Origin of the sequence: Streptomyces sp. NPDC015532, assembly GCF_043078065.1 — a bacterium.
GTDB lineage: Bacteria > Actinomycetota > Actinomycetes > Streptomycetales > Streptomycetaceae > Streptomyces.
In genome coordinates this window covers 57672-114446 of record NZ_JBIBSY010000005.1, presented here as the reverse complement: position 1 = coordinate 114446, position 56775 = coordinate 57672, and the positions used below count along the sequence as shown (strand labels likewise).

The following is a 56775-nucleotide window of genomic DNA, read 5'->3' as shown; positions in this document are numbered from 1 at the left end:
GGACGAGGACAGCCACGAGGTGTCGCGCGGCGGGGACAACATCCACCTCACCGCGACCGAGTTCGAGCTGCTGCGCTTCCTGATGCGCAACCCGCGCCGGGTGCTGAGCAAGGCACAGATCCTCGACCGTGTGTGGTCGTACGACTTCGGTGGCCAGGCCAATGTGGTCGAGCTCTACATCTCGTATCTGCGGCGGAAGATCGACGCCGGGCGCGAGCCGATGATCCACACCCGGCGTGGGGCCGGATATCTGATCAAGCCCGCCACGTCATGAGCGGACGGCGACGGCCGCGGGCGCAGAAGAGGCGAGCACGACAGCCGCGCACCCTGCGGACGCGGCTCGTCGTCTCGGCGGTCGCGCTCATCGCCGTGGTCTGCGCCATGATCGGCACGGTCACGACCATCGCGCTGGACCAGCATCTGTACAAGCAGTTGGAAACGCAGGTCACCGACGCGGGCCGGCGGCTCTCGGGTCCTCCCGGCGACGTGCGGGGCGTGAATCCGGGCGACGGGAGCCAGACTCCCGGCAAGCCGAACGGCGACGGGCTGCCGGCTTCCGCCCTCGGCGCCTCCGGCGAGGACAGGCTCAAGAACTTCGTCACCATGGGCGGGACGCAGACGAAGACCATAGCGGCCGAACTCGGCACCGACGGGGGAGTCGACGAGGCGGTCGTCGCCGCGGAGCAGTCCAGCAGCACCGTCGGCTTCCAGCGGATGAAGCCCGTCGCGCTCAACGCCGCGCAGAAGGACGCGCTCGCCTCCGTCTCCAAGGACGGCGACCCGCACGCCACGGACATCCCGGGCCTGGGCGAGTACTACGTCATGTACGTGACCGGCGGTCATGGCAGCTTCTACGTCGCCCTGCCCACCGCGTCCGTCACGAACACCATCAACACCCTGATCCTCGTCGAGGCGAGCATCACCGGCGCCGGACTCGTCGCCGCCGGTATCGCGGGCAGCGTGATCGTCGGCCTCGCCCTGCGCCCGCTGCGCAAGGTCGCCGCGACCGCCACCCGCGTCTCCGAACTCCCCCTGCACACCGGCGAGGTCACGCTCTACGAGCGGGTCCCGGAGTCCGAGTCCGATCCGCACACCGAGGTCGGACAGGTCGGGGCGGCGCTCAACCGCATGCTCGACCACATCCACGGCGCGCTGCACGCGCGCCAGCAGAGCGAGATGCGCGTACGGCAGTTCGTCGCGGACGCCAGTCATGAACTGCGCACCCCGCTGGCCTCCATCCGCGGGTACGCCGAGCTGACCAGACGCGGCCGGGAGGAGACCGGGCCCGACACCCGGCACGCGCTCGGGCGGATCGAGTCCGAGGCCGGGCGTATGACCCTGCTCGTGGAGGATCTGCTGCTGCTCGCGCGGCTCGACGCCGGGCGGCCGCTCCAGCACGAGCAGACCGACCTCGTCCCCCTGGTGATCGATGCCGTGAGCGACGCGCGGGCCGCCGGGCGCAGCCACAACTGGCGGCTCGAACTGCCCGAGGAGCCCGCGCTGGTGTCGGCGGACGCCGCGCGCCTCCAGCAGGTCATGGTCAACCTCTTCGCCAACGCCCGCACGCACACCCCACCGGGGACGACCGTCACCGCGCGGGTCCACCGGCACGGGCCGTGGCTGTGCGTGGACGTCCAGGACGACGGCCCCGGCATCCCGCCCGATCTGCTGCCGCGCGTCTTCGAGCGGTTCGCGCGAGGCGACTCGTCACGCTCGCGCGTCTCCGGTTCGACCGGTCTGGGGCTCGCCATCGTGCAGGCCGTCGCGGCCGCGCACGGGGGCGCCGTGACCGTGGACAGCGTGCCCGGCAGGACCGTGTTCACCCTGCACCTGCCCGCGCTCGCCGCGGAAACGTCCTGGCAACAGCACTCACAGGTACAGCACAGCGCCGGCACATGGGTGCAACAGGGGGCTTGACGAAGGTCGTTCCCATGCGAACCGAACCTTCTCCCGGCAACCTGCCGGCGCGGGAGCACCTCCCGGCCACAGACGCGGGTACGCCTGTCCTGGACGTCGTGATCCCCGTCTACAACGAGGAGAAGGACCTCCAGCCATGCGTGCTCAGACTGCACGACCACCTCAGGCGCACGTTCCCGTACGCGTTCCGCATCACGGTGGCGGACAACGCGTCCACGGACAGCACCCCGCTGGTGGCGGCCCGGCTGGCGGCCCAGATCCCGGAGGTCACCGCCTTCCGGCTGGAGCAGAAGGGCCGCGGCCGGGCGCTGCGGACCGTGTGGTCGGCGTCCGACGCTCCGGTCCTCGCGTACATGGACGTGGATCTGTCCACCGATCTGAACGCGCTCCTGCCGCTGGTGGCCCCGCTGATCTCCGGTCATTCGGACCTCGCGATCGGCTCGCGGCTGTCCCGCTCCTCCCGTGTGGTGCGCGGGGCCAAGCGGGAGTTCATCAGCCGCGCCTACAACCTGATCCTGCGCGGCTCGCTCCAGGCCCGTTTCTCCGACGCGCAGTGCGGCTTCAAGGCGATCCGCCGTGATGTCGCCCAGGTCCTGCTGCCGCTCATCGAGGACACCGGCTGGTTCTTCGACACCGAGATGCTGGTGCTGGCCGAGCGGGCCGGGCTGCGCATCCACGAGGTGCCCGTCGACTGGGTCGACGACCCGGACTCGACCGTCCACATCGTGAAGACGGCGACGGACGACCTGAAGGGCGTCTGGCGGGTGGGACGCGCTCTGGCCACCGGCTCGCTGTCGCTCGACCGGCTCGCCCGGCCCTTCGGGGACGACCCGCGCGACCGCGAACTGACCGACGTCCCCAAGGGCCTGGCCCGCCAGCTCGTCGGCTTCTGCGTCGTGGGCGGCCTGTCCACCCTGTTCTACCTGCTGCTCTACAGCGGCTTCCGTTCCGTCTCCGGCGCGCAGGTCGCCAACGCGCTCGCGCTGCTCGTGTCGGCGGTCGCCAACACGGCGGCGAACCGGCGCCTCACCTTCGGCGTACGGGGCCGGGGCGGCGCCGTCCGGCACCAGGCGCAGGGCCTGGTCGTCTTCGGTATCGGGCTCGCCCTGACCAGCGGCTCCCTCGCCGCCCTCGCGGCCGCGACGAGCGACCCCGCCCACTCCACCGAACTCGCGGTGCTCATCGCCGCCAACCTCGCGGCGACCGTGCTGCGCTTCCTGCTCTTCCGCGCCTGGGTCTTCCCCGACCGGCGGGGCGGAACGCCGTCACCGTCCCCGGTGGTGGCCTCGCACCAGCCGGTCCCACCGCTCCACCCGACGGCCGCACGGCAGGCCGGGAACGCGTATCCGCCGCCGCCCCAGCGTCCGACGGCTCCCCCGTCCCCGTACGACACCGCCCCGTACCGCGCCGACGAGGCCGCGGACCGCTCCTGGCGGGATTCGACCATGCAGTTGCAGGCCGTGCGCCCGCACGATCACGACCCGAGGAACGCGCGATGACGACACAGCCCGACATGAGCGCCGGTACCGGTACCAGTGCCGGTACGAGCATCGAGCCGCACACCGGCGGCGGGGCCGGCACCTCCGGTCACGCCTGGGGGCCGCCCGCCTCGGCACCACCCCCGGAGCACGTCCCGCCCGCGGGCGCTCCCGGAGCCGGTGAGCCCCGGCAGCCGTTCCTGCGCCGGGTCTGGAGAGGGCGGCCCGAGGACCCGCGCCGGGCGCGTCCCGCCCTCCTCGGTCTGCTGCTCGCCACCGCGGTGCTCTACCTGTACGGCCTGAGCGCCTCCGGGTACGCCAACTCCTTCTACTCCGCGGCCGTGCAGGCCGGCAGCCAGAGCTGGAAGGCCTTCTTCTTCGGCTCGCTCGACTCGGCCAACGCCATCACCGTCGACAAGCCCCCGGCCTCGCTGTGGCCGATGGCCCTGTCGGTACGGATCTTCGGTCTCAGCTCCTGGGCGATCCTCGTTCCCGAGGTGCTGATGGGCGTGGCCACGGTCGGCGTCCTGTACGCGGCCGTACGGCGCCGGTTCGGCGCCGCGGCGGGTCTGATCGCCGGCGCGGTGCTCGCGCTCACGCCGGTCGCCGCGCTGATGTTCCGGTTCAACAACCCGGACGCGATGCTCGCGCTGCTCATGACCGTCACGGTCTACTGCGTGATCCGCGGCCTGGAGGACGGGCGCACGAAGTGGCTCCTGTGGGCGGGCGTCGCGGTCGGCCTCGCCTTCCTCGCCAAGACGCTCCAGGCCTTCCTGATCCTGCCGCCGCTGGCCGTGCTGTACGCGGTCTGCGCGCCGGTGACGGTCCGGAAGCGGTTCGCGCAGCTGGGCCTCTCGGCGGCCGCGATGGTGGTCGCCGGCGGCTGGTGGGTCGCGATCGTCGAGCTGTGGCCCGCGTCCTCCCGCCCGTACATCGGCGGCTCGCAGAACAACTCCTTCCTGGAGCTGACCTTCGGCTACAACGGCCTCGGCCGCATCAACGGCGACGAGACCGGCAGTGTCGGAGGCGGTGGCGGCGGTGGCGGCACCGGGATGTGGGGCGAGACCGGCTGGAACCGCATGTTCAACTCCGAGATCGGCGGCCAGATCTCCTGGCTGCTCCCGGCGGCCCTGATCCTGCTCGTGGGCGGCCTCGTCCTCACCCGGAAGGCGAGGCGGACCGACCTGGCCCGTGCCTCCTTCCTCGCCTGGGGCGGCGCGCTGCTGATGACCGCGCTGGTCTTCAGCTACATGGCCGGCATCTTCCACCAGTACTACACGGTGGCGCTGGCCCCCTACATCGCCGCCGTGGTCGGCATGGGCGCGACGGCGCTGTGGGAGGAGCGGGGCAAGGTGTGGGCGGCGCTCACCCTCGCCGGATCGGTCACCGCGACCGCGGTCTGGGGCTACGTCCTTCTCAACCGCACCTCCGACTATCTGCCGTGGCTCAAGTGGCTGGTCCTCGTCGGCGGTCTGACCGGCGCGCTCGGGCTGATCTTCGCGGCCCGGCTGGGCAGGCGGCTCGCCCTCGCGGCCGCCGGGCTGAGCTTCGTGGCGGCGCTCGCGGGCCCGACGGCGTACACGCTCTCCACGGTGAACACCGGGCACACCGGTTCCATCGTGACGGCCGGTCCGGCCGGGGCGGGCATGGGCGGCGGTCCCGGTGGCGGCGGTGGCATGCGGGGCGGGTTCCCCGGCGGCGGCCAGAACCAGCAGAACGGCAACGGCGGCATGCTGAACGGGCAGCAGGGCATGCCCGGCGGTGGCACCGGGCAGCCCCCGACGGGTGGCACCGGCGGATTCCCCGGCCGGAACCAGCAGGGCAACGGCAACGGCCGGAACCAGCAGGGCGGCATGCCCGGCGGCGGTACGGGTGAGGGCGGTATGCCCGGCGGTGGCGGCGGTGCCGGCGGGCTGCTGAACGGCGCGTCCGTCAGCTCCGCGGCCAAGGCGCTGCTGTCGAAGAACGCGGGGGACTACACCTGGGCGGCCGCCGCGATCGGTTCCCAGAACTCCGCGAGCTACCAACTGGGCACCGGGAAGCCGGTGATGGCGATCGGCGGCTTCAACGGCACCGACCCGTCCCCGACGCTGGCCCAGTTCAAGAAGTACGTGACGGACGGCAGGATCCACTACTTCATCTCGGGCGGCGGCATGGGCGGAGGCATGGGCGGAGGCGGAAACTCCGGCACGGCCTCCACCTCCTCGCAGATCAGCTCGTGGGTCACGGCCAACTTCAAGAAGGTGACGGTGGGTTCGGCCACCTTCTACGACCTGACCCAGCCGGCCGGCGGCAGCTGACCGGCGGAGCCGGCCGGTCAGTACCGGGCCCGGCGTGCGGGGAGCGGTGGTCCGGAGCGAGTGCGCTCCGGGCCACTGCTCTTTCGTCCCGCGCGCCGCGCTCGCCTCCGCCCGGTCGGCCGGAGAGCGGGAGCGGATCGGCGAGGCGTTCTCGTCGGGACCGGAGACCGGCCAACTCGTGGGCGCCGTCGCGGTGCGGCTCGGCGGACTCCTGGCGGCGGCGTTGCTGAGGAGGGCGGAGAGGGCGGACTCCGCGGTGGCGGTCCCCGTGTGAGGGGCGGCCGGGTTTCGGCCGGAGTGCGGGGCACGTCCCCGAAGTGCCCGCTTAGCATCATCGAGAGGGTGGTCCGGGGAGTTCCGGGGAAGGAGCGCCATGGTGAGGGCAGCCGACAGGGCGAAGCGACCGGCGCGGACCAGCGTCTGGCTGGAGGACAGGGCCCCCCGCGGCGGGGCCGCCCGGGGCGGTGGCCAGCCGTCCGGGCTCGACCGGGAGCGGATCACCGCGGCCACGGTGCGGTTGCTGGACGCGGAAGGTCTGGCCAGGTTCTCGATGCGCCGGCTCGCGGCCGAGCTGAACGTCACCGCGATGTCCGTGTACTGGTACGTCGACACCAAGGACGACCTGCTGGAGCTCGCGCTCGACGCCGTGTTCGGTGAACTGGAGCTGCCGGACGCCGAGTCGGACGAAGGCTGGCGTGATCAGCTGCGGTCGCTGGCGGTGGGGTACCGGGAGCTGCTGGTGCGCCACCCGTGGGTGTCGACGCTGATCGGCAACTTCCTGAACATCGGGCCGAGCTCCATGGCGTTCTCGGCGCGTGTGCAGCAGGTGATCCGGAACACCGGGATGCCGGCGCACGGGCAGATGGGGGCGATGTCCGCGGTGTTCCAGTTCGTGTACGGGTTCGGGACGATCGAGGGCCACTTCGTGCAGCGGTGCGTCTCGGCGGGGATGTCGCAGGACGAGTACTTCCGGCAGGCCATGAGCACCATCGGCGAAGAGCCGCAGTACGCCGCGCACTTCGCCGGCGCGGAGGAGATCATGCAGGCGCGTGGCGGGGACACCGTGTCGGAGATGCGGGAGCGGGACTTCGGGTTCGCGCTGGAGCTGCTGATCGCGGGGATCGAGACGATGGTGGCCCGGGGCTGAACGGTGGCGCTGCGCCGGCGTTCGCAGGTGCTGGGTCGCCGCGCCGGCGTCTGCGGGTCTCGGTTCGGTGGGGGGTCGGGGCCGTGCCGGTACATCCGCCCGTCGCCGTTGGATCAGACGTGAGTCTTCCGGGGAGCCGCTGCTCGATCCGGACGTAAGCGACGGGCATCCGATGTACCGGCACGGCCCCTCCCGCGCGCTCCCGGCTGCGGGTGCGAGATCCAGTCCGTCCGGGCAGCTCCTTTGGCCGCGGGGCAAGATTCAGCCCCTCCGGCGTTTGAGGAGCGGGGTCTGGGGCGGAGCCCCAGGGCGGGACGGAAGGGGCGGAAGAAGCGCCCTAGTCCTGCGGGGCCAGGTGGGGTGGGAAGCCGCCTGTGGCCACCGGGCCCCAGCGGGTGGGGGTGACGCGGATGATCGACTTGGCCTGGCGGCGCATGGCCTCGCGGTACTCGTCCCAGTCGGGGTGCTCACCGGCGATGTTCCGGTAGTACTCGACCAGGGGCTCGACGGAGTCCGGGGAGTCGATCACCTCGGCGGTACCGTCGATCTGGACCCAGGGCCCGTTCCACTCGTCGCTGAGGATGATCAGGCTGACCCGCTCGTCCCGCTGGGCGTTGCGCGTCTTGGCCCGCTCGGGGTACGTCGAGACGACGATGCGGCCCGCGTCGTCGACGCCACAGGTCAGCGGGGAGCCCTGGGGGCCGCCGTCGCTACGGCGGGTGAGCAGGACGGCCCGGTGGCGGGGGCGTACGAAGTCCAGCAACTCGTCCAGGGAGACAGAGGTGTTCGTCGCGATGTGAGGTGCCATGCGACCAGCGTAGGCCGCGTGCCCCGCGATCACCCGCGGGCTCGGCCGGTGGGCGGCACCGGACCTCATCGAAGCGGCTAAAGTGCTCTTCGTCCTGTGCTCGCAGTCGGGAATGTGCTGCGGAGCTCTCCTGCGCATGGCCGTGTGGCCGTGCATGCCGAAGAGGTTCGTGGTGGCTGCGTCTGAATTTTCCGAATTGTCTCGTTCTGATACGGGTTTTGAACTGGCCGAAGGCCTCACGGCCGCCGCGCAGCAGTTGCACGAGACATCGAGTCCCCATGCCACCCTGCGCACCGCCGTCCGGCTGGCCGTGCGCATCCTGCCAGGTGCCGAGTACGCCGGTATCTCCGTCATCGAGCCCAAGGCCCACCGGCAGACGCTGGCCTGGACGGACGAGGTCGTCCGCTCCGCCGACGCCCTGAACGCGGGCCACGAGCATCACCCGTACTGGAACCGGCTGTGGACGGCGCCGGTGGCCCGGATCGAGGACAGCGCCGTGGCGGACGGGGATCTCGCGCTGTCGGGCCTCGGACTGCGGTCGGTGCTGTCGCTGCGGCTGCGTGCCGACCGGCGCCGGCTGACCGTCCTGACGGCGTACGCGCGGGCGCCCCGCGCCTTCGACGAGTCGGCCACCCGCCTAGGGCGGCTGTTCACCGCGCACGTCGGCATCGCGCTGGACTCGGCCACCCTGCGCGAGCAGCTCACCGAGGCCATGCGCACCCGGGATCTGATCGGGCAGGCCACGGGCATCCTCATGGAGCGGCTCGACATCGACGCCTCCGAGGCGTTCGCCAGCCTCGTGCGCACCTCCCAGCGGGAGAACGTCAAGCTCCGTGACCTGGCCCGGCGGATCGTCGACGCCAGCGAGGGCGACTGAGCCGGGCTCAGACGGCCGGCAGCGACTCGCCCCGCACGGCCTGGATGTCGAGTTCCACCCTCAGGGTCGTACCGATGGCGGAGATGCCCGCCTGGACGATCTGGTTGTAGTGGAGCGCGAAGTCCTCGCGGTGCAGTTCGGCTCGCGCGCGGAACGCGGCGCGGGTGCCGCCCCAGGGGTCGGCGCCGGTGCCGAGGTGCGCGAGGTCGAGGTCGACGGGCCGGACGACACCGTGCAGGGTGAGTTCGCCGTGCACGGTCCAGCGGTCGGGGCCGGCCGGTGTCAGGCCCGTCGAGCGGTAGGTGATCAGCGGGTGCTTCTCGGTGTCCAGGAAGTCCGGCGACCGCAGATGTCCGTCGCGCGTGCCGTTGCCGGTGTCGATGGAGGCGGCCGTGATCGTCGCCTCGACGCGGGAGGCGGTCACGTCGCCGGGGGCGATGTCGATGCGTCCCGAGAAGTCCGTGAAGCGGCCGTGCACGCTGGAGATGCCCAGGTGCCGGGCGACGACGCCGACGGAGGAGTGCGCCGGGTCGATGGTCCACGGTCCCGGCGGGGGCAGTTCGGTGCCGCCCCGGCGGGCCAGTGTCACCTGGCCGACCTCGGCGCGGCCGGCCGCCGTGACGATGGCGCCCGAGGCGACGGGCGCGTACCCGAGCGCGGTCACGATCACCGTGTAGGCGCCCGGCGCGAGGCTCGTGGTGTCGTGCACGGCCCCGTCGGTGTCCGCCTCGGCCCGCAGCACCTGCGTACCGGTCGAGTCGGTCACCGTGACGACCGCGTGCGAGACGGCCCATCCGTCCCGGGTACGGATCTTCGCGGTCAGTCCCATGGCAGTAACTCCTTGCGATGAACCAATGAAAACCGGCCCGTGGGGGGCGCACCTCCGCTCGGAGTGCGCGCGTCCCCACGGGCCGGGGCTCGGACTACTCGCCGGGGTGGGCGAGTTCGATGTCGTGGTCGTCCACTCCACGGCCGCCGACGGTCAGCGCGGTCGCCACCGGCGGGTAGCCCGCCGCGATGACGGTGTACTCGCCGCCGTCCAGATCGGTGAAGGCGTATGCGCCGTCGCTGCCAGTCCTGGCCGTGCCGACCACGTTTCCGGCCGCGTCCACCAGCGTCACGCGGGCGTCCGACATCGGGCCGTGCGGCGCCCGTACGACTCCCTGGAGCTGGGATCCCGCGTCGAGGTCGACCTCGATCCGGGTGACCCCGGTGCCGCCGACCTCGACGGGCAGCGCCCGCGGCCGGTGGCCGGCGGCGTTCACCGCGACCGTCACGACGCCGGGCACCAGCTCGGCGAAGGCGAACTCGCCCTGCTCACCGGTGGTTCCGGTGGCCAGCACATCGCCGCGGACGTCGGTCACGACGACCATCGCGTCCCTGACCGGGGACGCGCCCTCGCGGGCCCGGACGACACCGCTCAGCCCGCTGGTGCCGCTCAGCAGGATGTCGTACGCGAGCGGCTCGTCGTTCACGACGATCGTCGAGGCCTGCGGCTGGAAGCCGTCGGCGGAGGCGATCAGGACGTACGAGCCGACACCGGGCGCGTCGAGGGCGTACGAGCCGTCCGCCTGGGCGACCGAGCGGCCGAGCTGGCGTCCCGCGGGTGAGATCAGCGTGACCGCGGCCTGCGGCACGGGCGCGCTCTCGGTGCCGCGGACCTGGCCGTGCACCCTGATGCCGCCGGACGCGGGCCGGGGGGTGCCCTCCTTCGTCGCGGTGGCGACGGAGGCGAGCCGCTGTGTGCCCTCGGGGGCGGTCTCGAAGGCGGCCTCGGTGGTGTTGACGGCCGGGGCGAGGGCGGCGGTGGCCGCGGCCTCGACGGCCTCGGCGACGGGCGCCTCGGTGACCGGTTCCCCGGACTTCTCGGCGGCGGCCTGCGCCAGTGCGCCGGACGTCCGCAGCGGGACCTCCTTGATGAACAGCACGATGAGGAAGGCGATCAGTGCCATGGCGGCCGCGATCATGAAGACGTCCGCGATGCCGTGGCCGTACGCGCTCTCCATCACGGTGCGCAGCGGCGCGGGCAGCTTGTCCATGTCCGGGATGCTGGAGCTGGAGTCCGAACCCGAGCCCAGGGCCGCGTACTTGGGGCCGAGGTCGGTCAGCCCGTCCTTCACGTAGTCGGTGATCCGGTTGGCCATGACCGCGCCGAGCGCGGAGACGCCGATCGCACCGCCGAGGGAACGGAAGAAGGTCACCGTGGAGCTCGCCGAGCCCAGGTCCGACGGCGCCACCTGGTTCTGCGTGGAGAGCACCAGGTTCTGCATCATCATGCCGACACCGAGGCCCAGCAGCGCCATGAAGATCGCGATGTGCCAGTAGGCCGTGTCGTAGCGGATCGTGCCGAGCAGGCCGAGGCCCGCGGTGACCAGGAAGCCGCCGCTGACCAGCCAGTACTTCCACCGTCCGGTCTTGGTGATGACCTGGCCGGAGACCGTGGAGGAGATGAACAGGCCGCCGATCATCGGGATCGTCATGACACCCGACATCGTCGGGGACTTGTCCCGCGCCAGCTGGAAGTACTGGCTGAAGAACACGGTTCCGGTGAACATCGCGACACCGACGAACAGCGACGCGAGGGAGGAGAGGGTGATGGTGCGGTTGCGGAACAGCCGCAGCGGGATGATCGGCTCGCTCGCCCTGGACTCGACCAGCACGAACAGCGCACCGAGGACGATCGCGCCGGCGACCATCGCGTACGTCTGCCACGAGATCCAGTCGTACTTGTCACCCGCGAAGGTGACCCACAGGAGCAGCAGCGAGACCGCGGCGGAGATGAAGAACGCGCCGGCCCAGTCGACCTTCACGTCCCGCTTCACGACGGGCAGGTGCAGGGTCTTCTGGAGCACGATCAGCGCGATGACCGCGAACGGCACACCGACGTAGAAGCACCAGCGCCAGCCGAGCCAGCTCGTGTCGGTGATGACACCGCCGAGCAGCGGACCGCCGACGGTTGCGACGGCGAACGTCGCGCCCAGGTAGCCGGAGTAGCGACCGCGCTCGCGCGGGGAGATCATCGCGGCCATCACGATCTGCGCCAGGGCGGACAGACCGCCGACGCCGATGCCCTGGACCACGCGGCAGGCGATGAGCATGCCGGGGTTCTGGGACAGTCCGGCCGCGGCCGATCCCAGCACGTAGATGATGAGGGCTATCTGTACGAGCGCCTTCTTGCTGTACAGATCGGAGAGCTTGCCCCACAGGGGCGTCGTCGCGGTCATGGCCAGCAGTGAGGCCGTGACGACCCAGGTGTAGGCGGACTGGCCGCCGCCCAGGTCTCCGATGATCTCGGGGAGCGCGTTGGTGACGATCGTCGACGACAGGATCGCGACGAACATGCCGAGCAGCAGCCCGGAGAGCGCCTCCATGATCTGCCGGTGCGTCATCGGAGCGCCGTCGGCGGCTCCGTGCTTGGCGTGAGAGCCCCGCACACCGGATGGTGTGGTCGTTGCCATGGGGTTCCTTTTCTTACGCGGGTGTACGGGTGGTCGGTTCTGATACGTCTGTCGCGTACGGGGGAGAGTGCGCGGGGGGCCACTGCGGGGAGCGGCAGTCGCCGAAGCTCTCGCGGAGCCGGCCCATCAGCTCGATGAGCAGTCCGACCTCGTCGTCGGACCAGTGACTCAGCCGGTCGGAGAGCAGTCGCGACGTGCGCTGGGACAGCTCGTCGAGCTGGGCGTGCCCGGCCGCGGTGAGCCGCAGGATGCGTGAGCGCTTGTCCGCCGGGTCGGGGGACCGTTCGATCCAGCCCCGGTCGGCCACGTGCGCCACATGGCGGCTGGTCACCGACATGTCCACGGAGAGCAGCTCCGCGAGCCGGCTCATCCGCATCTCGCCGTACCGGCCGAGCAGCGTGAGCACGGCGGCGGAGCCCGCGGGGCAGTCGGGCGGCAGAATCCGTCCCATACCCCGCTTCACGGCACCGATGGCGCTGAGCTGGCGAGCCAGTTCCTCGTACTGCGCCTGCCCGGCCATCACACCCCCCCCATTCGTTGCTTAGGGCAACCATAAAGAAGTTGGTTGCCGCAGGCAAACGAGTTCGGGTCTTCAGGGCTAAAAAGTTGGCAAAGGCAAGTGTTGGCGAACGGAAACGTGCAGGTGGGAGTGGCGGACGAGGGCGGGGTGCGGACGGGACGGACGGGGACGGACATCGGGAACGGACGTCCGGGGGGAGAGGTGGGGCGCGACGGTGTGCGGCCTGGTCGTGGGCGGTGTGCGTCCCGGTCGTGGACGGTGAGGGGACGCGTCACGATCGGTGTGAAGGCCAACCCGGCACTTGGGCAGCCCGCGCGCATTCGCTAGGGTCCGGCCTATGGCAAACACCCAGGGCCCCGAGGGCAACTACGACCCCGCGGGCAGCACTCAGATGTTCCGTGCGTTCGTCGACGAGGCCCCCCAGGGCCGGCAGCAGCAGGCGGCCGCTCCCGCGGGTCCCCGCGTGGGTCTGATCGTCGGCGTCGTCCTCGCCGTCGCGGTCGTCGCCGCGGTGGCCTGGCTCGCCTTCATGTGATCCCGCGGGACCGTACGACCGGGCGGGACCGGCAAGGCGGCGGAACCGCGCTGCCCGGCCGGACCGTTGGGCATGCGGAACCGTACGACCGGGCGTGAGCGGCGAGTGGGCGGGACGGTGTGACCCGGCGGGGCCACGCCCCTACTTCCACCGGACGGACACGTCCCGCGTCTCGATGTGCATGCCCAGCGGCACCCGCCAGGCGTCGACGCACACCGTCCAGGTCCCGCTCTTCTTCGCGCCGGCCGCGATCGGCGCCGGAAGGGTCTCGGACGACCCGATCGTCGCCCAGTCGATCCCGAGCGCCCCGATGATGTGGGTCCCGAAGGTCACCGTGCCCGAACGCACCGCCGTACCACCGGTGTTGCTGAAGGAGACCGTCACCTTCTCGCACCACCGCTGATCGGTGGCCGCGCGCGAGGGGTCGCTCACGGAGAGCGCGGCGGGCCGGGCGCTCACCGTCGGTCCCGGCGCCGGCGGCCCCGACGAACCGCCCGAACTCCCGCCCGTACGGCCGGAGTCACCGCCGGACGGCGGACCGGAGGGGGAAGAGGATCCGCCACCGGTGCCGGTTCCCGTGCCTCCCGCACCGCCTGTCCCGGCCCCGGAACCGCCCTCGCCGGCATCGGGGCCTCCCGAGCCGGTGGAAGCGCCCCCCGAACCGTCGGAGCCACCAGGGTCACCCGTGCCGTCGGACGAGCCGCCGCCCGGACCGGGGGCCGACGTCCCGCTCCCGGATCCCGAACTCCCCTTGCTCGCGGCGGTGTTGGAGCCCCCGTCGGCCGAGCCGTCCAGGGGTGCCAGGGACACGTCGCCCGAAGGGGCCACCACCCCCGACGCCTTTGGGGAGCCGTCCGCGGCCCCGACGGCCGCGTAGCCGCCGCCGCCCCCGCCGCCCCCGCACGCGGCCAGCACCCCGCCCAGACACAGAACGGCCGCCGAGGTGTGCACCAGGACACCTCGGCGACCGCTTGTCGACCCATGACGCATCGGCTCGTGACGCATCGCGCCAGTGTGGCTGACGACCCGTCAATTATGAACCCCGCGTGGGAAGGTCAGTCGGAGATGAGGCCTTCCCGCAGCTGGGCCAGCGTGCGGGTGAGGAGCCGGGAGACGTGCATCTGAGAGATGCCGACCTCCTCGCCGATCTGCGACTGGGTCATGTTCGCGAAGAAGCGGAGCATGATGATCCGGCGCTCGCGGGGCGGCAGCTTGGCGAGCAGCGGCTTGAGCGACTCGCGGTACTCCACGCCCTCCAGCGCGGTGTCCTCGTAGCCGAGGCGGTCCGCGAGGGAGCCCTCGCCGCCGTCGTCCTCGGGAGCGGGCGAGTCGAGCGACGACGCCGTGTACGCGTTGCCGACGGCGAGACCGTCGACCACGTCCTCCTCGGACACCCCGAGTGCGGTGGCGAGTTCGGCGACCGTCGGAGAGCGGTCGAGCTTCTGCGAGAGCTCGTCGCTGGCCTTGGTGAGAGCGAGACGCAGCTCTTGGAGCCGGCGCGGAACGCGGACCGACCACGAGGTGTCACGGAAGAACCGCTTGATCTCGCCGACGACCGTCGGCATCGCGAAGGTCGGGAACTCGACACCGCGCTCACAGTCGAAGCGGTCGATCGCCTTGATCAGGCCGATGGTGCCGACCTGGACGATGTCCTCCATCGGCTCGTTGCGGGAGCGGAAGCGGGCCGCCGCGTACCGCACGAGCGGGAGGTTGAGCTCGATGAGGGTGTCCCGGACGTAACCGCGCTCCGGGCTGTTCTCGGCGAGTGCGGCGAGCCGCAGGAAGAGGGAGCGGGACAGGGTCCGGGTGTCGATGGCGCCCGAGGATTCGGGGACCAGAGCGGCTTCCGGGGCCTCGGCGGCAGGGACATCGTGAAGCGCGGCGTGCGCCTCGGGCACTGCGTCGCCCTTCGTGAGCGTGAGCACCTTCGAGCTGCCCTGATCTGCGGACATGCCACCCCCTTTGGGTCGCGGACGGTCGCGGCAGTCGCTCCCGTCGGAGGAACGCAGCCTCCACCTGAATACCGGAGGCGAGGCCGCGGCAAACGCGCTCCCGGAAGAATGTCACATGTCGGCAACACGCTGTAGAGACTTGTCGACATGGCGAGGGTGGATCGGCCCTGGAAAAAGGGGGTCTGACGGGGATTCAGCGCTGAACTGACGTAAAAACCGGCCTTGAGCGATTAGCTCTTTTCGGTTACGCCTCGATCCTGTTTGCGGATCGAAGTCGCGCGAAGCTGCGGGCGAGGAGCCTTGACACGTGCATCTGGGAGACACCCAGCTCGGCGCTGATCTGTGACTGGGTGAGGTTGCTGTAGTAGCGGAGGAGGAGGATCCGCTGCTCGCGTTCGGGCAGTTGTACGAGCAAGTGCCTCACGAGGTCGCGGTGTTCGACTCCGTCGAGCGCGGGGTCCTCGTATCCGAGCCGGTCGAGCAGGCCCGGCAGTCCGTCGCCCTCCTGCGCCGCTTCGAGGGAGGTCGCGTGGTACGACCGTCCGGCCTCGATGCAGGAGAGGACCTCCTCCTCGGTGATGCGCAGCCGTTCGGCGATCTCCGCCGTGGTGGGCGAGCGCCCGAAGGCGGTCGTCAGGTCCTCGGTCGCACTGTTCACCTGCACCCACAGCTCGTGCAGCCGGCGCGGTACGTGGACGGTGCGAACGTTGTCACGGAAGTACCGCTTGATCTCGCCGACGACCGTCGGCATCGCGAAGGTCGGGAACTGCACGCCCCGGTCCGGGTCGAAGCGGTCGATGGCGTTGATCAGCCCGATGGTGCCGACCTGGACCACGTCCTCCATCGGCTCGTTGCGGGAGCGGAAGCGGGCCGCCGCGTACCGCACGAGCGGCAGGTTCGCCTCGATCAGGGCGCCGCGGACCCGGTTGTGCTCGGCGGTGCCCGGCTCCAGCACCTTGAGCTCGCCGAAGAGCACCTGGGTGAGGGCCCGGGTGTCGGCGCCTCGGCGCCGCTCCTGGGTGACCTCCTGGACGGGTGCGGGGCCGGGCGTGGGGCCGGCTGCGGCGTTCGGTGCCGTGGTCTGCGCCAGGGCCGTTCCCGGGGGCGACGGCGGGGCGGAGGTGAGGGCCGGGGCCTGGGCCATGGCCGGGGCTTCCTCCTGGGGCGGCGCAGTACTGGCCGACACGGTCAACGCCACCTCTTCGTTCGTCAACGATCCGTCGACGTATCCGTCAACTCATCCGTCAAAAGCGGTCATAGCATCACAAGACATGTGCACTGTGTGCAAGCACCGCATAACGCCGTGTTGGAGGTGTTGTAGGTGAGTTGGGGGTCAAGACGTCGAAAACCCTTGACCGGTTGCGGTCAAGGGCTCGGAAAGAATGTGCGATCAAAAAGGGTCAGAACGGGTAATCGGCGATCACCCAGGTGGCGAACTCCCGCCAGAGTGCGACACCGGCCACGTGGGCGGGGTGCTCCAGGTAACCCTTGAGGGCGTCGGCGTCCTCGACGGCGGAGTTGATCGCGAAGTCGTACGCGATGGGCCGGTCGCTGATGTTCCACTCGCACTCCCAGAACCGCAGCTCGGGGATGAGCCCGCCGAGCGCGCGGAAGGCGGCGACACCCTCGACGACCCGGGGTTCGTCGCGCCCGACACCGTCGTTGAGCTTGAAGAGGACCAGATGGCGGATCACGGGCACTCCCTGGTGATGAGGTGGTTCTTCGCTCGGCCGCGCCCCTGCCGGGACGCGCGTCGCTCCGTCGTGCCGGCTCGGCGCCGGGCGCACGGAACCTCTGCCGCTCCGGCGTCGCCGCCCGACGTCAGTTCTTCGCTCCATCGGCGACCCAGGTCATGAAGTCGCCTATCGCCCCAGCGGCGTTCGATATGCCCTCGAACGCTATCTGTACGTAGTCGGCGGCCTTGGCCGGATCCGTGATGATCACGTAGAGCGCGAAGACCACGAGCACATAGATGGCGATCTTCTTCGAATTCACCGCCATGGCGGCCTCCCCTGTGACTTCTGCGCCCGTCGGCCCCCTGCTGCCGGCGGTGAGTGTAACCTTCACGCCGCGCTCAAGGACCAACGGCCCGCTGGTAGAGGTCCTTTGCCGGGCCTGAGCGGCGCTCTCGCGGTCCAGGATGGAAGGGAGCCCCGGCAGGAACCGTCAGGAGTCCACGGGGCCCGGAGGGACCCCACTGCGGGGTTCCCGCCGCCCGACCTTCCCCCGAGACGGCGGCGTGGACTTGCGGGTCCTTCCCCGGGGGGAAGCGGGCGCCCCCGATCGCGCCCCTTCCCCCTCCTGAGACGGGTCGGTGGCCTCGGATCCAACGGTCAGACGTGCGGCTCATCTCCGCAGCCTGCCTCCGCGGCTAGGTCGTGTCCGCAAAGTCGCGCCGGGCAGGCGCGACTTTGCGGACACGGCCTAGGAATGCACGACGTAGTCCTCGCCGCCGTAGAGGGACTCGTAGTGGACCTCGATCCGGAGACGTCGCAGAACCAGATCGCCGAAGTCGGAGTCTTGATCGCGGTCGAAGGGGGCAAGCCGCAGGAGGAAGACGCTCTGCCCCGCCAGGATCACGGTTCCGCCGGGCAGTCCGTACTTCTGCACACCGTCTCGCATCTGACCCAGGACGCGGTCAAAGACCGACCGGGTCCACGTTCCGATGTGCTCGCCATCGAGGTAGACCTGCGTGCGGGTGACGATGGCCGGTCCAAGTCCGGCGTTGATCAGTTCGATCCCCGATTGGCGAGCCACGCCGTCCTTGATCTGTCGCTGCTGGAGAAGAGGACGCACCGAGTGCTTGTTGTGGATCACGTTCAGTCTCGATTGGACTATGGACACGTAGAGCGACCCCAACGCGATCAAGGTAGCTGCCGCAGCGGTCACCGATTCCGCACTCATCGCGCCCCCCAAGGTGTGCCGTCCCGAAAGGCAGCCTTACCCGACTGCTGGGCGCGTCACCCTGCTTCGAGGCCTCTCAAGTCCCGGGCGGGCCGGCGGGCGGTCGGCCTGCCCTCACGGCTCGTCGACCCGCTGAAGCAACACCAAGGCCGGGCGGCTCGGCGGCTCGGCGGTCTGCTGTCGGAAGCAGTCCAGGGGCCGCCCATCCGTCGGAACTGAGACGGAGACTGAGCCGGGGCAGCACGAAGGGCCCCGTCTTTCGACGAGGCCCTTCAGAAGCGGTAGCGGAGGGATTTGAACCCTCGGTGACTTGCGCCACACTCGCTTTCGAGGCGAGCTCCTTCGGCCGCTCGGACACGCTACCGAGGGAGACCCTACCCCAAGGTGGGCCATGGTCTGAAATCCGTTTCGGCGGCCCGGTCCGTCCTGGCGGGACGGCGGCACGGGCGGGCGGCGCGGACCGCCGGCCGGCCGCCGTCCCGCCACGGTGAGCCGGTTCCCGGCCGCCGTGGCGCCCGGTCAGCGGTCGCGGAAGAAGTCGGTGAGCAGGGTGGCGCACTCCCCGGCGAGAACGCCCTCGACGACCTCGGGCCGGTGGTTGAGCCGCCGGTCGCGGACGACGTCCCAGACGGAGCCGGTCGCGCCCGCCTTCTCGTCGCGGGCGCCGTACACCACCCGCTCGACACGGGACTGGACGAGCGCGCCCGCGCACATCGTGCAGGGCTCCAGGGTGACGACGAGCGTGCACCCGGACAGCCGCCACTCGCCGAGCCGCGCGGCGGCCCGGCGCAGCGCGAGGACCTCGGCGTGCGCCGTCGGGTCGCCGGTGGCCTCGCGTTCGTTGTGCCCGGCCGCCAGCACGGTCGTCCCGTCCGGGGACAGCACGACGGCGCCCACGGGAACGTCGCCGCCCCGGACGGCCAGCCGCGCCTCGTCCAGCGCGAGCCGCATCGGGGCCCGCCACCGGTCACGTACGGGATCGGGCGGCGGGGGTACCTGGCGCGGGGTGCTCACCCGGGGAACCTAGCGGACTCCCGCCGGGTCCGGCGGAAGGGGCCCGGGCGCCGCCCCGCGGTGGCCCGGGCGCTGCTCCCGCGGCCCCGGACCCTCCGTCCCCCTCCCACCGTCACGGAGACGGTGAGTGGCGGACGGCAGGCGAAGAGCCGGCCCGCTGGATTCGGGCCGGTTCGCCGGTACAGGGGTCGCGGGCACGGGGGCCGCGCCCACCGCTTCCGGAGGTTCTGGCGCACGCCCTAGCGGACGGTCTCCAGGACCTCTGCCGCTCCCAGGGCCTCGGCGATCGTGCCGAGCGCGTCGCCTTCGTCCAGGGCCAGCAGTTCCTTCTCGCTCACTCCGAGGTCCGCGAGGATGTAGCGGTCCCCGACGGGGCTGTGCGAGACGGCGTCGCCGGACACGCTCCCCTGGTCCTCCTCGTCGTCCTCGGAGTCTCCTGGTTCACCGTCCTCCGTGCCGTCCAGATCGAGGGAGTCCAGGTCGGCGTCGTCGTCGCCCGGATCCCGTCCTAGTAGTTCGTCCGTGAGCAGGATCTCGCCGTACGAACTACGGGCGGCCGCGGCGGCGTCCGAGACGTAGATACGAGGGTCCTCCTCGCCGTCCACGCGGACGACGCCGAACCACGCGTCCTCCTGCTCGATGAGCACGAGCACCGTGTCCTCGTCCGAGACTTCACGGGCCAGATCGGTCAGATCCGACAGGGTTTCCACATCGTCGAGCTCTGTATCGCTCGCTTCCCACCCGTCTTCGGTGCGCGCGAGCAGTGCGGCGAAGTACACCGTGACTCTCCCACTGGTCATAGGTGTGCCGGTTGGGGTTCCCCCCGGCGGAGGCTGTGGGCGAGGAGTGCTGCTGCTCCGAGCCCCGCCCACTCGGAATCGTGGCAGAAAGACAGCGTTCAGGGGACGTCTTCGGCCTGCTGTGTCCGCCTCTTTTGATCGCTAACAGCGGATCGTACGCGGCTGCCCGCGCCGTGCAGGCACCTCGCGGCCCGACATGTCAGCCACACGGCCCCCCGCCACGCGGGTGCCGTCCGGCTCCGGGGCGGCCGGGCGGCCGGTCCCGTTCCGGCACTCGCAGACCCGTCGTGCGGGCGCGTCCTCTTGTCACGGCGGGCGTGCCACCGGCGGCGGTGCGGCCTTGCCGGGGGCGTGGCGGCGGCGGTCGCACGGTGGCGCGCCGCCGCATTCCCTCACGGGCGTGTCGGCCGGGCCCGCGGCGGCCCCGGTTCGGACCTCGCCACGGACATGCCGACCGACCTGCGGACACGGCCCCGACCCGGCACGGCGAGAGCTGCGGAGGGGCCATGCGGGGGACCTGGGCGGGCCGTCCGGTGGTGTGAGGTCGGGGGTCGTCCGGAGGCAGGGCGCTCGGGTCGGGGCTGCCCGGGGTGTGGCGCCCGACGGTCGGGGCGTCCGGAGGATGGGGCGCCCGGGTCGGGGGTCGCCCGGCGGGTGCCGTCCGGCGGGTCGGGGCGTCCGAAGGGTGTGGCTCGAGGCCGGGGGCCGTCCGGCGGTGTGGCGCGCGACGAGGCGGGGGCGTCCGCGGGGTTGTGGCGCGGGTCGGGGGCGTCCGGAGGGTGTGGCTCGAGGCCGGGGGCCGTCCGGCGGTGCCGCGCGCGACGAGGCGGGGGCGTCCGCGGGGTTGTGGCGCGGGGCGGGGGCGTCCGGAGAACGCGGTGCGCGGGTCGGGACCGTTCGGTGCCGGGTCGGTGGCAGCCGGGCCGGTGGGCCGGGGGCGTCCGTTACCAGCGGAAGGTGCGCATACGCATCGCGTGGCGCAGCCGGGCGGTCTTGGCGCGGCGGGGCTGGACCCGGTCGCGCAGCTCGCGTGCCTCGGCCAGGTCGCGCAGAAACTGGGCCCGTCGCCTCCTGCGCTCGGCGTCGGTCTCCAGCCGTTCGGACGACTCCTCTTGCTGGTTCCGCATTGGCACACCACCCCAGGTCCGTCCCTCCCACCTTCCCTCCGATGGATGGTTTGATGCCAGCGGAAGGGTGATGCCGGGCGGCAGGCGTTGCCGGGCGGGTCAGTGGCGGGTGCCGTGGGCCCCGCTACTGTTGTGGACATGCGTCTTCACGTCGTCGACCACCCCCTGGTCGCCCATAAGCTCACCACCCTGCGCGACCAGCGCACCGACTCCGCGACCTTCCGGCGGCTGGCCGACGAACTGGTCACCCTGCTCGCCTACGAGGCCACCCGCGACGTGCGCACGGAGCAGGTCGACATCGTGACGCCGGTCTCCCCGACCACGGGCGTCAAGCTTTCGTACCCGCGCCCCCTCGTCGTGCCGATCCTGCGCGCGGGCCTCGGCATGCTCGACGGCATGGTCAGGCTGCTGCCGACCGCCGAGGTGGGTTTCCTGGGCATGGTGCGCGACGAGGAGACGCTCCAGGCCTCCACGTACGCCACCCGGATGCCGGACGACCTCTCCGCCCGTCAGGTGTACGTCCTGGACCCGATGCTGGCCACCGGCGGCACGCTCGTCGCCGCGATCCAGGAGCTGATCAAGCGCGGCGCCGACGACGTCACCGCCGTGGTCCTTCTCGCCGCCCCCGAGGGTGTCGAGCTCATGGAGCGCGAACTGGCGGGCACCCCGGTCACCGTGGTCACGGCCTCGGTCGACGAGCGCCTGAACGAGCACGGCTACATCGTGCCGGGCCTCGGCGACGCGGGTGACCGGATGTACGGGGCCGCCGAGTAACTCCACGGCGACGGGGGAGCGCCCACCCGGGACCCGCGGCTCTTTCCAGGCCGCGACTCCGGGACCGGCTGCTCCTCCCGGACCGCGAATCCGGCACCATGGCGGCTCTTCCCGGACCGCGAATCCGGGACCCGCGGCTCTTTCCAGGCCGCGACTCCCGAGCCGGTGGCTCTTCCCGGACCGTGAATCCGGAGCCGGCGGCTCATGTGCGAGCGCGGCTCCGGGGCCCGGGGGCTGTTCTCCGGGACCGGGCCCGGAGTCAGCAGTTCTTCTTCGAGGTGGCGGGCGCCGGCTTGGGCTGAGTCAGGACGGTCAGCGCCTTGTCGGCGTCCTCCTTCTTCGTCAGCGCCTTGAATCCGGTGCCGATGATCAGGTCGACCGTCGTGGCCCGGGCACGGCTGTCGGTCTTCAGCTGGGCGCCGGAGAGCTGGGTGTTGAGGACGGGCAGCGCGGCCCGGTCGGCGGTCTTGGCGCCGAGCAGCAGTCCGGCGCCCGTGACCTTCTTGTCGTACGCGGCCGTCGCGTTGCCCACGTCGCCGATCTTGAAGCCGCGCTTCTTCAGCTCGTCCGCCGTCTGCTTGGCGAGACCGCTGCGGGGCGTCGCGTTGAGGACGTTCACGGTGATCTGGCCGGGCTTGGGCAGCGTGGCCGCGACGGCCGCGGCCGCCTTCGCCTCCGGCGTGACCTTGGACGCGCAGTCCGCCTTGGTGTCCGCCGCCGTGGCCTTGCCGCCGCCCGTGTAGATGTCGATGAGCTGCAGCGACCCCCACCCGATCAACCCGAGAACGGTGACGGAGGTGATGCTCACGAACACGAACTTGCGACGCCCGCGGGGGCGGCGCATCCGCGGGTACTTGTCCCCCGTGATCCGATACTGGCCACCCATGCCAGGGGGAGTAAGCATGCTCATGGGCGCAGCGTAGTGCGCCGGGGCGCCAATGCCTACTAGATGATCATTGCCCGGCGTTCAGTTCAACCCATTGGGGTCAAGCCGTGGCCATTAGTCCAGTTCAAGAACGCGCGCGTGCAGCACTTGGCGCTGCTGGAGCGCGGCGCGGACGGCGCGGTGCAGGCCGTCCTCCAGGTACAGATCGCCCTGCCACTTGACGACGTGGGCGAAGAGGTCGCCGTAGAAGGTGGAGTCCTCGGCGAGGAGGGTCTCCAGGTCCAGCTGGCCCTTCGTCGTCACGAGCTGATCGAGGCGGACCGGGCGCGGCGCGACGTCCGCCCACTGCCGGGTGCTTTCCCGGCCGTGGTCGGGGTACGGCCGGCCGTTTCCGATGCGCTTGAAGATCACACGGAAAGCCTACCGGTCAAGACCTTCCGGGCGCAGCCATGGCGGCGGAGTGCGACGCTGGAAAAGATGTCGTAAATCCTTGCAAAACGGGAACAGGGGTCTGATATGAGTGACGGCGAGACCCTACGGTCGGCTGCCGCCGGGACCGCTCCCGAGCGGGCCGCCGGTGCCCCCGCGCTCCCCCGGGAGGCGCTGGAGATCGCGGCCGGTTACGCCTTCGCGGGTCCCGCCCTCGAACTCGGCGCGCTGCTCTGGGACGGGTCGTGCCTGCCCGACGCGCAGATCCGCGTCCCGCTGCCGATGCTCAACCGGCACGGCCTGGTGGCGGGCGCCACCGGCACCGGCAAGACCAAGACGCTCCAGCTCATCGCCGAGCAGCTCGCCGCGCAGGGGGTCCCCGTCTTCCTCGCCGACATCAAAGGTGACGTCTCCGGGATCTCGGCGCCGGGGGAACCCGGCACGAAGGTCCAGGAGCGGGCCCGGGAGGTCGGCCAGGAATGGACACCGGGCGGCTGCCCGGCGGAGTTCTACGCGCTCGGCGGTCTGGGCCACGGCATTCCCGTACGCGCCACGGTCACCAGTTTCGGGCCGGTGCTGCTGTCCAAGGTGCTCCAGCTCAACCGGACCCAGGAGCAGTCGCTCGGCCTGATCTTCCACTACGCCGACCAGAAGGGCCTGGAGCTGGTCGACCTCAAGGACCTGCGCGCGGTCGTCGCCTTCCTGACCTCGGACGAGGGCAAGCAGGAACTGAAGGGGATCGGCGGTCTCTCCACCGCCACGGCGGGTGTCATCCTGCGCTCGCTCACCGCCTTCGAGGCGCAGGGCATGAGCCCCTTCTTCGGGGAGCCGGAGTTCGACACGAGCGAGCTGACGCGTCTGGCGCCGGACGGCCGGGGCGTGGTGTCGGTCCTCGAACTGCCCGCCGTACAGGAGAAGCCACAGCTCTTCTCGACGTTCCTGATGTGGCTGCTCGCCGACCTCTTCCACGACCTCCCGGAGGTCGGTGACGCCGACAGGCCGAAGCTCGTCTTCTTCTTCGACGAGGCCCATCTGCTCTTCAGCGACGCGTCGAAGGCGTTCCTGGACTCGATCACGCAGACGGTCCGGCTCATTCGCTCGAAAGGAGTCGGCGTCTTCTTCGTGACGCAGACACCGAAGGACGTCCCCGCGGACGTCCTCGCCCAGCTCGGCAACCGTGTCCAGCACGCGCTGCGCGCCTTCACCCCGGACGACCAGAAGGCGCTGAAGGCCACCGTGAAGACGTTTCCCGACTCCCCCTACGACCTCGAAGAGGTCCTCATGGGCCTGGGCACCGGCGAGGCCGTGGTCACCGTGCTGAGCGAGAGGGGCGCTCCGACGCCCGTCGCGGCGACCCGGCTGCGGGCGCCGCGGTCCCTGATGGGTCCGGTGGAGGCGGGCGCGCTCGACCGTGCGGTGCGGGAGTCGCCGCTGTACGGGCGGTACGCGCAGGCGGTGGACCGGGAGTCGGCGTACGAGAAGCTGACAGGCGCTCCGGCCTCCGGGACGCCCGCACCTCCCGCGCCCTCCTCGCGGCCGCGGCGCGGGACCGAAGCCGGGCGCGGGGAGGGGCACTCCGGCGGCCGGGGCCGGCCGAAGGAGGAGACCTCCGTGGTCGAGCAGGTCGTCGGAAGCGGGCTGTTCAAGTCCCTGGCGCGGTCCGTGGGTACGCAGATCGGGCGGGAGATCACCCGGTCGGTCTTCGGAACGGCGCGCAAACGGCGCTAGAGGGACCCAGGAGGGATGCGGCCGGAGGGCGGCCGCCCGGGGAGAATTCCAGCCCCTCCGGCGTTTGAGGAGCGGGGTCCGGGGCGGAGCCCCAGGGGTGGGAAGGGCTGGCGGAAGACGGTTGGGGGCGGGCACCTGTGCCGGGGACGGTGGGGGCGCCGGTCCCCTGGGCCCGGGTTACTTGCCGGAGGCCTTCGCCGCCTTCGCCGCCGCCTTCATCTCCTGTTTGTGGGCGCGGACCTTGGTGAGGGACTCCGGGCCGGTGATGTCGGCGACTGAGCGGAAGGAGCCGGCCTCGCCGTAGGGGCCCGCCGCCTCCCGCCAGCCCTCGGGGGCGACCCCGAGCTGCTTGCCGAGGAGGGCCAGGAAGATCTGCGCCTTCTGCGTACCGAAACCGGGGAGTTCCTTGAGGCGGCGCAGCAGTTCCGCGCCGCTCCCGACGTCCGTCCAGACGGCGGCGGCGTCTCCGTCGTAGTGCTCGACGAGGTACTGGCACAGCTGATGGATGCGCTTGCCCATCGAGCCGGGGTAGCGGTGCACGGCGGGCTTGGCCGAGAGCAGCCCGGCGAACTTCTCCGGGTCGTACGAGGCGATCTCGTGCGCGTCGAGATCGTCCGCCCCCATCCGCCGGGCGATCGTGTACGGCCCCGCGAAGGCCCACTCCATCGGCACCTGCTGGTCCAGCAGCATGCCGACCAGGGCCGCGAGCGGGCTGCGGCCGAGCAGTTCGTCGGCCTCGGGCTGCTGGGCGAGGTGAAGCGTGACGTCCATGGACCGATGATCCCGCGTGCGGCGGCGGGTCGCTCGTGCGCGGTCGTCGTGGCCACCCGGCCGCACCGGGTTCCCCGTCCCGGCCGTACGATCCAGAAGGTTAAATTAGGTTAGCCTAACCTGACATGACTGGGGATGGACCGTGAACGCCGAGATCTACCGTGACACCTGGGGCATCCCGCACCTGCGCGCCGGCAGCGCCCTGGAACTCGCCCACGCCCAGGGCCGGGTCACCGCCCGGGACCGCGCCTGGCAGCTCGAGGTCGAGCGGCACCGCTCCCAGGGCACCTCGGCCGCGTTCCTCGGCGAGGAGTCCGCCGGCTGGGACCGTTTCGTCCGGCAGGCCCGGCTCGACGACACCGCGCGACGCTGCTTCGCGTCCCTGGAGGAACACGACCCCGAGACCGCCGCGTGGGTCGTCGCGTACGTCGACGGAGTCAACGCGGGGCTGGCCGAAGGGGCCGCGAGGGCACCCGAGTTCGCGGCGAGCGGGCTCGTTCCGGGACGCTGGGAGCCCTGGAGCCCGATGGGCGTCTGGCTCGGTACCCACATCCTCTTCGCCGGGTTCCCCGCCAAGCTGTGGCGCGAGGAGGTCGTACGGCGGCTGGGCGCGGACGCGGTCGGCCTGTTCGCCATGGACGGGCCCGGCACGGCGGGCAGCAACGGATGGCTGGTGAGCGGCGAGCGCACCGCCACCGGTCGTGCGGTGATCGCCGGTGACCCGCACCGTTTCATCGAGGAACCCGGCGTCTACCAGCAGATCCGCCTCTCCTGCCCGGAGTTCGACGTCGTCGGCATCGCCGTCCCCGGTGTCCCCGGCATCGCCCACTTCGCCCACACCGGAACCGTCGCCTGGGCGATCACCAACGCGATGGCCGACTACCAGGACCTCTACCGGGAGCGGCTGCGACGCGTCGACGGCGGGGACGTCGAGGCTCTCGATCCCGACGGTGTCTGGCGGGCCGCGGCACGGCACACGGAGCGGGTGGAGGTGGCCGGCGGCGCACCCGTCGACGTCGAGGTGATCGAGACGGCGCGCGGACCCGTGGTGATCGGGGGCGCCGACGCCGGGGAGTCCATCAGCCTGCGCTACCCGCCCCGCGTGACGGCGGACCTCGGATTCGGCGCGCTCCTGCCGCTGCTGCGGGCCCGCCGGGTCGCCGACGTGGACCGGGCCTTCGACGCCTGGGCGGAGCCGGTGAACGTCGTGCAGGCCGCCGACACCGAGGGCGGGGTGCTGCACCGGGTCGCGGGCCGGGTCCCGGTGCGCCACACGGCCAACCGCACCCGGGTGGTGCCCGCGTGGGAGCCCGGCCACGAGTGGACCGGCTGGCACGAGACGCCGTACGGCCCGGTCGAGGACGGACTCGCCGTGATGGCGAACCAGCGTGGCCCCGCGGCCCCGCTCGGTGTCGAGTTCGCGCCGCCGCACCGCGCGGACCGCATCCGCCGGCTGCTCGATGCGGGCGAGGCGTTGTCGGCGTCGGACATGCCGGCCATCCACATGGACACACACCTCGCTTCCGCCGCCGCCCTGCTGGACCCGCTGGCCGCGCTGGAACTCTCCGGTGCGGCGGCCGGCCTCAGGGACCGGCTCCTGCGCTGGAACCGACACATGGACGCCGGCAGCGTCACGGCCGCGGCCTACGCGCGGGTGCGCGACGCGGTCGTACGACAGCTCGTGGCGCACCCGGCCCTCGCCGTCCTGGCCGAACCGCCCGCCCGCCCGGCCGTCTTCCTGCCCTGGCTCGCGCTCACCCCGCGCGTCGCCTTCGCCCTCGAAAACCTGTTGGCGGCGGGGAAGCCGTACGGCATCGACCGCGACGCCGTGATCCGGGCGGCCGTCGAGGAAGTGGCCGCCGGGCCCGCACCCCGGACCTGGGGCGACACCCATCGCCTCGCCCCCTGGCGGGCGCTCCCCGGCACCGCGTACGACGAACCGGCCCTGTCCGGCGACAACGACTGCGTCCTGTCCACCTCCTCGCTCCCCGGACTGACCGACCTGAGCGCCCGCGGACCCGCCGCCCGCTACGTCTGGGACCTCGCCGACCGGGACGACAGCCTCTGGGTGGTCCCGTTCGGAGCCGACGGCGTCCCCGGCGCGGCCCACCACCGTGATCAGCTCCCCCTGTGGCTCAGGGGGGATCTCGCCCCGGTGACCACCGACTGGAACACGCTGACCAAGGAGAGCGATGACGACTGAGACGTACGCAGGCACCCGCGAGGCCGTTCACGAGCAGCGCGTCGAGGGTTTCGGCACGGTCCGGGTGCTGCCCGTGGACCCGCGCGCCGACCTCGACGTGCTGCACGGCTGGGTCACCGAGGAGCGGGCCGCGTACTGGGGGATGACCGGGTTCTCGAAGCAGCAGGTGCTGGAGACCTATCTGCACCTCGACTCGCTCGACACCCATCACGCCTTCCTCACGGTCAAGGACGGCGTACCGGCGGCGCTGTTCCAGACCTACGAGCCCGAGGCCGACCGGGTCTCCGAGTGCTACGAGGTCCGGCCCGGTGACATCGGGGTCCACCTGCTCATCGGGCCTCCCGCACCCGGCGCCGGCGAGCGGCCGGGCTGGTCGTCCACGCTGCTGTCGGCGTTCCTGGCGTACGCGCTGACCGGCCTCGGCCGGGAGCGGGCCGTGGTCGAACCCGACGCCCGCAACGCCAAGGCCGTCGAGCGGCTGACCCGGCAGGGTTTCGTGCCCGCCGGGGACATCGTGCTCCCCGAGATCGACCTGCCCGAGGTCCATCTGCCCGAGAAGCGCGCCCGGCTCGCCTTCCTGACGCGCGAGGCCTTCGAGAAGGGTCCGACGGCACCGAGGTGAGCCGGACGCGGCCCGCATCCGTACATGACCGAGACTCTGGACATGCGGATACGGAGACGGCGTGTGAACGAGAGCCGGCGGCGACAGCGGCGGATCGGGGCCAGGGCCCTCGCCCTGCTGGGCAGTGTCCTGGTCCTGGTGCTTTTCAGCGGTGTGAACGGCGCGTCCGCCCACGCGGCGCTGACGGGCACCGATCCGCAGGAGGGCAGTGTGCTGAAGTCGGCGCCCCGCCAGGTGACGCTGACGTTCAGTGAGTCGATCGGCCTGTTCGACGACTCCTTCCGCGTGCTCGACCCGGAGAACCGGCGCGTGCGCACCGGGGAACCGGAGCACGCGGACGGCCGTGCCGACACCGCCGGTGTCACCCTGCCGCGCGGCCTCGGCACCGGCACGTACACCGTGGCCTGGCGGGTCGTCTCGGCGGACAGCCACCCCGTCTCCGGCGCCTTCACGTTCTCCATCGGCAAGCCCTCCGCGACCCGCGCGCCGCTGCCGCCCACCGCCGGTGACCCCGCCTCCTCCGCCCTCTACGACATCGCCCGCTACGCCGCGTACAGCGGACTCGCCCTGTCGATCGGCGCGGTCACGTTCGTGCTCGTCTGCGGCTTCCCGGGGTCCGTACGGCGTCTCCTGGTGACCGGCTGGTGGATCCTGCTCGGCTCCACGTTCGCGCTCCTCCTGCTGCGCGGCCCCTACGAACGCGGCACCGGCCTGTCGGGGGTCTTCGACCCGAAGAGCCTCAGCGACACCCTGACGGGCCGGCCCGGCATCGTTCTGGTGGCGCGGCTGGCGCTGCTCGCCGCCGTGGCCTTCGCGCCGCCGCGGGTGCCGGTACGGGGCCGGGGAGCCGGCCGTGGCGTCGTCGTGCTCGGTGCGCTGTTCTCGCTGGCCCTGGCGGTCACCTGGGCCGCCGCCGAGCACGCCTCCGCCGGGATCCAGGTCCCCGCGGCGATGGTGTCCTCCGTGCTGCATCTGCTCGCCATGGCGGTGTGGCTCGGGGGTCTGGCCGCCCTGCTCACCGCCCTCCACCGTCCCGCCGAGCCGGTCGCCCCGGCCGTCGTCACCCGGTTCTCCCGGCTCGCCCTCGTCTCGGTCGCGGTCCTCGCGGTCACCGGCGTCTACCAGTCCTGGCGCGGCCTCGGCTCCTGGGACGCCCTGACCTCGACCTCGTACGGCCGGCTCCTGGTCGTGAAGGTCGCCCTCGTGGCGCTGCTCCTGGCGGCGGCCGCGTTCTCGCGGCGCTGGACGACCCGGGCGGCGACGGCGCGGACCCCCGCCACCGTCCCGGCCGGCCGCGTCGCGACCCCGGTCACGGTGCCGGCTTCGGAAGGGCCCGCCTCGGAGGTGCCGGCCTCGGACGGGCCCGCCTCGGACGGGGCGGCGGGAGATGGGGCGAAGGGCGGGCCGGGGGACACCGAGTACCACCGGGGCCTGCGCCGCTCGGTGCTCGCCGAGGTCACGATCGGCATCCTGGTGCTGGTGATCACGACCATGCTGACCGGGACCCAGCCCGGCCGCGCCGCCACGGAGAGCGCCGACTCGGTCGCGGCCGTGCGCCGGGTGACCTCCAGGACGACCCTGGTGCCCTTCGACGTCGGCACCCCGGGCGGACACGGCAAGGTCCAGATCGAGCTGACGCCCGGCCAGGTCGGGGAGAACTCCGTGCAGGTCGTGGTCTTCGGCCCCGACGGCGGCCTCGTGACCGTCCCCGAGGTGCGCCTCTCCTTCACCCAGGAAGCACGGAAGGTCGGCCCGATCGACGCGGGAATCACCGACAAGGGCGGCTACTGGACCTCCGACGGCCTCACCCTCCCCCTCCCCGGCACCTGGACCATGAAGGTCACCGTCCGCACCAGCGACATCGACGAGATCACCGTCTCGAAGAAGGTCGAGATCGACTGACCCCGACGGGAACCGCCCGGCGCCGTCGGGCTGGGGCCGAGGACAACGAAGAAGGGCCCCACCTTTCGGTGGGGCCCTTCGACATCGTGCCCGGTGAGGCACTGGCGGAGGATACGAGATTCGAACTCGTGAGGGGTTGCCCCCAACACGCTTTCCAAGCGTGCGCCCTAGGCCACTAGGCGAATCCTCCGGGGCAAACAATACAAGACGTTGAGGAGTGCTCGCGAACTCGTTCCCCACCCCCGGCATCCTGTACTCTTTGCGGAGCCCCTCACGTGGCGCTATCTGACTGAACTCCCCCAGGGCCGGAAGGCAGCAAGGGTAGGTCGGCTCTGGCGGGTGCGTGGGGGGCGCTTGCGTTTCCGGGACGGTCGCCCGGACGGCCGTCGGGCCGTGGCCGGGCGGGCCGGGGACCGGATGCCGCCGGGGTCGCGCCCGGGATGCGCTCAGGGCGGTCCTTGATGTCAGTGGGCGCCTATAACCTCGTAGACGTGTCGTCTCTCGCGCTGTACCGCCGTTATCGCCCGGAGTCGTTCGCCGAGGTCATCGGGCAGGAGCATGTCACCGACCCGTTGTCGCAGGCGCTGCGGAACAACCGGGTCAATCACGCGTACCTGTTCAGCGGTCCGCGCGGGTGCGGCAAGACGACGAGCGCGCGCATCCTGGCCCGCTGCCTGAACTGCGAGCAGGGCCCCACGCCCACTCCGTGCGGTGTGTGCCAGTCCTGTCAGGACCTCGCCCGCAGCGGCCGGGGCTCGATCGACGTCATCGAGATCGACGCCGCTTCGCACGGTGGTGTGGACGACGCCCGTGACCTGCGGGAAAAGGCCTTCTTCGGGCCCGCGAGCAGCCGTTACAAGATCTACATCATCGACGAGGCCCACATGGTCACGTCGGCCGGCTTCAACGCGCTGCTGAAGGTCGTCGAGGAGCCCCCGGAGCACCTCAAGTTCATCTTCGCCACGACCGAACCCGAGAAGGTCATCGGGACGATCCGGTCGCGGACCCACCACTACCCGTTCCGGCTCGTGCCGCCGGGCACCCTGCGCGAGTACCTGGGCGAGGTCTGCACGCAGGAGGGCATCCCCGTCGCGGACGGGGTGCTGCCCCTCGTCGTCCGGGCGGGCGGGGGGTCCGTGCGTGACTCCATGTCCGTGATGGACCAGCTTCTGGCCGGTGCCGCCGACGACGGTGTGACGTACGCCATGGCGACCTCGCTGCTCGGCTACACGGACGGCTCCCTGCTGGACGCCGTCGTCGAGGCGTTCGCGTCCGGGGACGGTGCCGCCGCCTTCGAAGTCGTGGACACCGTCATCGAGGGCGGCAACGACCCGCGGCGCTTCGTCGCCGACCTGCTGGAGCGGCTGCGGGACCTGGTGATCCTCGCGGCCGTCCCGGACGCGGCGGAGAAGGGGCTCATCGACGCCCCGGTCGACGTGGTGGAGCGCATGCAGGCGCAGGCCGGGGTCTTCGGCGCCGCGGAGCTGAGCCGCGCCGCCGACCTCGTCAACGAAGGGCTGACGGAAATGCGCGGGGCCACCTCGCCGCGCCTCCAGCTCGAACTCATCTGCGCCCGCGTTCTGCTGCCCGCCGCCTACAAGGACGAGCGGTCCCTCCTGGCCCGCCTCGACCGGATCGAGCGCGGGGTGAACTTCTCCGCCGGCGCGGCCGCCCCCGCCATGGGCTACGTGCCCGGACCCGAGGCGCACGGCCCGGTGCCCGTCCCGGCCGCCGGGCCCGCGGCTTCCCCGGCTTCCCCCGGGGGAGGCCTCGCGGCGGCCCGTGCCGCGGCCCGGGGAGCGGGACCGGCCCCAGGGCAGGGAGCGGGGCAGGGGGGCGGCGTGGAGAGCGCCGCCGCCGTTCCGGGCGCGGCGCCCGGCACGTCCGCTCCCGTCGCCCCTGTGGCGCCCGCCGCGTCCTTCACCGCCCCGGCACCGACGGGCGCGCCCCCGGCGGCTTCCGAGCAGCCCGCGGCCCCGGCCGCCGCCCCCACGGGGGCCGCGCCCGGCGCCTGGCCCACCGCCACGGCGGCCGGCAGCGGCCGGCGTCCCGGCGGCTGGCCCACGGCGGCCCCTGCGGGCGGCGGCCGTCCTCCGGCCCAGTCGGCACCGGCACCCTCCGCCGCACCCGCCGCTCCGGCCGCCGCCGTACCGGGAGCGCCCCAGGCCGTCGCTCCGGCCGCGGGCGGTCTCGACCCCCGCACGCTGTGGCCGAACATCCTGGAGGCGGTGAAGAACCGCCGCCGGTTCACCTGGATCCTGCTCAGCCAGAACGCGCAGGTCACGGCCTTCGACGGCACGACCCTCCAGATCGGCTTCGTCAACGCCGGGGCCCGGGACAACTTCGCGAGCAGCGGCAGCGAGGACGTGCTGCGGCAGGCGCTCGCGGAGCAGTTCAACGTGCAGTGGAAGGTCGAGGCCATCGTGGACGCCTCGGGCGGTTCGGCACCGCCGCCCGCTCCGGCGGGCGGCGGGTTCGGCGGCGGAGGCGGCTACGGCGGTGGCGGCGCCGGCGGGTACGGCGGGGCTCCGGCCGGCCAGCGCCCCGCGCCCCAGCAGCCGTCCGCTCCGGCCCCCGGGCCCACCGCCCAGCACTCCGGCCCGTCCGCGGGCCGTCCCCAGGCCCCGGGCATGTCGGCGCCCGCCCAGGCCCCGGCCTACGAGCCGCCTCCGCCGGTCGCCCCGGAGGACGACACCCCCGAGGACGACGACCCCGATCTGGACGAGTCCGCCCTCTCGGGTCACGAACTGATCGTCCGCGAACTCGGCGCGACGGTGGTCGAGGAGTTCTCGAACGAGTAAGAGACCGGGACCAGGCCCCGGAAGCCGCCCGCCCCATGCGCGAGCGTCACCGGCCGGGTTTCGTGCCCGACCGCGCGCCGCGAGATGACGGCGCGCGCGTTCTGGACGCCGGCCGTCCGGCGTCCACCGGGCCGGACCGCCCGGGTCAGGACGCCGACCGCCCGATGCGGGGGTGGGGCACCGCCCGGTGCGTCGGGGGCGCCGGTTTCTGGAGGATCGCACCAGCGTCGTAGCCCCGTCGCTTCGGAAGCCCCTACAAGGGCACCCGCGTGCGGCGGTTAGGCTGACCCCGTGAAGGTCCTTGTCATCGGTGGTGGCGCCCGCGAACACGCCCTGTGCCGCTCCCTGTCCCTCGACCCCGACGTCACCGCCCTGTACTGCGCTCCCGGTAACGCCGGGATCGCGGAGGTGGCGGAGCTGCACGCGGTCGACGCCCTCGACGGCGCGGCCGTGGCCGCGCTGGCCACGCGTCTCGGCGCCGAACTGGTGGTCGTGGGCCCGGAGGCCCCGCTCGTCGCCGGTGTCGCCGACGCCGTGCGCGCGGCGGGCATCCCCTGCTTCGGCCCCTCAGGGGAGGCCGCGCAGCTGGAGGGCTCCAAGGCGTTCGCGAAGGACGTGATGGCGGGTGCCGGCGTCCCCACGGCACGCTCCTACGTCTGCGCGACGCCGGAGGAGATCGAGGAGGCGCTCGACGCGTTCGGAGCGCCCTACGTCGTCAAGGACGACGGACTGGCCGCCGGCAAGGGCGTCGTCGTGACCGACGACCTCGACGCGGCGCGGACGCACGCGGGCGCCTGCGACCGTGTCGTCATCGAGGAGTTCCTCGACGGCCCCGAGGTCTCCCTCTTCGCGATCACCGACGGCACGACCGTCGTCCCGCTCCAGCCCGCCCAGGACTTCAAGCGCGCCCTGGACGGCGACGAGGGCCCGAACACCGGCGGCATGGGCGCGTACTCGCCACTGCCCTGGGCGGACCCGAAGCTCGTCGAGGAGGTCATGGAGACCGTCCTCCAGCCGACCGTCGACGAGATGCGCCGTCGCGGCACCCCGTTCTCCGGACTCCTGTACGCCGGTCTGGCGATCACCAGCCGCGGTGTGCGGGTCATCGAGTTCAACGCCCGCTTCGGCGACCCCGAGACCCAGGTGGTCCTCGCCCGGCTGAAGACCCCGCTCGCCGGGGTCCTGCTGGCGTCCGCGAACGGCACCCTCGCCGATCTGGAACCCCTGCGCTGGAGCGACGAGGCGGCGGTCACCGTCGTCGTGGCCTCGTACAACTACCCCGACACCCCGCGCACCGGCGACCCGATCACCGGGCTCGACGAGGTGGCCGCCGAGGACGCCCCGCACGCGTACGTCCTGCACGCCGGCACCCGGCACGAGGGCGGCGCGGTGGTGAGCGCGGGCGGCCGTGTGCTGTCCGTCACAGCGATCGGATCCGGCCTCACCGAGGCCCGCGAGCGCGCCTACGCGGCTGTCGCCCGCATCGGTCTGGAGGGTTCGCAGCACCGCACGGACATCGCCGCGAAGGCGGCCGCCGAGGCATAGCCCACGGTCCCCATAGCAGCACCGGGCCCCGGACTCCGTACGGAATCCGGGGCCTTGTCGTGTTGCGTCCGGGCCCTTCCACCTGCGGGTTTCCGTACGGAACCGGAATCCCGTCCAGGGCCTGCCGTCATCCACCTTTCCCCAGAGCCATTCCATCGGGTGACCGATGCCCTATCCGGCTGACGAGGGCCGGGGCCCCAACTAGGGTGCGGCGAAAGCATTCCGGCACTTGGCCCACCGGCATTGCGATGTCGGTGGCGGGTGCCACAGTGGGGGAGTGACCAACGCCAGGGCTTCCGTCGGCACCGGCAGCGACAGGGCCGGAGCCCGGCGGACAAGAGGGGGTGACGTCCGGTCGTGACCGGTATGGGTGTGGAGGCGGGCGCGCAGGCAGCGCGCTCCCGGGCTCTCGCTGTGCTGCGCATCCGCAGCAGGGCGCTGGCCGTCGCCCTGCTGCCCGCGGCCGTGGCCGTCGTGCTGCTCGTCGGTGGTTCCACGGGCCGCATCACCGGTACGTCCTGGGGGATCGCGGGAGGGATCGTGACGGTGTTCGCCGCCGTCGTCCTCCTCGCGGCGGCGGGCATCGCGCTCGTCGTGGCCCGCGCCCGGCCCGCGACGAGCCCCACGGTCCCGATCTCCGAGGAGTCGGCCCCCGATCTCTACCGCATGGTCCGTGACCTGGCCGACCGCCTCGACGTCCCGGCGCCCTCGGCGATAGCGCTCACCCCGGACTGCGACAGCTGGCTGGAGGACCGCACGCACCGGTCCCACGGCCGGTCCTCCCCGGGAGGCGACGAGCCGGACGGCCCGCGCCGGGGTCCGGCCGGAAGCGGCCCGGTGACCACGCTGACGGCCCGCGCCACCCGGGTCACCACCGCCCCCGTCCTCGTCATCGGCTCCCCGTTCCTGTGGTGGATGCGGGTCGGTGAACTGCGGGCGGTCCTCGCCCCCGTCGTCGCCGGCACGGGCCCGTCGGCGCACCCGGACATAGCCGCGGCCCGCCGTTTCGTCCGAGGCCTGGACGCGGCGGTGGCGGTGGCCTCGGCACCCGGCCGCGGCCCGCTGTCCCGCATGGTCCTGGCCGGAGTCGGCTGGGTCACCCGGCTCCTGCTGCGCGGCTGCCGGGGGCACGCGGCCGAGATGGAGCGGGCCGTGGCGTCCGCGTCGGCCGAGCGCGCACAGGCTGTGGACTACGGCGTGCGGATCGTCGCCCAGGAGCAGGTGGGCCTGGCGTACGCGGGCTGGGACCGCCTGCTGACCCGGGTCGCGCTGCCCGCCTGGCGGATGGGCCGCTGGCCCTCCCGGCTGGACGTGGGCGTCGTCGCCGCCCTGACCGAACTCTCCCGCCGCGACCGCCTGGCCGAGGGCTTCACCTCCCGTCTCGGCGAGCGTCCCGCCTGCGACCTGCTCGAAGAGCCCGGCACCGTGGACGAGGCCGCTTCGCTGCTCGCCGCCCGGCTCTTCCACGGCGGCCCCGCCGAGGCCGGCCCCGACTGGGCGCCGGTCGACTGGCAGGACTATCCGGACGAGGTCGTGGACCGCGCCTGGCGCACCGACGCGGCCCGCCTCCACCGGGTCCTGGACGCGCTCGGTGTCCGCCACCCCGCCGACCCCGCGCTGCCCGAGGCGGACGGACCGACCCTGGCCCGCGTGCTCGACCATCTGTCCGTGGCGGCGGGCGTCACGCCCGCGCCGCACCCGGACCCCGTGGCCGTCCTCGCCGAGCACCGGACCGAGGCGTACGGGGAGATGGGCATCGCCGAGAGCGACGACCCCGACCTCGCCGTGGGGAACGAGCGGTCGGCGGCCCTCGCGGCCCGGCTCACCGCGGAACTGGCCCGTGAGGAGGCGTCCGCCCCGGCGAAGCACCGGCCCGCCGGGAGCGCCGGGCAGCAGGGCTCCGACCACGACCTCTGGGACGACCGGATGCTTCCGCTGTTCCCCCTCCAGCCGCCCAGGACCGCTCGCGAGCTGCTGGCCGACCATGTGACGGCGATGGTCTGCTGTTCCGCGATGGACACCGCCGGGGCGGTCCCCGGACTCGACTGGCTGGACGGCCCGTCCCTCCTCGTCGGCGGCGAACGGGCGGCCGACATCGGCCCCCGCGTCCTCACCCTCATAGAGACGGGGGACCCCACGCCCCTGCGGGACTGGCTGCGCCATCTCGGCGTCCGCCCGGAGAAACCGGTCCGTCTGGTGTGACGGCGGCCCCTCCGGCGGCGGCCCCCACCGTCCGTGTCCCGGCCATGCACACACCCCACCGTGCGCAGGCGCCCCGGCCCAGTCGGAGCCGCCCGTTCCACTCGCGCCAATTCGCGACGAACGGTGACGGACTGCGTGCGTAATGTGATGTGCTGGGACCGATCGAGCACAGGGCAAGGGCTTGCCAGTACGACGGGGGCACGAGGGAGGGGTGCGGGCATGGGATCGGAGCAGATCCGACGCTGGGAGTCGGGAGCACTCGCGCACGCCGTCACGGATCCCTTCGGCCTGGGACCCGTTCCCTGGCTCCGCGGCAGCGAGACCTATTTCGACGACACCGGCCACGTCGTCCCCTGGTACGTGGACACCGACGCGCCCCCGCCGCCTCAGCCGGCGGCGGGTGCCTCCCGCATCCCGGCCCCGCGGTCCACGTCCGGCACCCGTGTGCGCAGGGGTCCCGGAGGCCCCCGCTCGGCCGACGACGTCCACCGTCAGATCAAGGGTTTCACCAGCACGGGGGCCGCGGCTCCCGGCGAGTCCATCGACTTCCATGTGACGGTCGACCCGCCGCAGGAGTTCAGCGTCGACATCTACCGCATCGGCCACTACGGCGGCGACGGCGCCAGCAAGATCACCACGAGCCCCCGGCTCTCCGGGATCGTCCAGCCGCCACCGCTCACGGCCGACCGCACGGTCTCCTGCCACCACTGGTGGCTGTCCTGGCGCCTCCAGATCCCGTCCTACTGGAACGTCGGCGCCTACGTCGCCGTCCTGACCACCCTCGACGGCTACCGCTCGCACGTTCCCTTCACCGTCCGCAACCACCAGACGGCCGATCTGCTCCTCCTGCTCCCGGACATCACCTGGCAGGCGTACAACCTGTACCCGGAGGACGGCCACACCGGGGCCAGCCTCTACCACGCGTGGGACGAGGGCGGCCGGCTCCTCGGCGAGGCCGACGCCGCGACCACCGTGTCCTTCGACCGCCCGTACGCGGGCGCGGGCCTGCCCCTCCATGTGGGCCACGCCTACGACTTCATCCGCTGGGCCGAGCGTTACGGCTACGACCTCGCCTACGCCGACGCCCGCGACCTGCACGCCGGCCGCGTCGACCCCACCCGCTACCGGGGCCTGGTCTTCCCGGGCCACGACGAGTACTGGTCGCCGCAGATGCGCCGCACCACGGAACTCGCCCGCGAGCACGGCACCTCGCTCGTCTTCCTCTCCGCCAACACCATGTACTGGCAGGTGGAGCTGGGCCCCTCCCCGTCGGGTGTCGCCGACCGGCTGCTGACCTGCCGGAAACGCCGGGGCCCCGGCAAGCCCGTCCTGTGGCGCGAGATCGACCGCCCGGAGCAGCAGCTCATCGGCATCCAGTACGCGGGGCGCGTCCCCGAGCCGTCCCCCCTGATCGTCCGCAACGCCGACCACTGGCTGTGGGAGGCGACCGGAGCGCACGACGGCGACGAGGTGGAGGGCATGGTCGCGGGCGAGGCGGACCGTTACTTCCCGCGCACCCCCCTGCCGGAGCACCAGGACCGGATCCTGCTGGCGCACTCCCCGTACCCGGACAGCGAGGGCGTCCTGCGCCATCAGGAGACCTCGCTCTACCGCGCCCCGTCCGGCGCCCTGGTCTTCGCTTCCGGAACGTTCGCGTGGTCCCCGGCCCTCGACCGCCCCGGCCACGTGGACCCCCGTATCCAGCGGGCGACCGCCAATCTCCTCGACCGCATCTGCAAACACGACTGAGGAAATCCCGCCCGGCGCCTCCCGGCGCACCCTCCGCCACGGGCGCCCGCACGTGCCCGGCACGCCCCCTGTCCACAACCGCTCGCCCCATACGGGAGAATCGAGGCAGTTGGACATAACCACGGGGAGGAACCGTGTCCGGATTCGTCGAAAAGCCCGAGCCCCTTCAGGTGCCGGGTCTGGTACATCTGCACACCGGCAAGGTGCGAGATCTGTACCAGAACGAGGCGGGCGACCTCGTGATGGTCGCCAGCGACCGCATCTCCGCCTACGACTGGGTGCTTCCCACCGAGATTCCCGACAAGGGCCGCACCCTCACCCAGCTCTCCCTGTGGTGGTTCGACCAGCTCTCCGAACTGGCGCCCAACCACGTGCTGAGCACCGAACTCCCGCCGGGCGCCCCGGCCGACTGGGCCGGCCGCACCCTGATCTGCAAGTCCCTGCGGATGGCCCCGGTCGAATGCGTCGCCCGCGGCTATCTGACCGGCTCGGGCCTGACCGAGTACAACGAGACCCGCACGGTCTGCGGGCTCGCGCTGCCCGAGGGTCTCGTCGACGGCTCGGAGCTCCCCGCGCCGATCTTCACCCCGGCCACCAAGGCCGCGGTCGGCGAGCACGACGAGAACGTCTCGTACGAGGAGGTCGCCCGCCAGGTCGGCGCCGACACCGCCGCCGAACTGCGCCAGGCGACCCTCGCCGTCTACGGCCGCGCCCGCGACATCGCCCGCGACCGGGGCATCATCCTCGCGGACACCAAGTTCGAGTTCGGCTACGAGGGCGACACGCTCGTCCTCGCCGACGAGGTGCTGACCCCGGACTCCTCGCGCTTCTGGCCCGCCGACGCGTGGGAGCCGGGCCACGCGCAGCCGTCCTTCGACAAGCAGTACGTCCGCGACTGGCTGACCTCCGCCGAGTCGGGCTGGGACCGCAGGAGCGAGCAGCCGCCGCCCGCTCTGCCCGAGCACGTCGTGGAGGCCACCCGCGCCAAGTACATCGAGGCGTACGAGCGTCTGACAGGCATCGGCTGGTCCTGACCCCGTCCCCGGGCCCGGCCGCCGGCCGGGCCCGGGTGGTGGACCCGAAGAAGCCGCCGCGCGTGCACGGGGAAGACACCGCACACGAAGAGTCCGCGCACACGAAGAAGCCCCCGACCGGAGTCGGGGGCTTCTTTTCCGGAGCGGACGACCAGGTTCGAACTGGCGACCTCAACCTTGGCAAGGTTGCGCTCTACCAACTGAGCTACGTCCGCATGCGCCGTGGCGCGACAGCCACTATACCCAACCTCGCTCCCGCGCGAGACGCACCGCGGCATGCCGGTTCTCCGCGCCCAGCTTGGACGCGGCCGACGACAGATAGTTCCGCACCGTGCCCTGGGACAGTGCGGCCCGCTCCGCGATCTCCGCCACGGGCGCCCCGTCGGCGGCGAATTCGAGTACCTCGGCCTCGCGCGCGGTCAGCGGGGAGTCCCCGGCGGAGATCGCGTCGGCCGCCAACTCCGGGTCCACATAACGGTTTCCCGCGTGCACGGTACGGATGATCTCCGCGAGCCGCCGTGCGCTGACCGTCTTCGGGACGAACCCGCGCACACCCGCGGTGAGCGCCCGCTTCAGATGCCCCGGCCGTCCGTGACTCGTCACGATCAGCACCCGGCAGCCGGGCAGTTCGGCCCGCAGGGATGTGGCCACGCTCACACCGTCCGCCCCCGGCATCTGGAGATCCAGGACGGCGACGTCGGGCCCGTGCGCCCGCGCCATCGCCAGTGCCTCCGGTCCGGTCGCCGCCTCGGCCACCACGACCAGGTCGTCCTCCAGCCCGAGCAGCGCGGCCAGCGCTCCCCGGATCAGATGCTCGTCGTCGGCGAGCAGCAGCCGTACGGGAGCCTCGGGCGCCGACGCGCCGGGCGGCACGGATGTCATGGGGTGGCCTCTCTCATCGGGTGCGGAACCTGGGGGGCCGACGACTTCCGTGGTGCCCCGTCGCTCCCCGGGGCCGGTTTCCCGGGAGGGACGGCGAGCGGGTCCGGGAAGGACCGCAGCGGCACTTCCGCCGCCAGCCGGAACACCCCTCCGCTCGCGCCGGCCCGCAGCACCCCGTCCACCTCCTCCAGCCGCTCCCGCAGTCCCACGAGCCCGCTGCCTCTGCCCGGTCCGGAGCCGCCGCCGGGCCGGGGTTCCGGTCCGGCCTCCTGCGGCACCCCGTCGTTCTCGACGGTGAGCGTCACCCGCTCCCCCGTCACCCGCAGGGACAGCGCGCACTTCCTGGCGTTCCCGTGCCGCAGCACATTGGTGGTCGCCTCCCGCACCACCCAGCCGAGCGCCGACTGGATCTGTGCCGGCAGCTCCGCGGCCGTGCCGGTGATGGCGCAGTCGATGCCCGCGGCCGTCAGCACGCCCTGTGCGCCCGCCAGTTCGTTGGCGAGATCGGCGTCGCGATACCCCCGTACCACCTCGCGCACCTCCCGCTGGGACTCCCGCGCGATCCGCTGCACCTCGGTCATCTGGTCCACGGCCTCCGCCCGTCCGCGCCGGGCCAGCTGCACGGCGAGTTCGCTCTTGAGGGCGATCACCGCGAGGTTGCGGCCCATCACGTCGTGCAGATCGCGGCCGAAGCGCAGCCGTTCCTCGGCGACGGCGAGCCGGGCGCGGGTCTCGCGGGCCGCGTCGAGTTCGTAGACGGCGTTGAGCAGCCAGACGGAGAACGCCGCGGTGAAGGTGAGGAAACCGGCGGTCAGCAGGACGAGGAGGGCGGTGACCGGCGCGGCGGGGCCCGGGAAGCCGAGAGGGACGGAGAGTGCTCCGGCACCCGCGGCCGCGCCGAGCACGACGTACGTCATCCGGCGTCTGTCACGGGTGCCGAGCGCGACCGTGCCCGTGCCGAACGCCGTGACGCCGACGAGCAGCGAGGAGGCGACGAGGAACGCGCCGTCGCTCGCCGGGCGCCAGGGGGTGCCCGTGAGGACGGCTCCCACGACGGCGGTCACGCAGGTGATCGCCGCCAGTGCCAGCAGGGTCCTCCGGGGCTGTTCCCGGGTGCCGCGCGTCCAGTCCAGCGCCCGCGAGGCGGTCACCGCGCAGCACACCGAGTGCCCGCACACGAGCAGGAGCACCGCCCAGGCCCGGGCCGCCGGCAGGTTCCCGAAGACGGGCAGTCCGATCGAGACCGCTTCGAGCAGGGCGAAGAAGTGGAACGACCACCGGGTGTACGTCTCGACCTTCGCCGGCGTGCTCTTGCCCCGCCACCAGCCGGACGGCCTGCCCATGCCCACCCCCGTGTCCGTGGTCACCGCCGCGGCTCCCAGCGGAACCACCGTCGTACAGCAAACACCGCGATCACGGTCCAGGCCACCGCCGTGCCGAGGGCGCCGAGGGTGTCGTGGGCGGAGAGGTGTCCGGTCCAGCCGCCGCGGACCAGGGTGATCACCGGGGTGAGCGGCAGCAGTTCGCAGAACCGGGCCATGCCGTCCGGCAGCAGTTCGAGGGGGATGAAGGTCCCCGAGCCGACCAGCGACAGCAGGGTCAGGGGCGTGGCCGCGACCTGGGCGCCCTCCACGCTCTTGCTGAAGCTCGCGGTGACGGCCGCGAGCGCCGGCCAGGTGACGAACGCGGACAGCAGTCCCAGCAGGACGAGTTGGGGCCGCTCCGGCATCCCGACGCCGAGTGCCGCCCGGCAGGCGACGGTCAGGACGAGGCACTGGGCGAGACCGATCGCGACCGAGGGCAGCGCGGCGCCCGCGAGGATCTCCAGGTCCCGAAGCTCCCCGGTGCGCAGGCGCTTGAGGACGAGTTCCTCCCGGCGCGCCGCGTACACGCTCACGAGGGAGCCATAGACGGCGAAGAGGAGCGCGAAGCCGATGGAGGAGGGGAGCAGGACCGAGCCGACCGTGAGTCCGGCGTCCTTCAGGGGCATCGTGTCCAGGGTCGAGCGGAGCGTGAACGGCATGACCAGCGGGACGAACAGCGCCGCGGCGAGGGTCGCCCTGGTGCGCCCCAGCAGCGTCAGTTCGGCGCGTGCCAGTGCTCCGATCCGGCCGGCGGCCGTGGTCCCGGCCGTGCCGGTGCCGGTGGTGACCGCTGTTGGGCTCATGCCGCCGTTCCCTTCCCGCGCGCCTCGCGCGTGTCCGCGGTCGTCCTCGTCCCGTCCACACCGTGTGCCGCCTCCCGCGAGATCCGCAGGAACGCCTCCTCCAGGGAGGCCGAGCGCACATCGAGCCCCCGCAGCTCGACGCGCGCCCGCTCGGCCCACACCAGCAGGGCCGTGGCCGTCCGCTGGAGTTCGCCGGTCCGCAGCCGGATCGTCCGGCCCGTCGCCTCGTGGCCGCTCACCCCGAGTTCCGGCAGCGGGGGCAGGTCGCCCGGCAGGTAGCCGTCGGGCAGCTCGAAGGAGACGTGCGACGGCTGGGAGGCGGTCACCTCGGCCGGGGTGCCGACGGCCGCGACGCGTCCTTCGTGCAGGATCGCCAGCCGGTCGGCGAGTGCCTCCGCCTCTTCCAGATAGTGGGTGGTCAGCAGGACCGTGGTCCCGTGGTCGCGCAGTTGGCGGACCAACTCCCAGGTGTTCCGGCGGCCTTCCACGTCGAGCCCGGTCGTGGGTTCGTCGAGGAAGAGGACCTCGGGGTCGCCGAGGAGCGCGAGCGCCAGGTCCAGGCGCCGCTTCTCGCCGCCGGACAACTGCTTCACGCGGACGTCCGAGCGGTGCCCGAGCCCGACCCGGTCCAGGACCTCCCCGGCGGGCCGGGCGCCGCTGGTGCACGCCGCCCACATCCGTGTGGTCTCGGCGGCCGTCAGCTCGGACGGGAAGCCGCCTTCCTGAAGCATCACACCGATACGGGGCCGGACGGCGGCCCGGTCCGCGTAGGGATCGTGCCCGAGGACGCGCACCCGCCCGGTGGCCGGAGGAGCCAGTCCCTCGATCAGTTCGACGGTGGAGGTCTTGCCCGCGCCGTTGGTGCCGAGGAGCGCGAAAATCTCTCCGCGGCCCACGGAGAAGGTGACTCCGCGCACCGCCTCGAAATCCCTGGTGCCGCCCCCGTACACACGCCGCAGATCCGTGACCTCGATCACGTCGTCGTGCTCGCTCGTGTTCATGGAATCAGCGTCGGCGCGAACGGGGCCCGGCAGCAGTGCGGGTTGTCATCACTCGGCATGACAAATGTCAGACGGCTTCGGCATCCCGCCGCGAGGACGCCGGCACACAAGCGGATACCGCGCACGGGGATACGAGAAAGGCCCCGGTCGATGACCGGGGCCTTTACTTCGCTGAGCGGACGACCAGGTTCGAACTGGCGACCTCAACCTTGGCAAGGTTGCGCTCTACCAACTGAGCTACGTCCGCATTGCCTCCGAGCGGCTTCCACCGATCGGCGCGAGCACCACCCTACCCGATCGGCAAGCGATCGGTGAGCGATGCAGAGCGGGTGACAGGAATTGCACACTGCGCCTTCCCCCTGGAAGGGGGACGTTCTGCTACTGAACTACACCCGCACGACCTTCGGGTTCCGGCTTTTCGGCCTTGCCCCTCGGCGTGTTCCAGACTCTAGCCGATCGGGCGGGGGTCAGCGCAAGTCGGTTGTCCCGGGGTCCGGTGGAGGGTCAGGGGCACCCCTGGCGGGGTGCCCGGCTCCGTCCGCGGCCGGGCGCCGGCTCAGTGCGTCTCGGCGAACGCCTCGTAGACCTTCTTGGGGATCCGGCCGCGCGGCGGCACGTCCATCTTGTTGGAGCGGGCCCAGGCGCGGACCGCCGCGGGATCGGGCGTCAACGCGGTGTGCGTGTACGTCTTCCCGGACTTCGACCGCTTGCGGCCGGCCTCGACGTACGGCTCGAGGGCCTTGCGCAGTTCCTCGGCGTTGGCTGGATTGAGGTCGATCTCGTACGACTTGCCGTCGAGTCCGAAGGCGATCGTTTCCGCCGCTTCCGAGCCGTCGATGTCGTCAAAGAGAGTGACCACGACACGCTGCGCCACGAATATCGGTCCCTTCGTGCGACACCTTCACGATCAACCGTCATGACGTGCGCGGACGTCACGGAGTTGTCGGAGAGATGTCGGCTGTCCGGCTGTTATCGAGCAAAGTATCGGCTATTGCCAATTCATTTGTACAGTGCCCGGCATTGCATGGTGAAGCCCGACTAAATCCCTCCGCGTGTCCGGTGGCAATGGGCCCCTGCCGTTCTTCTGCGGTTTTTCCCAGGATTTTCCGTGCACGCCCCTGGCTTGATGCGCGATCGTGATCGGGGTCACGTAGGATTCTACGAATCTACGCGAGTAGAAATTTTGTACGGGTAGTCTGAAGGGACCTGCTCAGCACCACACACCGGGAGTGCCAGTGGCACGCGTCGTAGTCGACGTCATGCTCAAGCCGGAGATCCTCGACCCCCAGGGCCAGGCGGTGCAGCGTGCACTGCCGCGCCTCGGTTTCGAAGGTGTCTCCGACGTCCGTCAGGGAAAGCGATTCGAACTCGAAGTGGACGGGCCGGTGGACGACGCCGCGCTCGCCCGCATCCATGAACTGGCGGAGTCCTTCCTCGCCAACACCGTGATCGAGGACTTCACCGTCAAGGTCGAGGAAGTCGCGGAGGCCGGAAAGTGACCGCTCGTATTGGAGTCGTCACCTTTCCGGGCAGCCTCGACGACCGCGACACGCAGCGCGCGATCAGGCTGGCCGGCGCCGAGCCCGTAGCTCTTTGGCACAAGGACAAGGACCTCAAGCAGGTCGACGCCGTGGTGCTGCCCGGCGGTTTCTCGTACGGCGACTATCTGCGGGCGGGCGCCATCTCGCGCTTCTCGCCGGTGATGGAGACCGTCATCGAGCAGGCGAAATCCGGAATGCCGGTTCTCGGCATCTGCAACGGCTTCCAGGTCCTCACCGAGGCGCACCTTCTTCCCGGCGCGATGCTCGGCAACAACCACCTCCACTTCATCTGCCGCGACCAGAAGCTGCGCGTGGAGAGCACGGGAACCGCCTGGACCGCCGACTACACGGCCGGCCAGGAGATCCACATCCCGCTGAAGAACATGGACGGGCGGTACGTCGCCGACGAGCACACGCTCGACATGCTGGAGGCCGAGGGCCGGGTCGCGTTCCGTTATCTGGACGTCAACCCGAACGGCTCGCTGCGCGACATCGCCGGCATCACGAACGAGGCGGGCAACGTCGTCGGTCTGATGCCGCACCCGGAGCACGCCGTGGAGCCCCTGGTCGGCTCCGGCCGCACCGACGGCCTCCCCTTCTTCACCTCGATCCTCAAGAAGCTGGTCAACGCATGAGCCGCACGCCTCTGGACACGGTCGAGAACGCGGCCGCGACCCCCGACGTCGAGCTGCCCTGGGCCGAACTGGGCCTGAAGAAGGACGAGTACGAGCGCGTCGTCGAGATCCTCGGCCGCCGGCCCACCGGCGCCGAGCTCGCCATGTACTCCGTCATGTGGTCCGAGCACTGCTCCTACAAGTCCTCGAAGGTCCACCTCCGCCAGTTCGGCGAGAAGGCCCCGCAGTCCGACGCGCTGCTCGTCGGCATCGGCGAGAACGCCGGTGTCGTCGACGTCGGCCAGGGCTACGCGGTCACCTTCAAGGTCGAGTCGCACAACCACCCGTCGTACGTCGAGCCCTACCAGGGCGCGGCCACCGGCGTCGGCGGCATCGTGCGCGACATCATCGCGATGGGCGCCCGTCCGGTCGCCGTCGTCGACCCGCTGCGGTTCGGCGCGGCCGACCACCCCGACACCAAGCGCGTCCTGCCGGGCGTCGTCGCGGGCATCGGCGGCTACGGCAACTGCCTGGGCCTGCCCAACATCGGCGGCGAGGTCGTCTTCGACGCCTGCTACCAGGGCAACCCGCTCGTCAACGCCGGTGCCATCGGCGTCATGCGGCACGAGGACATCCACCTCGCGAAGGCGTCCGGCACAGGCAACAAGGTCATCCTGTACGGGGCCCGGACGGGCGGCGACGGCATCGGCGGCGCGTCGATCCTCGCCTCGGAGACCTTCGACGACGCCAAGCCGTCGAAGCGTCCGGCCGTCCAGGTCGGCGACCCCTTCCAGGAGAAGCTCCTCATCGAGTGCACCCTGGAGGCCTTCGCCGAGAAGCTGGTCGTCGGCATCCAGGACCTCGGCGCCGCAGGCCTGTCCTGCGCCACCAGCGAGCTGGCGTCCAACGGCTCCGGCGGCATGCGCGTCACCCTGGACGACGTACCCCTGCGGGACTCGACTCTCTCTCCCGAGGAAATCCTCATGAGCGAGTCGCAGGAACGCATGTGCGCGGTCGTCGAGCCGGAGAAGGTCGACCGGTTCCTGGAGATCTGCGACAAGTGGGACGTCATCGCCACCGTCATCGGTGAGGTCACCGACGGCGACCGGCTGGAGATCTACTGGCACGGCGGCAAGATCGTCGACGTCGACCCGCGCACGGTCGCGCACGACGGCCCGGTCTACGAGCGCCCCTACGCCCGCCCGTCCTGGCAGGACGCGCTCCAGGCCGACGACGCGAACAAGCTGCCCCGCCCGGCGACCGGCGAGGAGCTGAAGGACCAGGTCCTGAAACTGGTCTCCTCCCCGAACCAGGCCTCCAAGTCCTGGATCACCTCCCAGTACGACCACTTCGTGCAGGGCAACACGGTGCTGGCGCAGCCCGAGGACTCGGGCATGATCCGCATCGACGAGGAGACCGGGCTCGGCGTCGCCATCGCGACCGACGGCAACGGCCGCTACGCCAAGCTCGACCCGTACGCCGGTGCGCAGCTCGCCCTCTCCGAGGCCTACCGCAACGTCGCGACGACCGGTGCCAAGCCGCTCGCCGTCTCCGACTGCCTGAACTTCGGCTCGCCCGAGGACCCGGCCGTCATGTGGCAGTTCGCCGAGGCGATCCGCGGTCTGGCCGACGCCTGCCAGCAGCTCGGTACCCCGGTGACCGGCGGCAACGTCTCGCTGTACAACCAGACCGGCGACGTCGCCATCCACCCGACCCCGGTCGTGGCCGTGCTGGGCGTCATCGACGACGTCGCCCGCCGCACCCCGGTCGCCTTCCAGGAAGAGGGCCAGCTCCTCTACCTGCTCGGTGACACCCGCGAGGAGTTCGGCGGTTCGGCCTGGTCGCAGGTCGTCCACGACCACCTGGGCGGTCTGCCGCCGAAGGTCGACCTGGAGCGCGAGCGGCTGCTCGCCGAGATCCTCATCTCGGCCTCCCGCGACGGCATGATCGACTCCGCGCACGACCTGTCCGACGGCGGTCTGGTCCAGGCCGTGGTCGAGTCGGCGCTCCAGGGCCGCAAGGGCGCGCGCCTGATCGTCCCCGACGGTCTCGACGCGTTCACCTTCCTCTTCTCGGAGTCGGCGGGCCGCGCGGTCGTCGCCGTCCCGCGTTCGGAAGAGCTCCGCTTCAACGACATGTGCGGTGCCCGGGGTCTTCCCGTCACCCGTATCGGTGTCGTCGACGGCACCGAGTCCGAGGCCGCCGTGGTCGAGGTCCAGGGCGAGTTCGCGCTCTCCCTGGCCGAGCTGCGTACGGCCCACGAGGGAACGATCCCGGCGCTGCTGGCGTAACCCGCCCACGCCCGCGAAGGCCCCGCCCGTTCCGACGGACGGGGCCTTCGCCGTCTCCGCCTGTCGCCGTCGCCGTCGCCGTCGCCGTCTTCTCCGCCGGAGCCCGAGCCCGAGCCGGAGCCCGAGGCCGAGCCGGAGCCCGAGCCGGAGCCCGAGCCCGAGCCCGAGCCGGGGCCGAGGCCGGGGCACGTCGCCCGTCGCGGCTGCCCTTTCCGTCGCCGTCGCCGTCGCCGTCGCCGTCGCCGTGCCCCGTGCCCCGTCTCCGTCGTCCGTCGCCGTCGTCGTCACGTCCTCACGCCGGGACCGGCTCGGTCTTCCGGAGCGGGGCCGAGCCGGGCTGGTCCTTCGCCGCGCGCCGGACCCGGTGCCCCGCATCAACCGGCCCCGCCCGCCCGGGCCGCGCGACTAGGCTCGCCGTATGACCCCAGCCCGCAAACGCCCCCGCACTTACGACTCGGCCAAGATCCGCGCGGCGGTACTCGCGCAGTTCGGGAACGTCCGGGAGGGTGTACGCGCCCTGAGCGAGGAGCAGTTGGCGCGGCCGGCGCGGCTCGGGGACTGGAGCGTGCGGGAGTTGGCCGCGCACATCACCATGTCGCTCGACGTCGTGAGCCGGCATCTCGACCTGGCCCCGCCCGCCGCGAAGGAACTCGGGCTGCTGGAATGGCCGTCCGGGACGGCCTCCCGCTCCGAGAAGATCGCCGACGGCACGCGCGCACTCGCCGCCGCCCATCCCGACCTCGACGCGCTCTACGCCGGCGTCGGCGCGCGGATCACCGGGCACCTGGCGACGGCCCCCGACAACCGGCTGCTCGATGTGCCCGCCGGGGCGATGACCCTCGCCGACTACCTCGTCACCCGCACCGTCGAACTCGTCGTCCACACCGACGACCTGAACCGCGCCGCCGGGACCGACATCCCCCTGGACCGGCAGGCCCTCGCCGCCTGCACCCGGCTGCTCGCCGACACCCTCGCCGTGAAGGCGCCCGGCGCGTCGACCGAGGTCCGGATCCCGCCGTACGCCGTCGTGCAGTGCGTGGAAGGGCCCCGGCACACCCGTGGCACCCCGCCGAACGTCGTCGAGACCGACCCGCTGACCTGGATCAGGCTCGCGACGGGCCGCACGGAGTGGAAGGCCGCGCTGGACGAGGCGAAGGTCAGCGCGAGCGGTGAGCGCGCCGACCTCGGCGGCCTGCTCCCGCTGATGGGATAGCCCGCACGCGCCGTCCGCGATCGGAAGGCCGCGCGGGCTTCCCGCACCACGTCCGAGGGGAACCGGGCACCCGACCCTCCCGTCACATCGGCATGGACAAGCAGCGAATGACCCTCGGAGTCCTGACCCTGCTGCCCCTCGCCGCCGCGTGCGGTGCCCAGACCGCGGGGAACGGGTCCGCCCGGACGGAGACCGCGCCGCTGACCGGCGTGCACTGGACGGTCGACAGCCTCACCGTGGAAGGGAAGACCACGCGGGCGCCCTCGGGGGCGTACCTGCGGATCGGGAACGACGGCCGCGTCAGCGGCAACCTCGGCTGCAACGGGTTCGGCTCGAAGGCCGTCTTCACGGGCGACCGGGTCGGCTTCGGCGAGCTCCGGACGACGGACATGGCCTGCGCGAAGGGCCCGATGGACTTCGAGCGGAGTCTGGGCCGGGTCTTCGCGGACAAGGGCCCGTTCACGGCGAAGGCCGACAACGGCCGGCTGACGCTCACCGCCGACAACGGCGACCGGATCGGCCTCGCCGAGGAGAAGGACGCACCCCTGCGGGGGACGAGGTGGACGGTCACGGCGCTCGGTGACGGCAACGTCTCCCAGCCGCTGCCGAAGGGGGCGAACGCGTACTTCGTCCTGCGTGAGAACGGCACCTTCGAGGCCCGGCTCGGCTGCAACCACGCCTCCGCCCACGCCACCGTCGGCGACGGACATATCACCCTCGGGCCGGCCCGGACGACCCGCATGATGTGCCAAGACTCACTCATGAGGACCGAGAAGACACTGCTGGGGCTCTTCGACGGCAAGGTCGCCTACTCATTGGATCATCGCGGCATCGCGCTGACCAGCAAGAACGGCACGGTCGTCAGCGCGGTGGCCGACGAGTGATCGCTTCGGGGCCCGTATCCCCAATTCGGACCAGTGGTCGATCTCGCCTACACTCGGTGCCGTGCCACGTGGTGACGGTCGACTCAATCATGATCTGCTCCCCGGTGAGAAAGGCCCCCAGGACGCTTGCGGCGTCTTCGGTGTCTGGGCTCCGGGCGAAGAGGTCGCCAAGCTCACTTACTTCGGGCTCTACGCCCTCCAGCATCGGGGTCAGGAATCCGCGGGAATCGCGGTCAGCAACGGCTCCCAGATCCTCGTCTTCAAGGACATGGGCCTCGTGTCCCAGGTCTTCGACGAGACCTCACTCGGTTCGCTCCAGGGTCATATCGCGGTCGGTCACGCCCGCTACTCGACCACCGGTGCCTCCGTGTGGGAGAACGCCCAGCCGACGTTCCGTGCCACCGCGCACGGTTCCATCGCGCTCGGCCACAACGGCAACCTCGTCAATACGGCGCAGCTCGCCGAGATGGTCGCCGATCTGCCCAAGCAGGAAGGCCGCACCACTCGGGTGGCGGCCACCAACGACACCGACCTGCTCACCGCGCTCCTCGCGGCCCAGGTCGACGACGACGGCAAGCCGCTGACCATCGAAGAGGCCTCCGCGAAGGTCCTCCCCCAGGTCATGGGTGCCTTCTCGCTCGTCTTCATGAACGAGCACACCCTCTACGCAGCCCGTGACCCGCAGGGCATCCGCCCGCTGGTCCTCGGCCGCCTGGAGCGTGGCTGGGTGGTGGCCTCCGAGTCCGCGGCCCTCGACATCTGCGGCGCCAGCTATGTGCGCGAGATCGAGCCGGGCGAGTTCGTCGCCATCGACGAGAACGGTCTGCGCAGCTCGCGATTCGCGGAAGCGAAGCCCAAGGGCTGCATCTTCGAGTACGTCTACCTGGCCCGTCCCGACACGGACATCGCCGGCCGGAACGTGTACCTCTCGCGCGTCGAGATGGGCCGCAAACTCGCCAAGGAAGCCCCTGTGGAGGCCGACCTGGTGATAGCGACCCCGGAGTCCGGGACGCCCGCCGCGATCGGTTACGCGGAAGCCTCCGGCATCCCGTTCGGAGCCGGCCTGGTCAAGAACGCCTATGTCGGCCGGACGTTCATCCAGCCCTCGCAGACGATCCGCCAGCTCGGAATCCGCCTGAAGCTGAATCCGCTCAAGGAAGTCATCAAGGGCAAGCGTCTGGTCGTCGTGGACGACTCGATCGTGCGCGGCAACACCCAGCGCGCCCTGGTCAGGATGCTCCGCGAGGCGGGTGCGGCCGAGGTCCACATCCGGATCTCCTCCCCGCCCGTGAAGTGGCCCTGCTTCTTCGGCATCGACTTCGCGACCCGCGCCGAGCTGATCGCGAACGGCATGACCATCGAGGAGATCGGCACCTCGCTCGGCGCCGACTCGCTGTCGTACATCTCGCTCGACGGGATGATCGAGGCCACGACGATCGACAAGCCGAATCTGTGCCGCGCCTGCTTCGACGGCGAGTACCCGATGGAGCTTCCCGACCCCGAACTGCTCGGCAAGCAGCTCCTGGAGACCGAGCTGGCCGCGGGTCCCGCAGCCACGGCCGCGGCTGACGCCATCCGTCGCCCGTAGCGCCGCAGAGCCCCGTTTCACCAACCCGAAAGATCCCAGGCAATGTCTGCTGTATCTGATCAGTCGACTTCGTCGACGGGCACCGCTTCCGGCGCGTCCTACGCGGCTGCCGGAGTCGACATCGAGGCGGGCGACCGCGCCGTAGAGCTGATGAAGGAGTGGGTGAAGAAGACGCAGCGCCCCGAGGTCCTCGGCGGTCTCGGCGGCTTCGCCGGCCTCTTCGACGCCTCCGCTCTCAAGCGTTTCGAGCGCCCGCTGCTCGCCTCCGCCACCGACGGCGTGGGCACCAAGGTCGACATCGCCCGCCAGCTCGGCGTGTACGACACCATCGGCCACGACCTCGTGGCGATGGTCATGGACGACATCGTGGTGTGCGGCGCGGAGCCGCTCTTCATGACCGACTACATCTGTGTGGGCAAGGTCCACCCGGAGCGGGTCGCGGCCATCGTGAAGGGCATCGCCGAGGGCTGTGTCCTCGCGGGCTGCGCCCTGGTGGGCGGCGAGACGGCCGAACACCCCGGTCTGCTCGGCCCGGACGACTTCGACGTCGCGGGCGCCGGCACCGGCGTGGTCGAGGCCGATCAGCTGCTCGGCCCGGATCGCATCCGTACGGGTGACGCGGTCATCGCCATGGCGGCCTCCGGTCTTCACTCGAACGGGTACTCGCTGGTCCGGCACGTCCTCTTCGACCGGGCGAACCTGCGCCTGGACCAGCACATCGAGGAGTTCGGCCGCACGCTCGGCGAGGAGCTCCTGGAGCCCACCAAGATCTACTCGCTGGACTGTCTGACGCTGACGAAGAGCGCCGCGGTGCACGCCTTCAGCCACATCACCGGCGGCGGTCTCGCGGCCAACCTGGCCCGTGTGATCCCGGACGGCCTGCACGCCGTGGTCGACCGCGGGACCTGGACCCCGGCACCGGTCTTCGACCTGGTCGGCAGGACCGGCGGCGTCGAGCGTCTGGAGCTGGAGAAGACGCTGAACATGGGCGTCGGCATGATGGCGATCGTGCCCGAGGAGTCGGCCGAGGTCGCCCTCGCCGTCCTCGCGGACCGTGGGGTGGAAGCCTGGGTCGCCGGTGAGATCACCGAGCGCGGGGACCACACGACGGGCGCGGAGCTCATCGGCGACTACGCGAGCTGAAGCGGGCGACGGGAGCCGAGGCCGGCGGTCACGCGGGCCGAGGCTCCCGAAGCAGCACAAAACCCGGTCCGGCGCTGAGGCCCCGGACCGGGTGAAGTGCAGTCGCTACGAGAAAGCCGCCAGGCGGGATCTGCCAGAAACCCACGCCAGGAGATCCGCTACGAGAAGAGGTCGCGGAAACTGCGAGGGACGCTGTTGCGTCAAGCGCCGCGACGTTGCGACTGGGGACCGGACTGATCGTCCTCGTCCTCGTCGTCGTCGTTGTAGAGATCCGCGTACTGTGCGTACGGGTCGTCTTCCTCGTCGTCGTCCTCGAACGGCTCGCCATTCGGCGGCTGGCTCGAAGTCGAAGCGCCCAGCTCATTGGCCAGACGCGAGAGGTCAGTCCCGCCGCTGCTGTACTTCAGCTGGCGGGCGACCTTCGTCTGCTTGGCCTTTGCCCGGCCGCGCCCCATGGCTCGACCCCCTCGGATACGGGGCTCGACGGCCCCAGAGTCTTGACACGCGTTCATGATCTGGAACGGACTCTCCGTGGAGAGACCGGTCCGTAGGGCTTCCACGGTACCTGAGCCCGCGCCCATACGGTACGTCGCCCGCAGCACGCGCCTTCACCCAGAACCCGCGAGGTGCCCTGTCCTCGCTGGTCAACCGCGATTTTAACCTCTTCTTGGCGCCCGACCCGCCGACGGACGTGAGAGTTCTCTCCCAACGGGCCGCCGACGGGTCCCTGACAAGCGCCTATGGCCTCGGCCGGCGTCAGTGACGCCGTGCCTCAGCCATCCGCTGCTCGGCGATCCGGTCGGCCGCCGCGGCCGGCGGGATCCCGTCCTGCTTCGCACGTGCGAATATGGCCAGCGTGGTGTCGAAGATCTTCGTGGCCTTCGCCTTGCACCGGTCGAAGTCGAACCCGTGGAGCTCGTCGGCCACCTGGATGACACCGCCCGCGTTCACGACGTAGTCGGGGGCGTACAGGATCCCGCGGTCCGCGAGGTCCTTCTCCACACCCGGGTGCGCGAGCTGGTTGTTGGCCGCGCCGCACACGATCCGGGCCGTGAGCACCGGCACGGTGTGGTCGTCGAGCGCGCCGCCCAGCGCGCAGGGCGCGTAGATGTCCAGGCCCTCGGTGCGGATGAGCGTCTCGGTGTCCGCGACGGCCGTGACACCCGAGGGGTGCCGGTCCAGGATCCGCCGCACGGACTCGGCCCGCACATCCGTGATCACGACCTCGGCGCCGTCCTCGCGCAGGTGGTCGACCAGGTGGTGGCCCACCTTGCCGACGCCGGAGACGCCGACCTTGCGGCCGCGCAGCGTCGGGTCGCCCCACAGGTGCTGCGCGGAGGCCCGCATGCCCTGGAAGACACCGAAGGCGGTCAGGACCGACGAGTCGCCCGCGCCGCCGTTCTCCGGGGAGCGTCCGGTCGTCCACCGGCACTCACGTGCCACGACGTCCATGTCGGCGACATAGGTGCCGACGTCGCACGCGGTGACGTACCGGCCGCCGAGCGAGGCGACGAACCGGCCGTAGGCGAGGAGCAGCTCCTCGGACTTGATCTGCTCGGGGTCGCCGATGATGACGGCCTTGCCGCCGCCGTGGTCGAGCCCGGCCAGGGCGTTCTTGTACGACATCCCGCGCGCGAGGTTGAGGGCGTCGGCGACGGCCTCCTGCTCGCTCGCGTACGGGTAGAAGCGCGTGCCGCCGAGGGCGGGGCCCAGGGCGGTGGAGTGGATGGCGATGACGGCCTTGAGGCCGCTGGCGCGGTCCTGGCAGAGCACGACTTGCTCATGACCCCCCTGATCCGAGTGGAACAGGGTGTGCAGTACATCAGCAGGCGCGCCGGTTACGTCGGTCACTGTGGTGACTCCCAGGTAAAAAACGGCGGTTGGGTGCGGTGCCCGTGCGGATGGCGGGCTCCGTGGGAATGAGACTAGAGCCTGTGCCGACCCGCCCTCGGTTCAGTGGTCAGGATCACCTACGGGCGGGGTACGGCCGTGGTTCGATTTGCATAGATTTCTCTTCAGTTTCCGATCGGTTCTCGCTGGTTTTCCCGGTGCTCGTCGGGGGAGGGAGCAGGCGTGCCCAAGGTGTCCGCGGTGATCGTCCCGTACACGTCGTACTTGCGGGTGTACGAGCCGCTGGCCGCGTTCCCCGAGTCGGAGCGCGCCCACTGGACGCGCTACGCCCGGCGTGCCGAGCGCCCCTCGTACCAGGACGAACTGCGCCGCTCGCTGGCCGACCTGCTGCCCACCCCGCCGGTCCCCGTGCCGGTGCACGAGAGCGGCGACGCGTTCGTCGCCGAGGTGGACGGGGTGGTGTGCGTCTGCCCGTGGCGCACCCGGCTGCGCGGCTGGCAGGCCCTGGACGAGCTGGGCGAGGAGCTTCCCGCGTCCGTCCTGGACGCGGTGCTGCCGCCGCTGGTGCGCCGTCAGGCCGCCCTCGACTACGAGCGCTGGCTGGCGCGCAACCCCGACGCCCGCCCGTGGATCCGCACCGCGACCTGGCAGGTGCCGCTGAACTGGTTCGTGCTCGTCACCGACGAGGAGCGGGAGTACGAGAAGGGGACGGACCCGGCCGGGACCGGGCCGCTGCTGCGTTACCGGACGCCGATGGTGCAGGCACGGCGGCGCACGGCACGGGCCCTGCGGACGCTTCGGGACGCGCTGGACGAAGGGCCGCTCATCGAAGGCCTGGTGGACGTGGGGCGCTGGCTGGAGGAGTTCCATCCGCGCTCGCTGGTCGAGCTGGACTACGGCGGGCTCGTGCACACGCTTCCGGCGGGTCAGCTGGAGGACGACCACTCGGCCGCCGACGTGGCGAAGGGGATCGAGGCGCTGCGCACCGGGGACGGGGCGACGGCGGGCGAGGCCTACGGCCGGCTGGTGGAGCGCTGGCGGTCCGTCAGGGACCGGCGTTCGTCCAACTGAGGCGCGCGGCGCGGGCGGTCCCGGGCGGGCGGTTCCGGTGTGGTCCGTGCGCGGGAGCCGGACGGGGCGGGAGGGGCTCCGAATTCGCCCCGCACCGGTGTGATCTGCCTCTCACAGGTTCCGGGTCGAACTCGCGTATGGTCCTCACACGCTGAAGAACCCTCACGTCCGGGACGTAGGCCCCGATCCGGGCTTATGCGTCAACGGGTGTCAAGCGTGACGGACAGCACTTACCCGGCTCTTGCATCGCTTCCCCCTCCTCGTGTCAAAATAGGACAAGGAGCCCGGGGGAGGGCTCCCTCCGCCCGCCTTTGGGGGGGAATCTCGGCATTGCACGCTTTTAGGACGTCTGGTGACTCCTGATCGCCCTGTGACTGATCGTCACAGTGGCGTGACTGTCCGCTATGGCATGGTCCATCGGCTTCCGTCGCTGATGAACACCTGGGAGGGCAATTCCATCGGTTTGGCCGACGCGGCTGGACGGATGGTGTAGTTGTAGTGCCGAGGACAAGCCGTTCGTCCTATAACCGACTCGACTCGCGTCCGCCATTTCGGGCAACGCGGGTCAAGGTGCAGAATTTAGAGGAAAGAACCGAGAAGGTTCGGTTCTCCCGAGGAGGCCGCTCATGACCGCTCGCACCCCTGATGCCGAGCCGCTGCTGACCCCGGCTGAGGTCGCCACGATGTTCCGCGTCGACCCCAAGACGGTCACGCGGTGGGCGAAGGCCGGCAAGCTCACGTCCATCCGCACGCTCGGAGGGCACCGCCGTTACCGCGAGGCTGAGGTCCGCGCACTGCTCGCGGGTATCCCGCAGCAGCGCAGCGAAGCCTGAGTCATCGCATAACCGGACAAGTCAACGGATCCCCCAACCCGTCGAGGCGTCCACACCACAGCTCCAAGCGACGCGGGTTCTGCCCCAACAGAGCTCACGCCCAAGCGTTTTTGCCAGATGAACAGGGTGCGTCGTAGATCGCGCTGGACTCCGCCGAGTCCAGCGCGATTTTTTTTGTGCGTTCCACACCCCTGAAGGGCCCGCCTGTGAGCG

Annotated in this window: 50 protein-coding genes, 5 tRNA genes and 1 other RNA gene (1 of these 56 cut by a window edge); 28 read left to right on the top strand and 28 right to left on the bottom strand. The window is 71.6% G+C overall.

Translation table 11 applies throughout. The features are described from left to right. From ACF07B_RS18030 to ACF07B_RS18005, 6 genes are all read left to right on the top strand, one after another. Positions 1-274, top strand: the 3' end of a protein-coding gene (locus ACF07B_RS18030) for a response regulator transcription factor (protein WP_329300553.1). 467 nt of this gene lie to the left of the window's left edge; 274 of the gene's 741 nt are visible here — the last part of the coding sequence; the start codon falls outside the window, past its left edge; it ends in the stop codon at positions 272-274. Then, positions 271-1917, top strand: a complete 1647-nt coding sequence (locus ACF07B_RS18025; protein ID WP_392179604.1) for a sensor histidine kinase — start codon at positions 271-273, stop codon at positions 1915-1917. The genes ACF07B_RS18030 and ACF07B_RS18025 overlap by 4 nt, the downstream gene beginning before the upstream one ends. A gap of 14 nt (positions 1918-1931) precedes the next feature. Then, a complete protein-coding gene (locus ACF07B_RS18020) occupies positions 1932-3416 on the top strand; it encodes a glycosyltransferase (protein WP_392179603.1) in 1485 nt (494 codons plus the stop codon). Continuing rightward, entirely contained in the window at positions 3413-5695 is a 2283-nt protein-coding gene (locus tag ACF07B_RS18015) for an ArnT family glycosyltransferase (RefSeq protein ID WP_392179602.1), read from the top strand. The genes ACF07B_RS18020 and ACF07B_RS18015 overlap by 4 nt, the downstream gene beginning before the upstream one ends. A 46-nt stretch (positions 5696-5741) precedes the next feature. Beyond that, on the top strand, positions 5742-5969 hold the full coding sequence (locus tag ACF07B_RS18010) for a hypothetical protein (protein WP_392179601.1): 228 nt from the start codon (positions 5742-5744) through the stop codon (positions 5967-5969). Positions 5970-6068: 99 nt separating this feature from the next. Further along, positions 6069-6842: a TetR/AcrR family transcriptional regulator gene (locus tag ACF07B_RS18005; protein WP_392179600.1), complete on the top strand. Its 774-nt coding sequence runs from the start codon at positions 6069-6071 to the stop codon at positions 6840-6842. A gap of 337 nt (positions 6843-7179) precedes the next feature. Here ACF07B_RS18005 and ACF07B_RS18000 read toward each other — a convergent pair whose 3' ends face one another. Beyond that, positions 7180-7650: a PPOX class F420-dependent oxidoreductase gene (locus ACF07B_RS18000; RefSeq protein WP_392179599.1), complete on the bottom strand. Its 471-nt coding sequence runs from the start codon at positions 7648-7650 to the stop codon at positions 7180-7182. Positions 7651-7804: 154 nt separating this feature from the next. On the opposite strand from ACF07B_RS18000, the gene ACF07B_RS17995 reads away from it, so the two are divergent. Further along, entirely contained in the window at positions 7805-8527 is a 723-nt protein-coding gene (locus tag ACF07B_RS17995; protein ID WP_392179880.1) for an ANTAR domain-containing protein, read from the top strand. A 7-nt stretch (positions 8528-8534) separates the two neighbouring features. On the opposite strand, the gene ACF07B_RS17990 is transcribed toward ACF07B_RS17995, so the two are convergent. From ACF07B_RS17990 to ACF07B_RS17980, 3 genes are all read right to left on the bottom strand, one after another. Continuing rightward, positions 8535-9356: a YceI family protein gene (locus ACF07B_RS17990; RefSeq protein ID WP_392179598.1), complete on the bottom strand. Its 822-nt coding sequence runs from the start codon at positions 9354-9356 to the stop codon at positions 8535-8537. Between the two features lie 94 nt (positions 9357-9450). Further along, positions 9451-11985, bottom strand: a complete 2535-nt coding sequence (locus tag ACF07B_RS17985) for an MFS transporter (RefSeq protein ID WP_392179597.1) — start codon at positions 11983-11985, stop codon at positions 9451-9453. 13 nt (positions 11986-11998) lie between these two features. After that, positions 11999-12505, bottom strand: a complete 507-nt coding sequence (locus ACF07B_RS17980) for a MarR family winged helix-turn-helix transcriptional regulator (protein WP_392179596.1) — start codon at positions 12503-12505, stop codon at positions 11999-12001. 337 nt (positions 12506-12842) lie between these two features. Between ACF07B_RS17980 and ACF07B_RS17975 the strand changes: the two genes are divergently transcribed. Then, on the top strand, positions 12843-13040 hold the full coding sequence (locus ACF07B_RS17975) for a hypothetical protein (protein ID WP_037615166.1): 198 nt from the start codon (positions 12843-12845) through the stop codon (positions 13038-13040). 141 nt (positions 13041-13181) lie between these two features. On the opposite strand, the gene ACF07B_RS17970 is transcribed toward ACF07B_RS17975, so the two are convergent. From ACF07B_RS17970 to ACF07B_RS17925, 10 genes are all read right to left on the bottom strand, one after another. Further along, positions 13182-13991, bottom strand: a complete 810-nt coding sequence (locus tag ACF07B_RS17970; protein WP_392179595.1) for a hypothetical protein — start codon at positions 13989-13991, stop codon at positions 13182-13184. Positions 13992-14095: 104 nt separating this feature from the next. Then, positions 14096-14992 carry an RNA polymerase sigma factor SigF gene (locus tag ACF07B_RS17965; protein WP_384237714.1) on the bottom strand — a complete coding sequence of 299 codons (897 nt, stop codon included), beginning with the start codon at positions 14990-14992 and terminating at the stop codon, positions 14096-14098. Between the two features lie 244 nt (positions 14993-15236). Next, positions 15237-16178 carry a SigB/SigF/SigG family RNA polymerase sigma factor gene (locus ACF07B_RS17960; protein ID WP_369482954.1) on the bottom strand — a complete coding sequence of 314 codons (942 nt, stop codon included), beginning with the start codon at positions 16176-16178 and terminating at the stop codon, positions 15237-15239. Positions 16179-16392: 214 nt separating this feature from the next. After that, a complete protein-coding gene (locus ACF07B_RS17955) occupies positions 16393-16686 on the bottom strand; it encodes a Dabb family protein (protein ID WP_369482953.1) in 294 nt (97 codons plus the stop codon). Positions 16687-16813: 127 nt separating this feature from the next. Next, entirely contained in the window at positions 16814-16993 is a 180-nt protein-coding gene (locus tag ACF07B_RS17950; RefSeq protein WP_355984113.1) for a hypothetical protein, read from the bottom strand. A 423-nt stretch (positions 16994-17416) separates the two neighbouring features. After that, positions 17417-17809 (bottom strand): hypothetical protein, encoded by a 393-nt coding sequence (locus ACF07B_RS17945; protein ID WP_392179594.1) that lies wholly within the window; start codon positions 17807-17809, stop codon positions 17417-17419. Positions 17810-18175: 366 nt separating this feature from the next. Next, positions 18176-18260: transfer RNA gene (locus ACF07B_RS17940), tRNA-Ser, on the bottom strand. 155 nt (positions 18261-18415) lie between these two features. Beyond that, complete coding sequence (tadA, locus tag ACF07B_RS17935; RefSeq protein ID WP_369482976.1) at positions 18416-18847, bottom strand: tRNA adenosine(34) deaminase TadA; 432 nt, start codon at positions 18845-18847, stop codon at positions 18416-18418. Positions 18848-19149: 302 nt separating this feature from the next. Next, the gene (locus ACF07B_RS17930; RefSeq protein ID WP_326790892.1) at positions 19150-19689 is read right to left on the bottom strand and encodes a hypothetical protein; all 540 of its coding nucleotides are present in this window, start codon (positions 19687-19689) and stop codon (positions 19150-19152) included. Positions 19690-20654: 965 nt separating this feature from the next. Beyond that, positions 20655-20837: a hypothetical protein gene (locus tag ACF07B_RS17925; protein WP_326786866.1), complete on the bottom strand. Its 183-nt coding sequence runs from the start codon at positions 20835-20837 to the stop codon at positions 20655-20657. Between the two features lie 138 nt (positions 20838-20975). Here ACF07B_RS17925 and upp point away from each other — a divergent pair, with 138 nt between their 5' ends. Continuing rightward, on the top strand, positions 20976-21611 hold the full coding sequence (gene upp / locus ACF07B_RS17920) for a uracil phosphoribosyltransferase (RefSeq protein ID WP_328450698.1): 636 nt from the start codon (positions 20976-20978) through the stop codon (positions 21609-21611). 259 nt (positions 21612-21870) lie between these two features. On the opposite strand, the gene ACF07B_RS17915 is transcribed toward upp, so the two are convergent. Continuing rightward, positions 21871-22521: a LytR C-terminal domain-containing protein gene (locus tag ACF07B_RS17915; protein WP_369482951.1), complete on the bottom strand. Its 651-nt coding sequence runs from the start codon at positions 22519-22521 to the stop codon at positions 21871-21873. A gap of 90 nt (positions 22522-22611) precedes the next feature. Further along, on the bottom strand, positions 22612-22908 hold the full coding sequence (locus ACF07B_RS17910) for a type II toxin-antitoxin system VapB family antitoxin (RefSeq protein ID WP_003999914.1): 297 nt from the start codon (positions 22906-22908) through the stop codon (positions 22612-22614). A 105-nt stretch (positions 22909-23013) separates the two neighbouring features. Here ACF07B_RS17910 and ACF07B_RS17905 point away from each other — a divergent pair, with 105 nt between their 5' ends. Further along, on the top strand, positions 23014-24654 hold the full coding sequence (locus ACF07B_RS17905) for a helicase HerA-like domain-containing protein (RefSeq protein ID WP_392179593.1): 1641 nt from the start codon (positions 23014-23016) through the stop codon (positions 24652-24654). A 177-nt stretch (positions 24655-24831) separates the two neighbouring features. On the opposite strand, the gene ACF07B_RS17900 is transcribed toward ACF07B_RS17905, so the two are convergent. Beyond that, complete coding sequence (locus ACF07B_RS17900) at positions 24832-25425, bottom strand: HhH-GPD-type base excision DNA repair protein (RefSeq protein WP_392179592.1); 594 nt, start codon at positions 25423-25425, stop codon at positions 24832-24834. Between the two features lie 142 nt (positions 25426-25567). On the opposite strand from ACF07B_RS17900, the gene ACF07B_RS17895 reads away from it, so the two are divergent. From ACF07B_RS17895 to ACF07B_RS17885, 3 genes are read left to right on the top strand one after another with little or no spacing between them, the layout of a single operon-like run. Then, complete coding sequence (locus tag ACF07B_RS17895) at positions 25568-27628, top strand: penicillin acylase family protein (protein ID WP_392179591.1); 2061 nt, start codon at positions 25568-25570, stop codon at positions 27626-27628. Beyond that, positions 27618-28250 (top strand): GNAT family N-acetyltransferase, encoded by a 633-nt coding sequence (locus ACF07B_RS17890; RefSeq protein ID WP_369482947.1) that lies wholly within the window; start codon positions 27618-27620, stop codon positions 28248-28250. The genes ACF07B_RS17895 and ACF07B_RS17890 overlap by 11 nt, the downstream gene beginning before the upstream one ends. A 42-nt stretch (positions 28251-28292) precedes the next feature. After that, positions 28293-30152 (top strand): copper resistance protein CopC, encoded by a 1860-nt coding sequence (locus ACF07B_RS17885; RefSeq protein WP_392179879.1) that lies wholly within the window; start codon positions 28293-28295, stop codon positions 30150-30152. Between the two features lie 102 nt (positions 30153-30254). Here ACF07B_RS17885 and ACF07B_RS17880 read toward each other — a convergent pair. Further along, positions 30255-30342, bottom strand: a tRNA-Ser gene (locus ACF07B_RS17880). Positions 30343-30414: 72 nt separating this feature from the next. Here ACF07B_RS17880 and ffs point away from each other — a divergent pair. The 6 genes from ffs to ACF07B_RS17850 all read left to right on the top strand — a co-directional run bounded on the left by ffs (position 30415) and on the right by ACF07B_RS17850 (position 39483). Further along, an RNA gene (gene ffs, locus ACF07B_RS17875) (signal recognition particle sRNA small type) lies at positions 30415-30513 on the top strand. A gap of 130 nt (positions 30514-30643) precedes the next feature. Further along, the gene (locus ACF07B_RS17870) at positions 30644-32953 is read left to right on the top strand and encodes a DNA polymerase III subunit gamma and tau (protein ID WP_392179590.1); all 2310 of its coding nucleotides are present in this window, start codon (positions 30644-30646) and stop codon (positions 32951-32953) included. Between the two features lie 291 nt (positions 32954-33244). Beyond that, a complete protein-coding gene (gene purD / locus ACF07B_RS17865) occupies positions 33245-34498 on the top strand; it encodes a phosphoribosylamine--glycine ligase (RefSeq protein ID WP_392179589.1) in 1254 nt (417 codons plus the stop codon). A 366-nt stretch (positions 34499-34864) separates the two neighbouring features. Next, a complete protein-coding gene (locus ACF07B_RS17860) occupies positions 34865-36700 on the top strand; it encodes a hypothetical protein (RefSeq protein ID WP_392179878.1) in 1836 nt (611 codons plus the stop codon). Positions 36701-36919: 219 nt separating this feature from the next. Further along, positions 36920-38449: a N,N-dimethylformamidase beta subunit family domain-containing protein gene (locus ACF07B_RS17855; protein WP_362405745.1), complete on the top strand. Its 1530-nt coding sequence runs from the start codon at positions 36920-36922 to the stop codon at positions 38447-38449. A gap of 134 nt (positions 38450-38583) precedes the next feature. Then, the gene (locus tag ACF07B_RS17850) at positions 38584-39483 is read left to right on the top strand and encodes a phosphoribosylaminoimidazolesuccinocarboxamide synthase (protein WP_392179588.1); all 900 of its coding nucleotides are present in this window, start codon (positions 38584-38586) and stop codon (positions 39481-39483) included. Positions 39484-39625: 142 nt separating this feature from the next. Here ACF07B_RS17850 and ACF07B_RS17845 read toward each other — a convergent pair. The 8 genes from ACF07B_RS17845 to ACF07B_RS17810 all read right to left on the bottom strand — a co-directional run bounded on the left by ACF07B_RS17845 (position 39626) and on the right by ACF07B_RS17810 (position 44407). Further along, a tRNA-Gly gene (locus tag ACF07B_RS17845) sits at positions 39626-39698 on the bottom strand. 22 nt (positions 39699-39720) lie between these two features. Continuing rightward, positions 39721-40365, bottom strand: a complete 645-nt coding sequence (locus ACF07B_RS17840) for a response regulator (protein WP_392179587.1) — start codon at positions 40363-40365, stop codon at positions 39721-39723. Then, positions 40362-41708, bottom strand: a complete 1347-nt coding sequence (locus tag ACF07B_RS17835; RefSeq protein WP_392179877.1) for a sensor histidine kinase — start codon at positions 41706-41708, stop codon at positions 40362-40364. Before ACF07B_RS17835 ends, ACF07B_RS17840 begins: the two co-directional genes overlap by 4 nt. Positions 41709-41728: 20 nt before the next feature. Beyond that, positions 41729-42532 carry an ABC transporter permease gene (locus tag ACF07B_RS17830; RefSeq protein WP_392179586.1) on the bottom strand — a complete coding sequence of 268 codons (804 nt, stop codon included), beginning with the start codon at positions 42530-42532 and terminating at the stop codon, positions 41729-41731. Continuing rightward, on the bottom strand, positions 42529-43533 hold the full coding sequence (locus tag ACF07B_RS17825) for an ABC transporter ATP-binding protein (protein WP_392179585.1): 1005 nt from the start codon (positions 43531-43533) through the stop codon (positions 42529-42531). Before ACF07B_RS17825 ends, ACF07B_RS17830 begins: the two co-directional genes overlap by 4 nt. A gap of 174 nt (positions 43534-43707) precedes the next feature. Next, positions 43708-43780: transfer RNA gene (locus tag ACF07B_RS17820), tRNA-Gly, on the bottom strand. A gap of 77 nt (positions 43781-43857) precedes the next feature. Then, positions 43858-43929, bottom strand: a tRNA-Gly gene (locus ACF07B_RS17815). 160 nt (positions 43930-44089) lie between these two features. Further along, on the bottom strand, positions 44090-44407 hold the full coding sequence (locus ACF07B_RS17810) for an Lsr2 family protein (RefSeq protein ID WP_369485049.1): 318 nt from the start codon (positions 44405-44407) through the stop codon (positions 44090-44092). 361 nt (positions 44408-44768) lie between these two features. Between ACF07B_RS17810 and purS the strand changes: the two genes are divergently transcribed. From purS to purM, 7 genes are all read left to right on the top strand, one after another. After that, on the top strand, positions 44769-45032 hold the full coding sequence (purS, locus tag ACF07B_RS17805; protein WP_005482678.1) for a phosphoribosylformylglycinamidine synthase subunit PurS: 264 nt from the start codon (positions 44769-44771) through the stop codon (positions 45030-45032). Next, positions 45029-45709: a phosphoribosylformylglycinamidine synthase subunit PurQ gene (gene purQ / locus ACF07B_RS17800; protein ID WP_392179584.1), complete on the top strand. Its 681-nt coding sequence runs from the start codon at positions 45029-45031 to the stop codon at positions 45707-45709. The genes purS and purQ overlap by 4 nt, the downstream gene beginning before the upstream one ends. After that, positions 45706-47979: a phosphoribosylformylglycinamidine synthase subunit PurL gene (gene purL, locus ACF07B_RS17795; RefSeq protein ID WP_369485041.1), complete on the top strand. Its 2274-nt coding sequence runs from the start codon at positions 45706-45708 to the stop codon at positions 47977-47979. The genes purQ and purL overlap by 4 nt, the downstream gene beginning before the upstream one ends. A 418-nt stretch (positions 47980-48397) precedes the next feature. Then, positions 48398-49192: a sterol carrier family protein gene (locus ACF07B_RS17790; protein ID WP_369485037.1), complete on the top strand. Its 795-nt coding sequence runs from the start codon at positions 48398-48400 to the stop codon at positions 49190-49192. A 92-nt stretch (positions 49193-49284) separates the two neighbouring features. Continuing rightward, the gene (locus tag ACF07B_RS17785; RefSeq protein ID WP_392179583.1) at positions 49285-50076 is read left to right on the top strand and encodes an META domain-containing protein; all 792 of its coding nucleotides are present in this window, start codon (positions 49285-49287) and stop codon (positions 50074-50076) included. 61 nt (positions 50077-50137) lie between these two features. Continuing rightward, positions 50138-51664 carry an amidophosphoribosyltransferase gene (gene purF, locus ACF07B_RS17780; protein WP_392179582.1) on the top strand — a complete coding sequence of 509 codons (1527 nt, stop codon included), beginning with the start codon at positions 50138-50140 and terminating at the stop codon, positions 51662-51664. 42 nt (positions 51665-51706) lie between these two features. Next, positions 51707-52807 carry a phosphoribosylformylglycinamidine cyclo-ligase gene (gene purM, locus ACF07B_RS17775; protein WP_392179581.1) on the top strand — a complete coding sequence of 367 codons (1101 nt, stop codon included), beginning with the start codon at positions 51707-51709 and terminating at the stop codon, positions 52805-52807. Between the two features lie 200 nt (positions 52808-53007). Here purM and ACF07B_RS17770 read toward each other — a convergent pair whose 3' ends face one another. Continuing rightward, on the bottom strand, positions 53008-53262 hold the full coding sequence (locus tag ACF07B_RS17770; protein WP_037615441.1) for a DUF3073 domain-containing protein: 255 nt from the start codon (positions 53260-53262) through the stop codon (positions 53008-53010). 301 nt (positions 53263-53563) lie between these two features. Continuing rightward, positions 53564-54658, bottom strand: coding sequence for a Leu/Phe/Val dehydrogenase (locus ACF07B_RS17765; RefSeq protein WP_369485029.1), 1095 nt, complete (start codon positions 54656-54658; stop codon positions 53564-53566). A gap of 222 nt (positions 54659-54880) precedes the next feature. Here ACF07B_RS17765 and ACF07B_RS17760 point away from each other — a divergent pair, with 222 nt between their 5' ends. Both ACF07B_RS17760 and bldC read left to right on the top strand, forming a co-directional pair. Then, on the top strand, positions 54881-55729 hold the full coding sequence (locus ACF07B_RS17760; protein WP_392179580.1) for a hypothetical protein: 849 nt from the start codon (positions 54881-54883) through the stop codon (positions 55727-55729). A gap of 626 nt (positions 55730-56355) precedes the next feature. Continuing rightward, positions 56356-56562, top strand: coding sequence for a developmental transcriptional regulator BldC (bldC, locus tag ACF07B_RS17755; protein ID WP_003949541.1), 207 nt, complete (start codon positions 56356-56358; stop codon positions 56560-56562). The last annotated feature ends 213 nt before the right edge of the window (positions 56563-56775 follow it).

Coding starts and splice junctions, on each gene's coding strand:
- ACF07B_RS17830 (WP_392179586.1), bottom strand. CDS start 42,532: ATGAGCCCAACAGCGGTCACCACCGGCACCGGCACGGCCGGGACCACG.
- ACF07B_RS17995 (WP_392179880.1), top strand. CDS start 7,805: ATGCCGAAGAGGTTCGTGGTGGCTGCGTCTGAATTTTCCGAATTGTCT.
- ACF07B_RS17860 (WP_392179878.1), top strand. CDS start 34,865: ATGGGTGTGGAGGCGGGCGCGCAGGCAGCGCGCTCCCGGGCTCTCGCT.
- ACF07B_RS17950 (WP_355984113.1), bottom strand. CDS start 16,993: ATGGCGGTGAATTCGAAGAAGATCGCCATCTATGTGCTCGTGGTCTTC.
- tadA (WP_369482976.1), bottom strand. CDS start 18,847: ATGCGGCTCGCGCTGGACGAGGCGCGGCTGGCCGTCCGGGGCGGCGAC.
- ACF07B_RS17985 (WP_392179597.1), bottom strand. CDS start 11,985: ATGGCAACGACCACACCATCCGGTGTGCGGGGCTCTCACGCCAAGCAC.
- ACF07B_RS18020 (WP_392179603.1), top strand. CDS start 1,932: ATGCGAACCGAACCTTCTCCCGGCAACCTGCCGGCGCGGGAGCACCTC.
- ACF07B_RS17825 (WP_392179585.1), bottom strand. CDS start 43,533: ATGAACACGAGCGAGCACGACGACGTGATCGAGGTCACGGATCTGCGG.
- ACF07B_RS17790 (WP_369485037.1), top strand. CDS start 48,398: ATGACCCCAGCCCGCAAACGCCCCCGCACTTACGACTCGGCCAAGATC.
- ACF07B_RS17785 (WP_392179583.1), top strand. CDS start 49,285: ATGGACAAGCAGCGAATGACCCTCGGAGTCCTGACCCTGCTGCCCCTC.
- ACF07B_RS17990 (WP_392179598.1), bottom strand. CDS start 9,356: ATGGGACTGACCGCGAAGATCCGTACCCGGGACGGATGGGCCGTCTCG.
- ACF07B_RS17770 (WP_037615441.1), bottom strand. CDS start 53,262: ATGGGGCGCGGCCGGGCAAAGGCCAAGCAGACGAAGGTCGCCCGCCAG.
- ACF07B_RS17980 (WP_392179596.1), bottom strand. CDS start 12,505: ATGGCCGGGCAGGCGCAGTACGAGGAACTGGCTCGCCAGCTCAGCGCC.
- purM (WP_392179581.1), top strand. CDS start 51,707: ATGTCTGCTGTATCTGATCAGTCGACTTCGTCGACGGGCACCGCTTCC.
- ACF07B_RS18025 (WP_392179604.1), top strand. CDS start 271: ATGAGCGGACGGCGACGGCCGCGGGCGCAGAAGAGGCGAGCACGACAG.
- ACF07B_RS18005 (WP_392179600.1), top strand. CDS start 6,069: ATGGTGAGGGCAGCCGACAGGGCGAAGCGACCGGCGCGGACCAGCGTC.
- ACF07B_RS17855 (WP_362405745.1), top strand. CDS start 36,920: ATGGGATCGGAGCAGATCCGACGCTGGGAGTCGGGAGCACTCGCGCAC.
- ACF07B_RS17890 (WP_369482947.1), top strand. CDS start 27,618: ATGACGACTGAGACGTACGCAGGCACCCGCGAGGCCGTTCACGAGCAG.
- ACF07B_RS17915 (WP_369482951.1), bottom strand. CDS start 22,521: ATGAGCATGCTTACTCCCCCTGGCATGGGTGGCCAGTATCGGATCACG.
- ACF07B_RS17905 (WP_392179593.1), top strand. CDS start 23,014: ATGAGTGACGGCGAGACCCTACGGTCGGCTGCCGCCGGGACCGCTCCC.
- ACF07B_RS18015 (WP_392179602.1), top strand. CDS start 3,413: ATGACGACACAGCCCGACATGAGCGCCGGTACCGGTACCAGTGCCGGT.
- bldC (WP_003949541.1), top strand. CDS start 56,356: ATGACCGCTCGCACCCCTGATGCCGAGCCGCTGCTGACCCCGGCTGAG.
- purL (WP_369485041.1), top strand. CDS start 45,706: ATGAGCCGCACGCCTCTGGACACGGTCGAGAACGCGGCCGCGACCCCC.
- ACF07B_RS17965 (WP_384237714.1), bottom strand. CDS start 14,992: ATGTCCGCAGATCAGGGCAGCTCGAAGGTGCTCACGCTCACGAAGGGC.
- ACF07B_RS17885 (WP_392179879.1), top strand. CDS start 28,293: ATGCGGATACGGAGACGGCGTGTGAACGAGAGCCGGCGGCGACAGCGG.
- ACF07B_RS17840 (WP_392179587.1), bottom strand. CDS start 40,365: ATGACATCCGTGCCGCCCGGCGCGTCGGCGCCCGAGGCTCCCGTACGG.
- ACF07B_RS17925 (WP_326786866.1), bottom strand. CDS start 20,837: ATGCGGAACCAGCAAGAGGAGTCGTCCGAACGGCTGGAGACCGACGCC.
- ACF07B_RS18000 (WP_392179599.1), bottom strand. CDS start 7,650: ATGGCACCTCACATCGCGACGAACACCTCTGTCTCCCTGGACGAGTTG.
- ACF07B_RS17900 (WP_392179592.1), bottom strand. CDS start 25,425: ATGGACGTCACGCTTCACCTCGCCCAGCAGCCCGAGGCCGACGAACTG.
- upp (WP_328450698.1), top strand. CDS start 20,976: ATGCGTCTTCACGTCGTCGACCACCCCCTGGTCGCCCATAAGCTCACC.
- ACF07B_RS17975 (WP_037615166.1), top strand. CDS start 12,843: ATGGCAAACACCCAGGGCCCCGAGGGCAACTACGACCCCGCGGGCAGC.
- ACF07B_RS17835 (WP_392179877.1), bottom strand. CDS start 41,708: ATGGGCAGGCCGTCCGGCTGGTGGCGGGGCAAGAGCACGCCGGCGAAG.